At 48.5% G+C, this 44,547-nt stretch carries 34 protein-coding genes; 26 read left to right on the top strand and 8 right to left on the bottom strand.

Annotation, left to right across the window (positions count from 1 at the left end):
* Positions 1-655: 655 nt before the first annotated feature.
* From Q1A69_RS15945 to Q1A69_RS15955, 3 genes are all read left to right on the top strand, one after another.
* Positions 656-1,822: an iron-containing alcohol dehydrogenase gene (locus Q1A69_RS15945; protein ID WP_299587488.1), complete on the top strand. Its 1,167-nt coding sequence runs from the start codon at positions 656-658 to the stop codon at positions 1,820-1,822.
* Entirely contained in the window at positions 1,819-2,256 is a 438-nt protein-coding gene (locus Q1A69_RS15950) for a thioesterase family protein (RefSeq protein ID WP_299587491.1), read from the top strand. The genes Q1A69_RS15945 and Q1A69_RS15950 overlap by 4 nt, the downstream gene beginning before the upstream one ends.
* Before the next feature lie 1,205 nt (positions 2,257-3,461).
* Positions 3,462-5,264 (top strand): DUF885 family protein, encoded by a 1,803-nt coding sequence (locus tag Q1A69_RS15955; protein ID WP_299587493.1) that lies wholly within the window; start codon positions 3,462-3,464, stop codon positions 5,262-5,264.
* Positions 5,265-6,212: 948 nt separating this feature from the next.
* Here Q1A69_RS15955 and Q1A69_RS15960 read toward each other — a convergent pair.
* The 6 genes from Q1A69_RS15960 to Q1A69_RS15985 form a co-directional block, all read right to left on the bottom strand.
* A complete protein-coding gene (locus tag Q1A69_RS15960; RefSeq protein ID WP_299587496.1) occupies positions 6,213-7,376 on the bottom strand; it encodes an acyl-CoA dehydrogenase family protein in 1,164 nt (387 codons plus the stop codon).
* 11 nt (positions 7,377-7,387) lie between these two features.
* Complete coding sequence (locus Q1A69_RS15965; RefSeq protein ID WP_299587499.1) at positions 7,388-9,412, bottom strand: acetyl-CoA carboxylase biotin carboxylase subunit; 2,025 nt, start codon at positions 9,410-9,412, stop codon at positions 7,388-7,390.
* Positions 9,412-10,215 (bottom strand): enoyl-CoA hydratase-related protein, encoded by an 804-nt coding sequence (locus Q1A69_RS15970; protein WP_299587502.1) that lies wholly within the window; start codon positions 10,213-10,215, stop codon positions 9,412-9,414. Before Q1A69_RS15970 ends, Q1A69_RS15965 begins: the two co-directional genes overlap by 1 nt.
* 10 nt (positions 10,216-10,225) lie before the next feature.
* Entirely contained in the window at positions 10,226-11,392 is a 1,167-nt protein-coding gene (locus Q1A69_RS15975; protein WP_299587505.1) for an acyl-CoA dehydrogenase family protein, read from the bottom strand.
* Between the two features lie 83 nt (positions 11,393-11,475).
* Positions 11,476-13,083: an acyl-CoA carboxylase subunit beta gene (locus tag Q1A69_RS15980; protein ID WP_299587508.1), complete on the bottom strand. Its 1,608-nt coding sequence runs from the start codon at positions 13,081-13,083 to the stop codon at positions 11,476-11,478.
* Complete coding sequence (locus tag Q1A69_RS15985) at positions 13,083-13,976, bottom strand: SDR family oxidoreductase (RefSeq protein ID WP_299587511.1); 894 nt, start codon at positions 13,974-13,976, stop codon at positions 13,083-13,085. Before Q1A69_RS15985 ends, Q1A69_RS15980 begins: the two co-directional genes overlap by 1 nt.
* Before the next feature lie 204 nt (positions 13,977-14,180).
* On the opposite strand from Q1A69_RS15985, the gene Q1A69_RS15990 reads away from it, so the two are divergent.
* Together Q1A69_RS15990 and Q1A69_RS15995 are read left to right on the top strand one after the other, a co-directional pair.
* Complete coding sequence (locus Q1A69_RS15990) at positions 14,181-14,825, top strand: TetR/AcrR family transcriptional regulator (RefSeq protein WP_299587514.1); 645 nt, start codon at positions 14,181-14,183, stop codon at positions 14,823-14,825.
* A 175-nt stretch (positions 14,826-15,000) separates the two neighbouring features.
* A complete protein-coding gene (locus Q1A69_RS15995) occupies positions 15,001-17,496 on the top strand; it encodes a hypothetical protein (RefSeq protein ID WP_299587517.1) in 2,496 nt (831 codons plus the stop codon).
* On the opposite strand, the gene yciH is transcribed toward Q1A69_RS15995, so the two are convergent.
* Complete coding sequence (gene yciH / locus Q1A69_RS16000; RefSeq protein ID WP_299587520.1) at positions 17,493-17,816, bottom strand: stress response translation initiation inhibitor YciH; 324 nt, start codon at positions 17,814-17,816, stop codon at positions 17,493-17,495. The two genes, Q1A69_RS15995 and yciH, sit on opposite strands and share 4 nt — an antisense overlap.
* A gap of 185 nt (positions 17,817-18,001) precedes the next feature.
* On the opposite strand from yciH, the gene Q1A69_RS16005 reads away from it, so the two are divergent.
* A complete protein-coding gene (locus tag Q1A69_RS16005; RefSeq protein WP_299587522.1) occupies positions 18,002-18,835 on the top strand; it encodes an ion transporter in 834 nt (277 codons plus the stop codon).
* Positions 18,836-18,953: 118 nt separating this feature from the next.
* On the opposite strand, the gene Q1A69_RS16010 is transcribed toward Q1A69_RS16005, so the two are convergent.
* Positions 18,954-19,418 (bottom strand): PaaI family thioesterase, encoded by a 465-nt coding sequence (locus tag Q1A69_RS16010; RefSeq protein ID WP_299587525.1) that lies wholly within the window; start codon positions 19,416-19,418, stop codon positions 18,954-18,956.
* A gap of 110 nt (positions 19,419-19,528) precedes the next feature.
* Between Q1A69_RS16010 and Q1A69_RS16015 the strand changes: the two genes are divergently transcribed.
* The 20 genes from Q1A69_RS16015 to Q1A69_RS16110 all read left to right on the top strand — a co-directional run bounded on the left by Q1A69_RS16015 (position 19,529) and on the right by Q1A69_RS16110 (position 44,253).
* Positions 19,529-20,674 carry a serine hydrolase domain-containing protein gene (locus Q1A69_RS16015; RefSeq protein WP_299587527.1) on the top strand — a complete coding sequence of 382 codons (1,146 nt, stop codon included), beginning with the start codon at positions 19,529-19,531 and terminating at the stop codon, positions 20,672-20,674.
* A complete protein-coding gene (locus Q1A69_RS16020; protein ID WP_299587530.1) occupies positions 20,674-20,901 on the top strand; it encodes a SlyX family protein in 228 nt (75 codons plus the stop codon). Before Q1A69_RS16015 ends, Q1A69_RS16020 begins: the two co-directional genes overlap by 1 nt.
* A 687-nt stretch (positions 20,902-21,588) precedes the next feature.
* On the top strand, positions 21,589-22,236 hold the full coding sequence (locus Q1A69_RS16025) for an OmpA family protein (protein WP_299587533.1): 648 nt from the start codon (positions 21,589-21,591) through the stop codon (positions 22,234-22,236).
* Between the two features lie 327 nt (positions 22,237-22,563).
* Positions 22,564-23,034, top strand: coding sequence for a hypothetical protein (locus tag Q1A69_RS16030; protein WP_299587536.1), 471 nt, complete (start codon positions 22,564-22,566; stop codon positions 23,032-23,034).
* Between the two features lie 303 nt (positions 23,035-23,337).
* The gene (locus Q1A69_RS16035; RefSeq protein ID WP_299587539.1) at positions 23,338-23,901 is read left to right on the top strand and encodes a hypothetical protein; all 564 of its coding nucleotides are present in this window, start codon (positions 23,338-23,340) and stop codon (positions 23,899-23,901) included.
* A 45-nt stretch (positions 23,902-23,946) separates the two neighbouring features.
* A complete protein-coding gene (locus tag Q1A69_RS16040; RefSeq protein ID WP_299587541.1) occupies positions 23,947-24,354 on the top strand; it encodes an STAS/SEC14 domain-containing protein in 408 nt (135 codons plus the stop codon).
* Between the two features lie 35 nt (positions 24,355-24,389).
* Complete coding sequence (locus tag Q1A69_RS16045) at positions 24,390-25,193, top strand: class I SAM-dependent methyltransferase (RefSeq protein ID WP_299587544.1); 804 nt, start codon at positions 24,390-24,392, stop codon at positions 25,191-25,193.
* 384 nt (positions 25,194-25,577) lie between these two features.
* Positions 25,578-26,951 (top strand): glutamate decarboxylase, encoded by a 1,374-nt coding sequence (locus tag Q1A69_RS16050; protein ID WP_299587546.1) that lies wholly within the window; start codon positions 25,578-25,580, stop codon positions 26,949-26,951.
* A gap of 115 nt (positions 26,952-27,066) precedes the next feature.
* On the top strand, positions 27,067-27,957 hold the full coding sequence (locus Q1A69_RS16055; RefSeq protein WP_299587549.1) for an SMP-30/gluconolactonase/LRE family protein: 891 nt from the start codon (positions 27,067-27,069) through the stop codon (positions 27,955-27,957).
* A 947-nt stretch (positions 27,958-28,904) separates the two neighbouring features.
* Positions 28,905-29,246, top strand: a complete 342-nt coding sequence (locus Q1A69_RS16060) for an RHS repeat-associated core domain-containing protein (RefSeq protein WP_299587552.1) — start codon at positions 28,905-28,907, stop codon at positions 29,244-29,246.
* A 38-nt stretch (positions 29,247-29,284) separates the two neighbouring features.
* On the top strand, positions 29,285-29,686 hold the full coding sequence (locus Q1A69_RS16065) for a hypothetical protein (protein ID WP_299587554.1): 402 nt from the start codon (positions 29,285-29,287) through the stop codon (positions 29,684-29,686).
* Between the two features lie 21 nt (positions 29,687-29,707).
* Complete coding sequence (locus Q1A69_RS16070) at positions 29,708-30,331, top strand: hypothetical protein (RefSeq protein WP_299587557.1); 624 nt, start codon at positions 29,708-29,710, stop codon at positions 30,329-30,331.
* 4 nt (positions 30,332-30,335) lie between these two features.
* The gene (locus Q1A69_RS16075; protein ID WP_299587560.1) at positions 30,336-30,701 is read left to right on the top strand and encodes a hypothetical protein; all 366 of its coding nucleotides are present in this window, start codon (positions 30,336-30,338) and stop codon (positions 30,699-30,701) included.
* A 573-nt stretch (positions 30,702-31,274) separates the two neighbouring features.
* A complete protein-coding gene (locus Q1A69_RS16080; protein WP_299587563.1) occupies positions 31,275-31,697 on the top strand; it encodes an SMP-30/gluconolactonase/LRE family protein in 423 nt (140 codons plus the stop codon).
* A 621-nt stretch (positions 31,698-32,318) separates the two neighbouring features.
* Entirely contained in the window at positions 32,319-39,434 is a 7,116-nt protein-coding gene (locus Q1A69_RS16085; RefSeq protein ID WP_299587566.1) for an FG-GAP-like repeat-containing protein, read from the top strand.
* Entirely contained in the window at positions 39,427-40,233 is an 807-nt protein-coding gene (locus Q1A69_RS16090) for a hypothetical protein (protein WP_299587569.1), read from the top strand. Before Q1A69_RS16085 ends, Q1A69_RS16090 begins: the two co-directional genes overlap by 8 nt.
* 899 nt (positions 40,234-41,132) lie before the next feature.
* Complete coding sequence (locus tag Q1A69_RS16095; RefSeq protein ID WP_299587572.1) at positions 41,133-41,450, top strand: hypothetical protein; 318 nt, start codon at positions 41,133-41,135, stop codon at positions 41,448-41,450.
* A gap of 256 nt (positions 41,451-41,706) precedes the next feature.
* Positions 41,707-42,039, top strand: coding sequence for a hypothetical protein (locus Q1A69_RS16100; RefSeq protein WP_299587575.1), 333 nt, complete (start codon positions 41,707-41,709; stop codon positions 42,037-42,039).
* A 629-nt stretch (positions 42,040-42,668) separates the two neighbouring features.
* A complete protein-coding gene (locus Q1A69_RS16105; protein ID WP_299587577.1) occupies positions 42,669-43,037 on the top strand; it encodes a hypothetical protein in 369 nt (122 codons plus the stop codon).
* Between the two features lie 874 nt (positions 43,038-43,911).
* Positions 43,912-44,253, top strand: coding sequence for a hypothetical protein (locus Q1A69_RS16110; protein ID WP_299587579.1), 342 nt, complete (start codon positions 43,912-43,914; stop codon positions 44,251-44,253).
* Positions 44,254-44,547: the final 294 nt, after the last annotated feature.

A 44,547-nucleotide genomic window follows, 5' to 3' on the forward strand; every position in this document is an offset into this window, starting at 1 on the left:
GAAAGAAACTTCTCTCGACGAGTTTTACGGCGCTTCAGATTGTATTCTGCTTCGGCAAAGGTGACTTGGTGCATGATTCATCGTAGTCTTGACGGATAGATGAATACTACCAAATTAGCTCGGAATTATTCAGAGGTTCCTTAGGTGTCGTTTGATCTTTTTTATTCATACCAAACTAGTTAGCAACTAGATTTGGAGAACAGAAGGAAACATGATCCATCTATTGGATATTACTGGGGTAGAAGAAAAATATATACTCCTCTTGTGGTAGGCCATGGATTCTCCCCTGAATGCTCGCAATCAATATCCGTGCCTTAAACCGCCCAAAGTCAACTGTATCCATCCTCTCTGCCATTTCAGTAAACCTGAGAATGCTATCAGTGCGAATATACGAATTCATCCTTTAGTGCTGCTGATTGGTTTTATATAATCGCATATTTCCGGGTCGCAATTTATCTTATTCTTGGTGGAGCCAGGTTAGGGGTAAAAGTCACCCCGGCAATAGTGACTTGATAATTGATTTATCGTAGTCTAGAACGGTATCAAATTAATGCCAAATTTACTTTGAATTATCCAGAGATTCCCTGGAGTTGGAAAAGAGGCTGTTTCAAACAAGATAGTAAAAAACAATAATCTTTAGGGTTGCGAAAACATTATGTTAAATTTTCAATTTAACACTACAAAATGTATCATAAGTAGTCCCGGTGGCTTAAGTAATATTAGTGACATTTGTGATCAATTAAACCTAAATAAGCTGTTAGTGGTCACTGACCAAGGTATTGTAAATTGTGGTTTACTGGCAAAGCTGGAGGAGCAACTATACCGTAGGTTTGAGTTCGTCGTTTTTGATAAAATTGTCGCTGATCCAAAACAAGATAACGTTTTGTCAGCAGTAGCTTTGGCAAAGCAATATAATGTTGATGGTGTTATTGGCTTTGGTGGTGGCAGTTCAATGGATACCGCTAAAGTTGTTGCCGTCATGATGGATTCACGGCAACCTTTAGAGCAGTTATACGGATTTGAAAAGGTTCAGGGTGATCGCTTACCATTAATTTTAATACCTACCACTGCCGGCACCGGTTCAGAAGTAACGCCTATTGCGATTTTAACAACTGGAGAAACCACTAAAGCTGGCATTATTGCTAAACAATTACTGCCAGATGTTGCCTTACTAGATGCCCAGTTAACTATAGGATTGCCGGCTCATGTTACTGCAGCAACAGGTATTGATGCAATGGTACATGCCATAGAGGCATTTACATCCAAGCATAAAAAAAATCCCTATTCAGACATGTTGGCTAAGCAGGCCTTGCAGTTGTTATCGAAAAATATAGAACAAGCCACCCACCATGGCGAAGACATTGAAGCAAGGCAAAATATGCTATTAGGCGCTTGCCTGGCAGGTCAAGCATTTGCCAATGCACCGGTTGCCGCCGTACATGCGTTAGCATACCCATTAGGAGGCCATTTCCATATACCTCATGGATTGAGTAACTCTTTAGTGTTGCCGCATGTAATGCGTTTTAATCAAAGCGATGCCGCCAAACTTTATAGCGAGTTGGCGCCTTATATTTATACAAGCATTAATACCTCTCAACCAAATCAAAAAGTATGCTCCGATCTTATTGTTTTTATAGAACGGTTAATTGAGCGGCTAAAATTACCAAACACCTTAAAGCAATTAGATATTGGTGAACATCATCTAGAGAAACTCGCCACTGATGCGATGTTACAAACACGATTACTAATCAATAATCCCAAGCCATTGTCTCATGATGATGCACTCCTAATATATCAGTCTGCGTATGAGGGGGCTTTGTGAGTAAACAAGTTGTGTTACGTTCAGACTATTTTTGCATTGAAGAATTAACAACCAGATGGATGGATAATGATATCTATGGGCATGTAAATAATGTTATTTATTATTCATATTTTGACACCATTGCTAATTGTTTTTTGATTGATAAGGCTGGACTTGATATTCACTTCAGCGAGGTCGTTGGCTATATGGTGAAATCTGATTGTAATTATGTGGCTAGTATTTCTTATCCTGATAAAATATGCGGTGCGTTTAGAGTTAATAGAATAGGTAATTCTTCAGTCGAATATGGTGTCGCAATATTTAAAGATGGACGAGAAAATGCATGTGCATATGGTACTATGACACATGTCTTTGTCAATCGTCATACGGAGCAACCGACAAAAATTTCTGGTCAATTGTTGGAGGCATTACAAAGTGCATTTATCAGGCCTTGAATATTAAAAATATATTATTGTTGGGGCTGCATTATATACAGCATAAACTTATTTTTTTGAAGAGTAGCTAACTACTTAGGGTTCTTGAAATTAACCAGCCGATCGCCAACTGGTCTCCCGTGCTATTACAAAATGTGTCAGTTTTAATGTGAAACTTGGGTATACACTTTGAGCGTATTTCTAAAGTAGTGTATTTGCGATCGTAGCGTTGTGACAGTGATTAAAAAATTCTCAAGTATACATCGGCCATAAATGGAGCGTCTTTCATAGGATGGTCAATATTGTGTGCCTGTTGTGTCTTAGTGGTGGGTTTGGAGCTTTTTGCGCTATTTATAGCGAGATGTATATGTTTGTTGGCAGTGTATCCGTTCAATCTGTTACACTGATCCCTAGATCTGAAGCCAATAAATAATAATGTCAGCGATGATGTGGTCTACAACAAGATACTGCATCAGACTGGTCGACTATTATCACATCCTATTTATAAGCTGGTATGAAGAGATTTTATTTGTCTTAGGGGTGTTCCGTTTGTAAATTACGTATTCAGGCACGTATATGCAAGTTTTGAATAGGGTGTGCCATTGAAGGCGAACCCCAACATCATAGAATAAATTCTCGGAGGCACGCAGCGAAAAAAAGAATAAAATGCATTCTAGGGTGAGTTGTATTAATGTCTTTTGTGGTGCTCAAGAAGTAATTGATTTATTGCGTTTATTTTTGTGGTGGGTGATGGCAGCTCATGCAATTTGCAGTTGTAATACAATCATTCTTACTAAATTTAAAGTGAGCGGAAACACGTAGATATTTAGCAGGGTAGTCTGGCTGGCCGCTAATTGCTTAAAGAAAGCGATAACCCATCGATTTATTAGGCTGTTCCCAGTAGGTGTGTGGCTGGGGAGATACAGAAATATAAAGAAGCTTCTCCGTATATACTTTGAGCGTCTGTACCAGCTTGGAGTGGCTTGCCGACTATCAGTTTTTTGGGGTGGTCGGCCTTAGTGAGCTTTTAAGTTACAGGGAAGAGTGGTGTATAGATGCAGCTTTTTAATGAGCCGTTACACATTACGTCAGTTCAGTTGTGGTATGCATCTACAAATTCCGTCCACTCATCGATATTGAATGTTAACTTTGTTGCAATTTTATCCTTTTAAGTGCCTACTTTAATGCGAACGACCGGGGCTTCTCTTTGGAGGTTGCCTTCTTGTTTGGATTTAGGTTTTTATAATGGTTTTTTGAAAATGACTTATTTATATAAAGTGAGTGTCGGTATGTTGGCACTTTCTTCAGCTTTATTTGGATGTTCTGTAGCTAATGATATGGCTGATACAGAATCTAGCTCCGCTTTTGATAGTTCTGAGAAACTCCACAACCTTGCAAATCAATACTCCGAAGTTTTTTTGACTAATTCCCAGGCGGATTCCTATTTTCTAAATGTTCAGTCAGACAGGCATAATCTATTTCTTAACAATTCCCCAGATGGTTTTTCGTCTTTAGGTGATTCCGAAGATGAAATCTTGAAGAATCTGGCCAATATAGATCCGGCTAACTTGAAGTCAGATCAAGAGCGAGCTTTCTATTTTAAGCTCAAGGAGCAATTGGAAGCGAATGTTGGGGTGAGGGTCTGTAACGCAGAACTATGGTCCGTTAATCATATGTTTGGGCCTCATATCAGATTAAGCTTGCTAAGTGAGTTTCAGCCTGTTGAAACAGCACAAAATAAATCTGATGCGATTGAGCGTTGGCGCAGTGCCTCCGGTTACTACGAGCAGGAAATCATTAATCTGAAGGATGGGCTTAAACTGGGTTATTCTGCTCCTAAGAGCGTGGTTAATCGTGTTATTAAGCAAGTGGACGCATTAACTCGAATTCCAATTGATGAACATCCCTTCTTTAGCTTGGCTCAGCGTGCAGAGGATCCAAAGTTTGCGGCTGCTTTTAAGCAAGTTCTTGTCGATGATCTGATTCCGTCGATGAAGCGTTATAGCGAATTTTTGAAGACTGACTATTTGCCTAAGGCTAGAGTGGAGCTGGGTATTCATGCCATTCCTAATGGTCGTGAATGTTATATGGCTCAATATCGGTCCTATACAGGCTTGCAGAGGACTCCTGAACAGGTTTTTCAGTTGGGTTTGAATGCGGTTAAGAAAAATAAGATTGAAATTACTCGCTTGGGAGCGCTCTTTTACCAAGCAGAGTCCTTTTCAGAAGCTGTTGAGAGGGCTAGTGAAGATAAATCTCAGAAGTTCAATAGCGCAGATGAAATGCATGAATTTTATGAGGCGCTGGTGGCTAAGTCTAAGGATCTCAGTGCGGATTTCTTTTATGGAATGCCATCCATGGTAATGGAGGTAAAGGCTATCCCTGAGTATGAGCAGGGTTCAGGTAGGAGCGCTCATTATACTCCCGGTAATGAGGAGCGAGCTGCAAGGTTTGCTTATGATCCCACCACTTATAAGTCATCTTCTTACGCCTCCGCAGAGACGGTGACTATTCATGAGGGGTATCCCGGACATCATATGCAGATAGCTTTAAGCCAAGAACAGGATACTTTTCATCAGATTGAAAATACTTTTATGAATGGCGCATTTGTTGAAGGGTGGGGCAGGTACGCCGAGCATCTTGCTGAGGAGGCGGACATTTATCAGTATGCTTCAACAAGGATCTTAAGACGAGCATGGCCGGCACGGGGTATGGTTGCTGATACCGGGATGCATTTGCTTGGCTGGAGTAATGAAGAGGTTGCGGATTTCTTAAAGGAGTCGGGTGCTTCTTTTGCGAAAGATCCCAGTACATTGATGGATCGGATGGCGGTAATGCCAGCTCAGCTGACCTCTTATGATTCCGGGGCATTGGAAATCTTTGCGTTAAGAGAGCTTATGCAAAAGGAATTGGATGAGGGGTTCGATATAAAAGATTTTCACGAGATTATCCTGAAAAATGGTAGTTTACCGCTGCCCATGCTGAATGGAAAAGTTTGGGCGTTCATTCAAGAAAAGAAAAAAGGATAGATAAACCTGTTCAATAATGGCTAGGGCCCGTATGTTGCGGGTCCGATTCTGTAGTCGAGTTAACGTCTTTAAGTATTTTCTAACACGGATGTTAGCCGGATACCAAAGGATAATTTCTCGAAAGACTAATTCCAGGAAATTACGTTAACCATGTATCTCGTACTTTCAGATAGATATTTCTGATGTTTTCTTAGCCTATATAGCTGCAAATTAAGTTGATCGTTCATCAAATATTTGGGAGTGAAAAAGTGGGGCTAGCGTCTCTAAAATTTCTGTTCACCCCCTGATTTTTCGAGCTCTTGTGGTGACACGTTGGCGTGGCTTGGCTGTGCGCTTCCCCTTCTCGTTATAGAGGTGGGAAACTGAGCGTTGAGACGGTAGCCTACGGCTGCCAATACTGCCGATTACCAAAAATGATTGTTAATTTCATCCCATACTATTTGTCTTCAAGGGTAATCGATTAATGTGGGGCTAGGAGATGCTTAATAGAAAGCAGATTCTCGGTTACGAAATATTCGACTTTAAACAGAGTGACCGAATACTCACAAGTGGCATAAGCGGACAAGTAGAATTTCAACGGTATGTTTAGAAAGTAACCAAAATGTCGTTAAAGGATAAGGTAGGCTTAAGTGGTGATACTCCAAGGATTTAGTCGCATCCAAGTTCATATTGTCGATGTTTGAGCAATATGTTGTTCTCCTGTTTTTATACTGGCTATTGGTTTCAGTGTTCAATGGTCCTAGGTTAAAAGTGTAGTAGTTCATGCCTGGGGAATTTTCTTTCTATGGCTTTCACGCCACGTGTAATAGACTCTCCCGGGGAGAGAGGCTCTCTTGGACCTGGGCGATTCTTACTCAGAACTTTTGTACAAGAGGGTCGAATTTCGGGGTGCGTTCTCAAAATATCATATGGTGTTCTTTTATATTTCTTTGGTTAATATTTTGTTTACTAAATCCCCATCTGCCTGGAAGCTAGGTCCCGCATAATTTCTTCAGAGCCTCCACCAATCGCATTCACCCGAACCTCCCGATAAATTCGCTCAATCCGCCCACCGCGTATATAGCCAGCACCGCCTAACACCTGCATAGCTTCACGCGCACAGAATTCGAGGGTTTCTGTCGCCTGTACTTTGAGCAGGGCAATGTCAGCGACTTTTAGCTGGTGTTGTTGTTCTGCCCAGGCACACAGATCGAGATAAGCTTGGGTGGCATTGATACGTTGCAGCATCTGCGCAAATTTATGTCGGATGACCTGATGATTGGCCAGACGCTTGCCAAAAGTCTGGCGTTCTTGTGCCCATTCGATAGCATCTTGAAGGCAGACGCGGCTGTACTCGACACAGGAGGCGGCGATACCCAGGCGCTCGCGATTAAAGTTGTGCACTATCGGCAAGAAGCCTTGGTTTTCGCCGCCGATCAGGTTGCTCTCGGGTACGCGCACTTGATCAAAAAAGATACTGGCGGTATCCGAGCACCACCAACCCTGTTTTTTATCGAGCAGCTGCCGGCTCACGCCCTCTGCATCTGCAGGGATTAACAGTAAGGAAATCCCGCCGAAACCCTCGTCACCGGTGCGTACAGCAGCGGTAAACCAATTGGCGCGCATGCCGCCGGTTATATAGGTTTTTTCTCCGGTCACAATGTAGCTATCGCCATCACGTGCCGCGCGACATTGGATATTGGCCACATCGGAGCCGGCTCCGGGTTCGGTGACCGCCAGGGAAATATGTTTGTCGCCGCGTAAAACTGAGGGAATAACCCTATCTTTCAGAGCGTCGCTGCCGTAGTGCAGCAGCGGGGGCAGGGCGATGCCGTGGACCATCAGGCTGGCGTAGAGGCCGCCGGCGCCGGTGCGGGCCAACTCCTCGGCGGCGACGATCATGTGGAATGCATCGGTTTCAATGCCACCGTAGTTTTCCGGATAGCCCATCTTTAGAAGGCCAACGTCCGAAGCTTTTTTCCAGAGTTCTTCGGGCAGCTGCCCCTCTTCGTCCCATTGAGTGATGTAAGGGATGATCTCCCGGTCGACAAAGCGGCGCAGTTGGTTGCGCCATGCCTGGTGGCTTTCGTCGTAATAGGGGCTTGCCATGCGGGAGGCATCGATATCGTACATGGTGAACTCCTTTAGGATGTGGCGTCGCTGGGAATTTTGGCGCTTTCACTGGGTGCGGCTTCGATCTGCACCAGCAGTTGTCCGCCGCGCACCTGGTCTCCGGCCTGAGCGCCGAGTTTCATCACGGTGCCATCGCGGTCTGCCCTTAGGCTGTGTTCCATTTTCATGGCTTCCATTAGGGCAATGGTATCTCCACATTGAACGGCTTGATTGGGCTCGACCAGAATTTTCACCAGGCAACCGTCCATAGGCGCAGTAATTCGGCCGCTGCCCTGATTCAGGCTAGATTTTGCCGGTGCGTGGGTTATGTCCTCAAAATGGTACTGCCTGCCATCGCACAGTAGATAGAGGTCATTTTTGCGATGTAGGAACAGCCTTTTATAGCTGACGCCATTTACCAGTAGTTCTGTACTAAAGAGCTCGACTTCTTCTTGAAGCTTTACAAAATTGATTCGTTGAAGCTGGAATCGTCGGTCTTCAAGAGTGACTTGATATGTATTTTTTTCCAGCGCCAGTAGGTCGTAATTAAGTGGTTGCCCAGAAATTTCCAGGCGATAGCTTAGGGGAACGCTGCTATCACCATTGCGCCAGTCATTGCGACCGCTACGTTGGTCTTGAGGGTTGGCGTGGCGCAGGTGATTGAGTAGCACCGCTTGGATCGCAACGTCCACTGGAACCGGTTCGGGAGACGTCAACGAGTTGTTTTGGTCAAGGAAGCTGGTGTCCGCGTCGCCGGCAATAAACTGGGGTTCCGCCAGGATCTTTTGCAGGAAGTGCATATTATTTTTCGGGCCGATAAATTGCAGCTGGGTTAGGGCACGGGCGAGTTTGCGTCGCGCTTCCTCGCGATCCTGCCCCCACGCAATTAACTTGCCGAGCATGGGGTCGTAAAACGGAGTGATATCGCCGCCACTCTTTAAGGCGTGGTCGATACGGACTCCTTGCCCCTTTGGCGCCCTCCAGTGGAGTACTTTCCCAGCCTGGGGCAGGAACTGCTGCTCCGGGTCTTCCGCGTAAAGACGCACTTCTATGGCGTGCCCCTGCTGCGTCATTTGATGTTGGGCGATGGGAAGGGCTTCGCCACGGGCTACGGCTAGTTGCCAGGCGACCAGGTCAAACCCGGTCACCATTTCCGTAACAGGGTGCTCTACCTGCAGGCGAGTGTTCATCTCCAGAAAATAGAATTCGCCGTTGGGGCAGAGCAGGAATTCCACGGTACCTGCGCCTTGGTAGCCACAGGCGTGTGCGACGGTGACTGCGGCATTTCCCATTTTCTCTCGCAGATTGGTATCTACTGCGGGTGAGGGGCACTCTTCAACGACTTTTTGATGACGCCGCTGTACGGAGCAATCCCGTTCTCCCAAGTGAATGCAGTTGCCTTGGCTGTCTGCAAAGACCTGGATTTCAATATGTCGCGCATTGATCAGTGCCTTCTCCAGGATTAATTCATCGCTGCCAAAGGCACTCATGGATTCGCTGCGTGCCGCACGCAGCTGGGAGGCCAGTTCGGCATCTCCCTGGGCCAGGCGCATGCCGCGCCCGCCACCGCCGGCAGCGGCTTTGATCATCAAGGGAAAACCGATGCGCTGTGCCTCGGCGATCAGAGTGTCGTCGTCCTGGGCTCCCTGGAAGCCGGGAATACAGGGTACGCCGGCGGCAGCGACAAATTCTTTGGCTTTGCGCTTGTTGCCCATCAGTTCTATGACTTCAGCGCTGGGGCCGATAAAGCACAGTCCGCTCTCCGCACAGGCATTCGCGAAGTCCGCATTCTCGGCGAGGAAACCGTAGCCGGGGTGTACCGCAGTGGCCCCGGATTTTTTTGCTGCGTCGAGAATTTTGTGGATATCGAGGTAGGATTCCGCTGAGGTCTGTCCGCCGATTGCCACAGCGATATCTGCGCCCTGGGTGTGTAGCGCATCGCGGTCTGCGTCACTGTAGACAGCAACAGTGCGATAGCCCTCCGCCTGGGCGGTACGTATTATGCGCTGGGCGATTTCACCACGGTTGGCGATAAGCAGGGTTTCTGTTGTCGACATCAGTGCTGCCACTCCGGTGATCGTTTTTCCAGAAACGCGCGGGCGCCTTCTCGGCCCTCATGGCCCTGAATTGCGCGGGAAAATTCCTGTGCGGCGCCGTCCAGCAGTTGGCCGAGGGCGGTTTCGTCGCTGACTCGCGCCGCATCCAGCAATATCTGTTTGGTGGCGGCCAGTGCGCCGGGGGCACAGGCGTTGATGGCGCCCAGGTGTTCCTGAAGCGCGCCTTCGAGGGCCTCGGGTCCGTCGAGCAATTGATGAATTAATCCAATCGCCAAGGCTTGTTGCGCATTCACTTTTGCCCCGCTGAGGGCGAGGCGCCGGGCCTGGGAAAGACCAACCCGCGCCACCACAAATGGGGCGATCTGTGCAGGCGGTAAACCCAAACGGGTTTCCGGCAGGGCAAAGCGACAACTGTGATCGGCGATGGCAATATCAGCACTACAAGCGAGGCCAAAGCCTCCACCCATCACCGCGCCTTCGAGTACGGCAATGACTACGAGGGGAGTCCGGTTAAATTGCTGCATCAATTCGCCGAAGCGGCGATTGAGATGAAAGAAAGCATCGCGATCACCGTCACCCGCACTTTGTTGGGCGTTGAGCATATCGGCAATATCGCCGCCGGCGCAGAAGTTGTGTTCCGCACCCCGTAGTACCAGCGCCCGTACCTGCGGATCCTCTTCCGCTTCTGCAAGTTTTTGCAGAAGCTCATCCACCATTTGCAAACTAATCGCGTTGCGCTGCTGGGGGCGGTTCAGAGTAAGATGGCGGGCGATACCGATGGTTTCAACAATAATTGTCTGCACGGGACTTACCTCACGCTGTGGGTTTACGCTTGCCGGGCAATATGCCCATCAGCTTGCAGATGATGCCGAGCATCACTTCGTCGGCACCGCCGCCGATGGCGGTGAGACGGCTGTCGCGATAGGCGCGGTTGATAACGGTTTCCTCGATATAGCCCATACCGCCCCAAAATTGCAGGCATTGGTCTGGAATAGAGCGGGACAGGCGGCCCGCCTTGAGCTTGGCCATAGAGGCAAGGGTGGTGACATCCTCTCCCGCCACATAGGCTTCCACCGCGCGCCAGGTCAGTGAACGCAGGCACTCCACCTCTGTTTGCATTTCCGCAAGGGCGAAATGGATAGTTTGATTGTCAATTAATGGCGCTTTAAAGGCGTGGCGTTCGCGCACATAGTCGATCGTCGTGCTCACACAATTTTCTAGCCCCTTTAAATTCAACGCGGCACCAGCAAGGCGCTCTTCCTGGAATTGCAGCATCTGTAACAGGAAGCCGGCACCTTCATCACCGATACGGAAATGTTTGGGTACCCGCACATTGTCAAAAAAGATAGGGGCGGTTTCTGATGAACGCATGCCCAGTTTGTCGAGCTTTTCACCGATGCGTACGCCTGTGGTTTTCGCCGGAATAATAATCAGGGATTTATTACTGTGTGCCTTGCCCTCACTGGTGTTGACCAGGGTGCAGAAAAAGTCGGCACAGGGGGCGTTGGTGATCCACATCTTACTGCCGTTGATCACATAGTCATCGCCGTCACTTTTGGCGGTGGTTTTTATCGAGGCCACATCGGAACCGGCACCGGGTTCGGATACGGCAATGGCGCCGACCATTTCTCCGCGTACGGCGGGAATCAGGAACTGCTCTTTGAGATCCTGGCTACCAAAATTTGCCAGGGCGGGAGTACACATGGAAGTCTGGACTGAAATTGACAGGGGCACGCCACCGCAGTGGGCACCGCCCAGCTCCTCCAGGAAAACCGTTTCATAGCTGAAGTCGAGGCCGAGGCCACCGTAATCGCTGGACTTACTGATGCCGAGCAGGCCGAGGCCGGCCAATTGCTGGAAGATTTCGCGAATAGGAAAGCGACCGGCTTTTTCCCATTCTGCCACGTTGGGGTTGATTTCCAGCTGAACGAAATTTTGTACGGTGCGCTGCAGTTCCCGGTGTTGATCGCTGAGTATCATTATTGTTTTCCCTGCCTTGAAGTGTGAACCCGGTGATTGTGATAATGGGCAACGGCACTCCCTTGTTGCCCGGCGTTTTCGCTTTAAAACCTCGCCACGCCGAAGGTGTTTTTATTCAGTTGGCTGTACTCGGCCTCTTGGCAAACCTCCAGCAGCATGCCCAACAGTTTGCGTGTATCGCGGGGATCGATAATGCCGTCATCCCATAGGCGGGCGCTGCAAGCGAGCGCATCGGAATTGCCCTGCATAAAGGCACTGGTGTCGTTTTCCAGTTTGTCCAATACCGCCTCATCCACATTGCCGCCACGCTGCATTTTTTGTTCGGTGACGATACGCATAACTTTGCCGGCCTGTGCTGCGCCCATCACTGCCGTACGGGAGTTGGGCCAGGCAAAAATAAAGCGCGGATCGAACCCGCGTCCGCACATGGCGTAGTTGCCGGCACCATAGGAACCGCCTACCACTATGCTGAGCTTGGGCACGCTGGCGTTGGCTACGGCCTGAATCATTTTCGCCCCGTGCTTGATAATGCCGTTGTGCTCCACTTCGGTACCCACCATAAATCCGGTGGTGTTGTGTAAAAACAGTAGTGGGGTACCACTCTGTTCACACAACTGGATAAATTGCGCGGCCTTATTGGCTCCTTTGGGGGTGATGGGGCCGTTATTGCCGATAATGCCTACGGGAAAGCCTTCGATACGGATATGGCCACATACTGTCTGCCGGTCAAATTCCGGTTTGAAATCCAGCATGGCGGAACCGTCGGCGATTCGCGCGAGAACCTCGCGAACGTCGTAGGGTTTTTTGCTGTCGGCCGGAATCAGGCCGAGCAGGTCGTCGATCGGGAGGAGTGGATCTTGGTAATCTCTTTCTAAAGTATTCTGTTTTGGCGAGGGCAGGGCCGCGACAATTTCCCGCGCCATACGAATGCCATCGGCATCATTTTCGGCCAAGTAATCGCCACTGCCGGATTCGGTGCAGTGCATTTCTGCCCCGCCGAGACTCTCCTCATCGGCAATCTCACCGGTGGCGGCTTTCAGCAGCGGCGGTCCGGCCAGGTACATACCGGTTTGTCCACGCACCATGATCACATAATCCGATAGCCCTGGCTGATAGGCACCGCCGGCAGTGGCGCCACCATGCACAACGGTAATCTGTGGGATACCGGCGGCGGACATACGCGCCTGATTGGCGAAGCCGCGTCCGCCGGGGGCAAAAGTATCGGTTGCGTACATTAAGTTAGCACCGCCACTTTGTGCCAGGCTGACCACCGGCAGGTGGTTCTCCATAGCGATGCGCTGCATGCGCAGAGCTTTATCCATTCCGGCAGGGGAGATGGTGCCGCCTTTCACTGCGTAATTATCCACTCGGACCATACAGCGGCGCCCTCTGATCTGGCCGATGCCACAAATAGCACCGCCGCCAGCGCCGCTACCATCCTGATCGTCGTAGAGTTTGTAGCCGGCGAGTGAGCACAGTTCGATAAAAGGGGCGCCGGGATCAAGCAGCAGGTTGAGGCGCTCTCGCGGCAGTAGCCAGCCGCGATCGCGGTAGCGGGCAGCCTTGTTTTTTTCCGCCTGTACCGGTTTTTGCTCAGCCTCGCGAAATTCGCTGATCTGCTTCAGCATTGCGACTCTGTTGTCATTAAATTCTGCCGAGCGGTTATCCAGCTGGGAATCAATCGGCTGCATTAGAGCTTGCCCTCCGCTTCCAGCTCTTTCACCACCTGTGGCCGGTGTTTGCGATGGAAGCCGTTGAACCGGTTTGAGTTATTGGCGGCCTGTGGTTGCCACAGGGGGGAGTGGTGTTTGAGGCTGGAGCCTCCGTCAATGCGCAGGGTTTGCCCGGTGATATAGCTGGCGGCATCGCTCAGTAGAAAGCATACGGCGCCGCTCACTTCAGCCTCTTCGCCCAGTCGGTAGAGGGGAATACTGTCGCGGAAGCCCGGTAGCAGCTCGCGTAGGAATTCCGGATCGTAGGTGTCGAAGCCGCTGGAGAGGATGTAGCCGGGCGCCACAGCGTTGACTCTAACTCCAGAGGCGGCCCACTCCAGTGCGGCGGTTTCGGTAATATTTTCCATGCCCGCACGGGCGGCACCGGAGTGTCCCATCATGGGCATGCCACCGGAATTATCTGCAGTGATATTTACGATGCTACCGCCATGCTTTTTCATCGATTGCAAAAAAACTTCGCGTGACATTAGAAAACCGCCGAGCAGATTGCTGCGCACGACCGCATCGAAGCCTTTTGTATTGATCTGTTCAAGGGGGGAGGGAAACTGTCCACCGGCATTGTTCACCAGTCCGTGAATCGTCCCCTGTGCCAGAACGATCTGGCCGATAGTTTCCTTTACGCCTTCCTCATCGCGAATATCCAGGCTGAATACGCTGCACTCGCCACCATCGCTGTTGATCTCACCGGCAACGCGTTCCAGTTTGTCGAGTTTGCGTCCGATCAGCACCACATGGGCGCCAAGACTGGCGAGTTCATGGGCAATACAGCGGCCGATACCACTGCCGCCACCCGTGACGATATGGGTTTGTTCGCTAAAGCTGCCGGGGCGCAGCTGGCTTTGATAGCGCATGGGCATTTCCTCTTCTAGAGCCTTTGAGGGCTTTCTCAGTTTTTATTGTTTTAACGAGCGCTTGCGCCCGTGATTGGTAATGCGCAGAATAGCTTAACGCTACCAAGCAAGCGCTTGGTATTCAATAGTTGGCGCTTATTTGATTATGTAATTGATGAGCCGCTGTTTTGACCGCTATCAAAATACAAAGTAATGGGAGTCACCGTGCAAGAGGCTGCACAAGTACTGGAGGAGGCGCAGAGTGATCTGTCGCCGCAACAACTCATTGGGGCCCTGGTAAAAAAGGGTGAGCTAACAGACCCGGGATCTCCACGTGGACGTTTACTCAACGCTGCTGCGCGCCTGTTTGAGCAAAAGGGATTTTCCCGTACCACAGTACGAGATCTTGCCGCCGAGGTGGGTATTCTCTCCGGTAGTATTTTTCACCACTTCTCCAGTAAGGAGCAGATCCTCTGTGAGGTGATGAAGGAGGTCACTATTTTTGCCAGTGCGCGCATGCGCAGTGCGATGGAAAGTGCTGGTTCGCCACAGGAGAGATTGCGGGCTTGTATCCAGTCCGAGCTTGAAGCCATTCACGAGCAGGCGGTACCGGGGTTTTCCATCCTGGTGATGGAGTGGCGTAGTTTGTCAGAGGCAAGCCAAAAAGAAGTGCTGTTGCAGCGCGATGAATACGAGCAAATATGGCTGGATGCGATCAATACGGCCCAGTGTCCTGGCGGCGATGCCGCCGTGGTGCGTCGCCTTTTGGTTGGGGCTTTGAGCCATACCTACAGCTGGTTCAAACCGAGGGAGAAAGGTTTGACTATTCCAGAGCTGTCAGATCGTGTCTTTCAGATATTTGCGCCGTGATACTGCCGGCAAAGTGTCATTAAAACTGTGCACTTTGCCACCTTTCCTGCCAAATTATCCGCCGGCACCAGTTTCCTGAGAACTGGTGCCCACCTGACGTTCTCTGAATCTTTTACCCTGCGCGCAAGATGTGTTAATTGTGACAATAAGTGTCACTTGGTGACAGGAGAGGGAGATGGCGGGCCAGGATTTCTATCAGGTGGTTTCCACGGGAAGGATGCTTCACGCCAAAAAACCGGAGTCGGTCACACGCGCTGTGGCCGAGTTGTTCTCAATTCCTGAAGCCCAGGCCCGCAGGCTGTTGTTAAAGGGCTGGGTGATTAAGGACAGGCTGAGTTCGGCACAGGCTGTGGAGTACCGGACCGGTCTGCATAAAATTGGTCTGCGTGTCGAGGTTTGCCCCGCGGGAAAATTCGATAACCAACGATTGATTGCGAAGATCAAGGTGGCCCAGCGCCGCAAGGCCAAGGCGATTCAAAAAGAGAGATCAAAAAATACGGCCGCTGTAGACGGGGCGACAGAGTCATTGTCGCCGGCGATGAAAAACATAGATTCCAGGCGATCTAAGGCTTCCATCAGGCCCAAAACAAGCACAAAAACTGAGCCTCTCTTTAGTGATATAAAAACACCTGTGACTTCCATGGGGTGGCGAGCGCTACTGGGGTTGCTGCCTGCTCTGGTCATACCCGCCGTTTTTATCTGTGCAGTGACACTGTGTTTGTACGGTGCCGGCTTGGCTCTCTGGCAAATCCCCGCGGCCGTTTGGCAGGGTGAGCTAAGTGGTGGAATTGTGTTTGCCGGTCTGGGTGGGGCAACCTTCTGTATTTTTCTACTTCTGTTGCTGGCCTTTCCTTACTTTTACTTTCCAAGGGATGCTCGCGCGCGATCCGCTGAAATATCCCTGGAGCACCCTGAAAGCAAGGATGTGTTCGCACTATTTGAGCAGCTATCCAGCGCCACAGGGCTACCGAAAATTCACACGATTATCATTCGCCCCGATGCCAGAGTTTTCAGTATGCCCAGATTTTCTGAGGTGATGCGCCAGGAATTACCGCTGCACCTGGGGTTGGCCAGTGTGGCCTCACTGGATGGGCGTGGAACTCTAGCGCTGGTGGCGCGGGGGCTCGGTATCTATCAGGGCAAATTAAACGGATTGTTGGCCTGGCTGGTATTAGATGGTGTGCGCCGATTGGAGCAGATGCAGTGGGCATTGGAGAACGAACGGAGTGTGCTGAGTAGTACCGGTGAGCCGGGTCTGCTAAAGCCCTTGCATCAAATACTGGTTACCTGTGGGCATTTTTTACTGCCGCTAATTGAGCGGTTGGAGAATCTGCATCGGGCGGTAACCCGTGGTAGCGCGCAGTACCTGGAATCCCGCGCTGACCTTTGGGCTGCCGACTTGATTGGCAGTGCGGCTTTCGCCGAGTTTGCAGAAAACTGGCATCGCTTGGTACATGCAGACCTGGTTGTTGCCGAGACGAGCCGTGAGGCGGCAGCCGTCGGGCAGTGCTTTGAAAATATTCCTGCCGCTGTGGCTTGGACCGGGGAAAACCTGGATGAAGAAACCCGCAAGGCCATAGAGTTGGCGATGGGGCCGGCCAGCGACCCCTGGGATATTTCCGAGGCGGCAGACCTGCAACGTATAGAGGCTGTGCAACAGCGCAGTTTGAGTGCGCGTATGCAACGAGAAATATGTCTGCGTACGCTTTTTGCCGATTTTCCCAGGTTGGCTCGCGATATCAGTGTGATTAGCTGTGCACCCGACTGCCAGGTGGTGGAGAATCGCCGCTTACTTTGTGCCAGCCGTGAGGCGGAAGAGGCGCAGCAGGTGTTGGCGGTGTATTTTAATCGTCTGCCGCCGCTTACCTTACTCCCTCTGCGTCGTCCAGCCTCACCGGAAATGCAGGCGATGGGGTTACAGGCCAGTATCGACTGGCTGCGCGGAAAGTTAATAGAGCTGCGAGAGTTGCGAGAGCAGCGCGAAAGCCGCCGCACGCAGATGGTGACGGTGCAACTGGGCGCGGCGTTGATTCGGGCCAAGGTGCGCATCCAGCCACAAGACTACTTATTGACCAGTGTGAACCTTGCCACAGCGCAGGAAGTGGCGGCGGTGAAGAGATCGGAGTTCGAAGAAGTAGAGCAGCAGTTACAGCACATCTATGCAGTTTTTTACCAGCGCCTGTGTCTTGCAGTAGTGGCAATGCCAGCCCGCGAGCGACAACAAGCGCGGACTCTTCTGAGCCATCTGGCCGCTTATGATGTACTCGCCTCCCACCTGGAGCGCCTTGCGGGCTACAGTGTCAGCCTCACGTTGTTTGCCCACCGTTTGTCCCAGGACTTGGCTGAACGTGAATTGGTACAGAAATACCTGGCGCTGTCTGCGCGGGAACTGGATGCGACCTTTGCCACGGTGGAGTCTTCTGAGTTATTAAAAGCTCAGGGGTTGGATAGCGCTCTTTGTATCAAAGCAAAGCGCGAGCCATTACAGCAACTGCCCCAGCGTCACCAGGAAGCACTGGCTGTGGTAGGTACTGCGGATGCGCGCTGCAAATACGCCAGTGCGGTAATCATGGAGCACTATCAGATCCAGCTGGCTGCACTGCTGCAGTGCTGTTTGCGCCGGGAGGAGCAATTGGAGCTGAGTCCGTTGCGCCTCTTGCAGGCGGTCTAGCCGCCAGCGAGTTTTACTTTGTAGTTTTTGGACTCCAGTAGGCCTTGGATTTCAACGCGTTTGTCGCCCTGGATTTCGATCACCCCGTCTTTTAGGGTGCCGCCACAGCCACAGCGCTTTTTCAGTTCGGCCAACAGCAGCTTCAGTTCACTGTCGCTGCCGGCTAGGCCGCGCACACAGGTGACCCCCTTGCCTTTGCGCCCCTTGGTTTCGCGCTGAATACGCACAATCCCATCTCCCTGGTGACGCTTTGGCTCTGCTGCCTCCTCTTTGATGCGGCCGCGGTCGGTGGAGTAAACGAGACGATTTTCCTTGGCCATAAACTAGGGCTTCCCGGTAAATTGATGTACAGAGTGTTTGGGCGCGATTGTGCCCGAGACAAGGGGGAAGTCAAAGTGTCGGCGAAGCTGTAATCCCGGTGAAAAAGGAATTGGGGGCGACCCGCCAGCCGGCAGGAGGTAAAATTTCCCCCAAAGCAATAGCATTTGGTCCTAGAGGTGAATCCATGGCGTTGACTGGGCGTCGCAAACTGCTCAATGAAGTGATCTTTGGCACTGAGACGCCCGCCGGGCGAAACTTCGATGTGTTTTTGATCTGGGCGATTTTAATTAGTGTGGGCCTGATACTGCTGGCTTCCATTGGTCCCATAGCAGAACGTTATGGGCCATTCTTAACCATGTTGGAGTGGATCTTCACGGGTCTGTTTACCGTGGAATATGCCGCTCGTATTTATTGCTCGGTGAACCGACGCAAGTATATTTTCAGTTTTTATGGGATCGTTGACCTACTGGCCATTCTGCCCAGTTACCTAGCTCTCCTTTATACCGGTGCCACTTATCTGTTGGTGATACGCCTGTTGCGGGTATTGCGTATCTTCAGAATACTCAAGTTAGTCCGCTACCTGCAGGATGCCAACCTGTTACTGCGGGCCCTCGGTTTGGCCAGACGAAAGATCCTGGTGTTTTATTCCAGCGTTTTTGTAATGTGCATTATCTTCGGATCGCTGATGTTTGTGGTGGAAGGGCCTGAACACGGGTTTACCAGTATTCCCACCAGTGTGTACTGGGCTATCGTGACCATTACCACTGTAGGCTATGGGGATATTTCGCCGCAGACGCCGCTGGGGCAGACGATTGCAGCCATGACGATGTTAATTGGTTACTCAATTATCGCTGTACCCACAGGTATTCTCACCGCGGAGCTCGCCGGGGAAATGAATCGTGAGCGCAGGTACCATCGCTGTAATAACTGTGGTCGTAGCGCTCATGATCCGGATGCGGAGTACTGCAAGTTTTGCGGATATAGGTTGGAGCCGCCCGCTGTTTCGGGCTGGGGTTGATGCTGCTTCCATAGGCGCCGACTGCCCCAGGCCCCGTTTAGGCGAGATCTGGGGTTATCCCCTGAGGCAAGGATGATAGAGGAGGGGGAGTCTCCTTGCGCGAATCAGCTTGTATGGATCACCACTGGTCGGGCACACGCACAGCGACAACCTCGGCCTTGGCGCAAACGCGCCCATCGCTGCTGAGCTCGCAGTGCAGAATGGTTTTCTTGGGTCCGCGTCCGACAATAGTGGCTTCCAGGATCACCGGTTTATCAATGGCCGCCGGTGCCAGGTACTTGATGTCCAGCTTGCCGGTGGCGAACCAGATTTTGTCTCCGCTACCCGCTTCACGGCCCGCTTGTAAGTAGCCATCGGCAATTGCACTACATACGGTGTGGCAATCAATGACCGTGGCGATAATGCCACCGTTCAAATATTGAGCGGGTCCAGCGTTGTGGAAGGGGCTGGGGGTGAACACACAGCGGGATTTATCCGGCTCCACCCAATAGCTTTTAATGCGCAGGCCCTGGTCGTTATCTGGCCCGCAGCCAAAACAGTGGTTGCCCTGAATTTGATCCTGAATGGCAGTTTTTTCAGTCATAACTATCCCTCGCTGTGGACGGGCCATGGTACCGATTTGCGCCAAAGAGGGGAAGAAACTAACCTTGCGGACTTGCAATCGAGTTACCTGAATTATCTGGACATAGATACATGGAAATATACGGCTTTTGCGCCCCTGGTTTTGAAGCCTTGCTCGAGGCCTTCGCCAAGAATTTTCGCGAGTGTGGGGATACTGGCGCAGCCTTTGCGGTGCGCCAACACGGTGAGCTGATCTGTTCGCTATGGGCGGGCAGCGCCGACCGGGATGGGCAGCAGCCCTTTACTGAAGAGACCCTGGTGAATGTATTTTCATCCAGCAAAGGGGTGCTGGCACTGCTCGCCATGCAGCAGGTAGCGGCGGGCAGGCTGGACCTGGATCGCCCGGTGGCAGATTACTGGCCGGAATTTGCCCAGAATAATAAAGAGTCTGTCACCGCGCGCCAACTTCTCAGCCACCGCAGTGGGTTGGTCGCTTTCCGCGAACGTGTAGAAGAGAGTCTTATCTACGACTGGCAAGCGGCTTGCGATGCGGTTGCGGCTACCAACCCCTGGTGGGAGCCGGGCAGTGCGCAAGGGTATGCCCCTTTTCTGTACGGTTGGAGTTTGGGCGGTCTAATCGAAAAGGTTGCGCAAAAACCCCTATTGGAACTTTATCGGGAATCGCTAGCCAAACCCCTCAACCTCGATGGCGGCTTTGGTGCGCTGGGGCATCGTTCCGCCCGTATTGCCGATGTGAGCCCACTGAAGCAGCCACTGCCAGAGCTGCGTGAAAATGCCATTGGCCGCGCGATTAAAGAGGACCGCAAAGGTCCGGTAGCTATGGCCTTTAGTAATCCGGTTAGCTTGATGATGGGGACTAATAGCAGCGAGTGGCGCGGTGCCCTGATACCCGCCGCCAATGGTCACTTCAGCGCGCGGGACTTGGCGGCTGTTTATGGTGACTTGGCAGGGGAAAACCCCACAACCCTAGAGAAAAGATGGGTCAATGAAGCCGCCCATGAACAGAGCCGTGGGCGGGATAAAGTATTGCAGGCTGAGGTGAGCTTCGGCTGCGGCTTTATTCGCAGTAGCCATTCCGCCGACCTGCGCTTCGGTGGAAAGCAGAGTTTTGGCCACCCTGGAGCCGGCGGTAGTGTTGGATTTGCCGATCCGGAGCAGGGGCTGGGGGTTGCCTATATCACCACACGACTGGGGCAGAGCCTGTTTATGGATCGCCGTGCGGTTGGCTTGGTAGAAACACTGTACGGACTAATATGATGACAGAAGACGTTATGCAACTGGTTGAGCGGGTAGATGAACTGGAGAGCCGCCTGGCTTTTCAGGAGGATACAATCTCGCAGCTAAATGACGTAATTACACGCCAGGATGCGGAGATTCGCACGGTGGTGGCGAGAATGAGCGAGCTTGGGGAAAAATACAGAACACTGACTTCTGAAATGCATGGCGGTGCGAAGCAGGCCGACGAGAAGCCTCCCCATTATTGAGGGCGTTGGGCGAGCAGCCTGAGAATGAAATCGATGAATCTACATTTATTTTATGGCTGCCAGAATAATGCGGATTCTTTGCCCTTTTTTTGACCTGTTTAGCGTGGGTAAAAATTGGCACCAGGCGCCAAGGGGCGGTGGAAATTATTTGGTGCCAACTCGCCATAGGTTTAAGTCTTAATGTGTCTAAAAAAATTCTGACTTGTGACCGCTTTGCTATTGACAAACTTTTCCACATTCAAAACATGGCGGCTTGGCGTCCTGATATTTGTCGGTATTGCCAGTACACTATTTTAGTGAAAAGTTCTAACTTATTGTTTTTAAAGTAAAAAACCAAAGAGTTTAAAAAGTATGCAAAGTGCTGCAAGCGAGGGTTTACGCCGCCTGGCGCAGAACCTGGTTTATTAGTGCACAGAGTTATCCACAGAAGCTGTGGAAGAAGTTTGTTCTGTTGGTTTTTCGTTCAACAAATAAGTACCCCAGTCCCTCATCCGCCGAATTCAAGTCGCGCAATGGGGACTGGTCAATAGAACTGGTGATCAGTTCGCCGTAATCTACACAAAATTTGGTTGGGTTGATTCAGCCGCCGGTCAGCTTTTAGTTGGATAATACCGGCACTGTGCAGGGCGCACTGGATTCAGTGCATCCGATACCCGTTTATTAAAAAATGCGTTAGGAGAACCAATAATGAAACATTGGGTAGCAATTCTCGCTATGGGCTCACTGGTAGGCTGTTCCACTTTGGACCCTTACACTGGTGAGCGTAAAACCAGCAATGCCGCCAAGGGGGCTGGCATTGGTGCTGTCACCGGAGCCATTATTGGCGTGGCCACAGCGAGCAAGAAAGATCGCGGTAAAGGCGCCCTGACCGGGGCCCTGGGTGGTGCGGCAATTGGTGGTGGTGCTGGTTACTACATGGATCGCCAGGAAATGGCACTGCGCCAACGTTTAGAAGGGAGCGGTGTGCGGGTTCAGCGCGAGGGGGATAATATTCGCCTGATTATGCCCGGCAATATTACTTTTGGTACTAATCGCTCAGATATTCGCACCGATTTCTACGATACGCTGGAATCGGTCACGGTGGTTCTTCAGGAATTTGATAAAACCGCCATTCGCGTAAGTGGTCATACCGACAGCACGGGTTCGGACGTGCACAATCAGTCTTTGAGCGAGCAGCGAGCCAATTCTGTGGCGAGCTTCTTCAATCAAAATGGTGTTTCCTCCGGCCGCGTCCAGGCAGTTGGTTACGGAGAGCGCTACCCGCTGGCCAGTAACAGCTCGGATTCTGGTCGCCAGGCCAACCGCCGTGTTGAGCTTGAGCTCTTGCCGCTGTAATCACCCTGTGCAGTTGATGCTCAGCTGCACGTCACTGCGCCGATATTGCCCTTCATCAGCGGGAATATTGTGTGCAGTGGCTCCTTCCTCTTCTACCCGGCCAATCCCTGCACCGACCCCATAAGCCCGCTCTTGGGCAAACTCCCCCTCCAGACTCTCTTTCCACTCGCTAGCTTATGTTGACTCAACGGCTTGGGTTTATTCGCTTCACGCCCTTGGTTTCAGTGAAAAGGAAAACTTGCTGATTCCTACCGGGTAAAACCGACGGTTAGCGGGCTGACTGTGCTATCTCTACATCAGCGAATAAATGAATAGTGGAGTGGAAGCGTGAATCGTTACCTTTTCAAATGGAAATCCGTGTGGAGTTTTGTCTTGGCGCTACTTTTCATGGGGGGATTTACCGCGGCAGGCTTCGCCTGGGAGGGGTCGGCAGTGGAATCCAGTGCCCACCTGGAGATCCGTTTTAGTGAGGCGGCCGTCGTTGCGCAAGTGAAGGTGATTGGTATTCACCGGGATGTGGACAGTGCGCTTTCAGAGCCGGGAGTGACCGCAATATCCGGCTATGTGTATTCTGCTGAGCCGAGCCAGGTATGGAAGGGCATGGTGGCAGATCAAATTACTTTCCGGTTGGGGCTAGAGTATTGCGATAAGAAACTTGAGCAAGGTGAGCACTATCTGATTTTCGCCAGCTTAGATAGCTACGGTAGGTTGCAGTTGCACAGTTGCGATTCGGCGGTTGTGGAGTCGGAGGCTGAGGCGCTGTTGGCGGAGCTCAATGCGTTCACCTCTCAGGGTTGAGGTGAACTGGGGGGCTCACTTCAAGCCGCTTAGAACATCCCGTTGTAAGTTATCCTCTATTTACAGCAATCCAAACTCTCCCGCTATAGCTCATTGCCTTGAAGAACTCTAATGCCGGGTTATTCTTATTTATATTGGCGCCATCTTCTTTAGCCGATAGAAGTTGATGTCCCTTTGTCCCGGCGTCAAAAAGGCTTTAAGTCAGCGAGTGCTTCGCAAGTGGTGTACTCCCTTATCGTTGAGTGCTGGCTGGCCAAGTAAGAGCGCAATGTCTAAAACTGCCTGGGGTCGAGAGGTCGACGTATGAAGAAGTTATTGATTCCACTGATCATTCTGCTGCTGATCATCGGATACTTTATGTCGCGCAGTGGTGAGCATAAGGCCAAGGAAGCCTATGACTCGATGAATTCCCCCAACAGCGGGCAGATGAATGACAATTCTCAGCCAGCTGGCAGCGGAAGTGATTCAACCACCCCAAATGGAACCACCACACCTCCAGATGGCATGGGCGACCCCGATGCACAAATGCCTCAGGACTCAGATCAGACCGATCCAACACCGCCGGGAGGCGCTGGGGGGAGCGGCGAGGGCAGTGGTGCCAGCGGGCCCTTACCTATGCCCGGTAGCACCGGCGCTGGGTCACCAGGAGATAGTGACGCTGGTGGTCCTCCCCCTGTCCCCGGTGCCAATGGCCAATCTGCAGAAATGCCTGGAAGTGGGGATAACGGCCAAGCCGATCAAGTGATCGATGATGCATCGAAGGAAGCCGATAAAGCGGTGGAGGGTGCCGAAAGTCTCGATAGCAATACCCCGAACTCAGAGACTGAGACGGATCAGGGCATGGAGAGTAATTCCGACGAACCTTAGTGTGTGGATGGCAAAGCACACGCGCAATGTCGCAAGGAGATAAGGGTGGGCCGCCACGTCAGGCGGCCCACCGCTTTTGACAGAATGATCGAACATAAATGGATTCAGGGGCATAAAATTTTGCAGATTCAGCCTCACGGGGCATTTACTGTGGAGGATTTCCATCGACTGGCGGAAAAAATAGACCCAATTATTCGCGAGCAGGGCAGGATTGAGGGGCTACTAATCGATACTCGAGACTTTGCCGGCTGGAAAAGCTTTGTTGCGATGATCTCGCATTTCCGCTTCGTACACGATCATGAAAAGCATATCCAAAGAATCGCGGTGGTGTCTGATAACCCTGTGTTGAAATTTATGCCTCATCTGGTTTGCCATTTCATTAGCGCAGAGGTGCGACCTTTTACTCCTGGGGAGTATTCCGAGGCCCTGGAATGGCTGGAAAATTCGGGTTAGCATCGCGCACCGTTTAACTGTGTTATGGAGTGCCGGTGAGCCCAGCATTGGCCATTATTGCCGCGACGATTGATGATTTACCCGCGGCTCAGCAATTGTCCCGTCAGCTTAGTCTTCCCTGTTTGGATCTTCTTCCTCCTTCTGAGGTCAACGACTTTCCCCAGGTTTTATCCTGTGGCGAGCAGCTAAAGCTCTGTGCAACCGGGCGCAAGGCGCCGGGCCCCGTCTCTGTGGATTTTGTCGGAGGAGCCCTGGCACATCGACGAAAATTCGGCGGAGGCAAGACCCAGCCGGTGGCGAAGGCTGTCGGTTTACGCTCGGGCTTTCACCCTCGTGTACTGGATGCAACGGCTGGATTGGGTCGCGATGCTTTCGTACTGGCAACGCTCGGTTGTGAAGTGCAGATGCTTGAGCGCAACCCAGTAGTGCATCTACTTCTGCAGGATGGTCTACGGCGCTTACAGGAAGCCTCGATCAGTGACCCTGAACTCAACGCTATTGCCGGGCGTTTAACATTGGTCGATCACGACCTACCTGCGGCCGAGTGGCTCCAACGCCAGGATGCGGCGTCTTGGCCAGTCGTATATCTGGACCCTATGTTCCCATCCCGAGGTAAGAGTGCCAAGGTAAAGAAGGAGATGGTGGCATTTCACCATCTGGTTGGAGAGGATCAAGATGCGGATGAACTGTTGGAACCCGCATTCAGGGCCTGCTATTACCGCACCGTGGTCAAACGCCCCAAGTTGGCTCCTTATCTTGCGGGGAGGAAACCGACACTTTCTTTTGAGGGAAAATCTGGTCGTTTCGACATCTATACCAAGCATGGCGTGCCGGGTTGAAAACCGGGGACTCAATACCCTTAATGGCCACAAGCACAAGCACAAGCACAAGCACAAGCACAAGCACAAGCACAAGCACAAGCATTAGTTTCTATATGGCTGGCTTTTGTCTTGATCGCCGTAATGGCGCTCAGTCTGAGTAATCATTCTCTATTTACGGATAGTTGCCGTAGTGTCTTTTGTCCTGGCGGTGTCTTTCCTCTCTCTCCACTGGCTGACCGTTGCCATTTTCAAAATCCAGGTAATGCAAGTCATTGCTGGGATTGTGATTTCGATCGCTATTCCTCTGCTAATTTATAACCTGTGAAAGTCCTCCCTGCGAAAGTAAGGCGGGGATTTTCAGCAATCAATTTTCGATATTGACGAGTGACAAGGAGGTCGTTCGTGAAGCAGAAATCGCCATTCGATATTTTTTTTGATGAATACAACGAAGATATTCCAGAGGATCACTTTCCCAGGGATAGTATTTCCGCTCATGCGGCAGAGGCCATAGTGACCAGTGAGACTTGGTCTGATGCCAAGCCGGCTATGAACCTGTCTTCCTTTGTTACCACATTTACCGAGCCTGAAGCTTTTGAGGTGGCCAAAAACCACTACCTGAAAAATTATATCGACCATGACATGTATCCCCAGCTGTTCGCAATGGAAGCGCGTATGGTGCGATGGCTGCATGAATTGTGGAACGGGCCCAAAGATATGGAACCCTATGGTGCCGCTACCATAGGGTCCTCTGAGGCTTGTATGCTGGCGGGCTTGGCGCACAAATGGAACTGGCGAAAACAGAGGGAGAAGAGCGGCAAGGATGCATCCAAACCAAATCTAGTAACCGGGGCCAACGTACAAATCGTTTGGGAAAAGTTTATGCGCTACTTCGATGTGGAGCCGCGTATAGCACCACTAAAACCTGGGCAGTATCGATTTAATAGCAAACACCTGGATGAGCTGGTCGATGAAAACACCATTGCCGTGGTGGCGATTGCCGGGCAGACGTTCACCGGGGAAGATGACTCCTTCCGGGCGATTCATAATTGGCTGGATCGCCATCAAGAGAAAACCGGCCATGATATTCCCATGCATATTGATGGGGCTTCCGGGGGATTTGTAAACCCTTTTTTATATCCAAACTATCATTGGGATTTTCGCCTGCCGAGGGTGAAATCCATCAATGCATCGGGGCATAAGTTTGGGCTGGTGCCGCCAGGGTTGGGCTGGGTAATATTTCGTGAGCGCTCCGTTTTCGATGAAGACCTGATGTTCTATGTCAATTACCTGGGAGGTGAAATGCCCACGGCCACGTTGAACTTCAGCAGAAATGCTTCACCGGTTGCCTACCAGTATTATAATTTTATTCGTCTTGGCTTTAAGGGTTATAGGGATATCATGCAACACACGCTGGCCAATGCTCAGACGCTGCGTGGCAGATTGGTGGACAGTGGTTACTTCGAGATTATGAATAAAACGCAACGTATACCCGTAGTTGCCATGACCCTGAATACTAAATACACCAACTTTAATGAATACGATATTTCCGACAAGGTGCGCGAACGCGGCTGGGTATTGTCGGCCTATTCAATGCCACCCAATGCCCAATCGGTAAATTCCCTGCGCATCGTAGTGCGCCCTCATCTCAATCTAAACGCCATTCAGGGGCTTGCCGACGATATTATTCACGCGTGTGAATGGTTGGAAAAACATGGTGGCAACGCCACACCCCCCAAACTTCATGACCCCCACAAAGTGGCCGCGAGTAAATGTTAAGCGTCGAGGCTATATCGGCTGTGCTTGTTTCATAGCTCAGTCGAGAAGAGTTAACCATAAGAATACAATTGACTAATTTGAGTCACGGTGTTGATAGAATTTCAAGGTAAATCCTATGAAAAAACGTGTGCTTTACAGTGACTTGCAGGAACCAGAGGGGCCTGTCTGTCTGCCAGATGGAAAAATCTATGTTGTCGAAATGTCGAGTACGCGTAACTGTGTGAGCCGCATTGATACCTATGGGCGATACCAGCAGGTAGGTCATCCCGGATGGCGCCCGAATGGTATGGCAATCGATGGTGATGGCAATTTGTGGATTGCCGGAGCTGGGGTTAAAAAGCTGGTGCGTATGCGGCCCGATGGCGTAATCCTCAACACCTATGAGGGGCCTGAGGGTCGCCCCTACCTTTGGCCAAATGATCTGGTGTTTGGTCAAAATGGTTTGCTCTATATGACAGACTCCGGGATTGATCCAGACAAATTTTTTCAGGGGCAGACTATTCGTGCTGACTTCCGGGATTGTGAATACGATGGGCGAGTATTTGAAATTGATCCCTCTAATGGCCGCGTATTGCGAGTCATTGATTCTGGGTTATCTTTCCCAAATGGCATCGCATTTGATGCTAATGATGTATTGTATGTGGGTGAAACCCTAACAGGAAATATTTATCGTTACGATCTTATCTCTTCGGCCTCTATTGAAGCGAAATTGTTTGGCAATGTTGTTATTGGGTCACCGAACGACTGTGTTGGGCCGGATGGAATGGCTTTTGGCGATGACGGCCAACTCTATTGTGCCGTATTTGGGCAGGGGGATGTGAGTGTCCTCGACTGTGACGGCAGGATTGTCGAGCGTATTCCAACCTGTGGTATACGTCCCACTAATATCGCATTTTGTGAAGACCGCACGGGTGGAGCGGTAGTAACGGTATTAGATCTCGGCTGCCTGGAATGGCTGGACCTACCATCCCGAGGCAGAGGTTTGTATCGTCCAAAGCTGAAATGACTGTCTTTGGTGCGCTGGTTTTCTATTAAGTTATTAGCGAGTATTTCGCTTTTCCCTTTCCCTTCCCCTTTTTCTTAATGTTGCTTTTTATAGGTGGATCTTAAAAGAAAAATTATCTTAATTTCATTTTTTATTTGGGTGGGTGTTCCTTTTTTATCCTTTTTTTAGTGGTTATTTTCTGTTTGGGCGGTGCAGGCTGTTTGGGGTTTGAGTGAGGTGGCCTGCCAAAGCGATTGGCTGGTAATGTGTTTTAGGGGGGGCAAAAAAATTTGAACTTTTCTTCCTTTTTTAGATGTCTTTTTTTAAAACGATTTCCTTTCTTTTTGAGGCTATTTTGTTTTTTTTATCTTTAAAAACCTTTTAGGTAAAATGACTTTACCTTCCTCGTCTGACCTATAAGTCAAAAGCATCTTTGTTGCACACTTTTGGTTTGTTTGGAAAATGTACGGCTATTATACTCCGCGTCCTTCATGGGCGCAGAGTTGATCATGGTAAATACTGCGTGCTGAGTTTGTATGCTAATAAAGATTGCATTGAAAAAAATACTACTGAAGCAGTTTAATAAGGTATAAATTCCCATTTTATGGCCTTAAAGGATTGCCCTGTTGATGTCTTTATAGAGATAGTTATGCGCATTTCTTATTTTTTCCTGTTGGTCTTTTGTGCCACTTTCTCTTCTGCAGTGCTTGCTGCTTCGGGAATTAAAAAAATGGATATACTGTTTATAGGAGAGATATTGTAGCGGTCCACTAAAAACGGACACCAATTTAGGTGGTAAAGTGACAGAGACCTAGTATATCGGCGGATCGAGCGCATCCAGAAGTCCGGCAACCCCAATGAGATCGAGTGGAAGCGTCACCTGGTGGGCACGGCAGTCTATACCGTAAAAACCGACAAGGAACTCAAGGTACTCTCGACCGATAAGCTGTTCCTTTATAAGGGCCACCATGGACCTGATTACCGATAAAGTCGGTAAAGTGGTGCAGGAAATGTCCTTCGATGCCTGGGGGCAGCGCCGTAACAGCGCCAACTGGAATGCGTTATCCCTGGCTGAACTTTCAAACTTCGATCACAGCCGTACCACCCGTGGTTACACCGGCCATGAAATGCTGGATGAGGTAGGGCTGATTCATATGAATGGCCGCATCTATGATCCGCGTTTGGGACGTTTTATGCAGGCGGATCCGTTTATCCAGGCCACTGCCGATACGCAGATGAATAACCGTTATAGCTATGTGCGGAATAATTCTTTAAATGCGACTGATCCAAGTGGTTATTTTGTCCTCTAATTGCAGCTGCTCTAGCTATTGCACTGGATGTGCAATTAGTGACTGCTGCAATCATGGTTGGGGTTGCTGGTTTTGCTGAAGCTATGATCAATGGGGCATCTTTCTCAGATGCAATTGTCTCAGGAATCTCTTCAGCAGCGCTAACTTATTTGGGGGGTGGCGGAGGTGGGTATATTGATCTGCTTGGCGCAACAGGAAGGCAGTTCCTTATTGAAGGTCTAAAATTCGGTTTTGTTGGAGGTATTACCTCAATTCTTCAAGGTGGAAAGTTTGGGCATGGATTCGCATCGGCTTTTATTGGAGGGCTTACTGGTGGAATTCCTGGGTTGCAAGGAAATGCTGCAATGCAAATTTTTGGTCGAACAGTCGTAGCTGCTGCTACCGGGGGAACTATCAGTAAGGTCACTGGTGGTAAGTTTGCTAATGGAGCAAAGTCGTGAGCATTTAATGCATTTAATGCATTGAGTACAGGTATAGCTGGTCGATATCAAGAAGGGTTGGCTAGCCGTGTAGAACAAAATAGACCCCAAATAGATCATGGTGAGATAGAGCTGGAAATCGGTGTCAAAACGGTTGATATGACAGTAGAACTAGACATTTCTCCTTCCTACGATCCGGAATTTGGAGCTCCTTATACTGTTGGGCGCAAAGAGATTCCACAAACAGATATGTCAATTCCAAGTTGGGGGTCTGCAAAAGTTGGTTATAGTTATGGAATTAAAGATCCGTTTGGACCTAGAGCAAATACTGGACTCCTTGGCACTGAACTACATGTAAGTGGCTGGAACCAGAGCTTGGTAAATCAAGCTCATTCACAAGTTGTAACCGCTATTGCTGTAGCAACTTTAGCTCCACTAGTAATAGGTGAGGGGGTTGGCGCTGGAGTAGTATATCTGGGAAGTCCTGCGGGAAAGGCTGTTGCTTTCCGAGTCTTAACGGTTATGGCTGAAATCCAGGGAACACCTGGTATTGGAGCACCATCATCGATTCTTAAAAGTGCTGCAATGGCAGATGCAGTAATGGGAAGTTCAGTAGTTCCTAGAGTCGTGGCACCTGCAGTTGGGGCTGTATTGGTAGTGGAATAGAACCATGAATAGTAGTCAAAAATTGAAGATCGTTTTTTATTCTTTGAAGGGGTATTTGAGCTGGCTAGTATTTTTGGTCATAGTTTTTTTTGTACTTTTTATGATATTCAAGTCGACAAGCAACTTAACTGCAGGTAAGTCCTTTATGGCTGAGGTGATTTTTTCTGAGAGCACTGGATATGCTGGAGGGACCCAGGGATTGACATTATATCTTTTATCGGTGAGGGAGCTGGATAGAGAGTTAAATAACGTTTGGTCAAATGATTTCTTCAGCTCTGGTTCAAGGGTTTGTATTCAAGAAGTACTTAAGAATAGCAAGGTGGTTGTGCGTTACAAGGTTGTGAACGAAAGTAATTGTGATGTTAACTAGCGAAGCATTTTAAGGGTTAGGGCGCAATATTGGTGCCATGTGGTTCTCTGTGGATAGAGCAATATTTGGGTGTAGGCTCAGCTTTCGAGGTGAGGGTTGGATTGAGTGTAATTCGTATGTTATCTCGGTCGCTACAAGTGATTTTACTGTTTAAGTAATGGTGTAAGGTGTTAATGGTGAGTGTACTTAAGAAGTATTTAATTTTAGGGTTGCTTCTTTTAAGCGTTACGGCGGTCGCCTATGAAGGGCCGTATACTACGGATGGATCTCCTTGGGCTAGGGTGGCATCCAATGGTACCTTTGCAATTTACCCTATGCCTACTGTCGCTAGCTGTTTTGACGATAAAGTCAGTATTGTCCATATGGAGGGTCCAGAGATGAAGGGCATGGTGATGTCTTTGGTGCTTGCTGCATAAAGCTCTGGTAGGGTGGCGAACGTTTGAGGGGGAAGTTTGTATCAGTATATTGTAGCGATATAAGTGTACGTTTATCGTAATTGAATTTTTCATCTAAAAAGAAAATGGATTTTTGCATGTGAGCCTCAGGCTATTTATGGGGTGCGTAGGTGAAAATATGGGGTCAGAGTACATCCCAAATGGCATCGCATTTGATGCTAATGATGTATTGTATGTGGGTGAAACCCTAACAGGAAATATTTATCGTTACGATCTTATCTCTTCGGCCTCTATTGAAGCGAAATTGTTTGGCAATGTTGTTATTGGGTCACCGAACGACTGTGTTGGGCCGGATGGAATGGCTTTTGGCGATGACGGCCAACTCTATTGTGCCGTATTTGGGCAGGGGGATGTGAGTGTCCTCGACTGTGACGGCAGGATTGTCGAGCGTATTCCAACCTGTGGTATACGTCCCACTAATATCGCATTTTGTGAAGACCGTACGGGTGGAGCGGTAGTAACGGTATTAGATCTCGGCCTCCTGGAATGGCTGGACCTACCATGCCGAGGCAGAGGTTTGTATCGTCCAAAGCTGAAATGACTGTCTTTGGCGCGTTGGTTTTCTATTAAGTTATTAGCGAGTGTTTCGTTTTTCCCTTTTTCTTTTTCTTAATGTTGCTTTTTTAGGTGGATCTTAGAAGACAAATCATCTCAATTTCTTTTTTTATTTGGGTGGGTGTTCCTTTTTTATCCGTTTTTAAGTGGTTATTTTCTGTTTGGGCGGTGCAGGCTGTTTGGGGTTTGAGTGAGGTAGCCTGCCAAAGCGATTGGCTGGTAATGTGTTTTAGGGGGCGCAAAAAAATTTGAACTTTTCTTCCTTTTTTAGATGCCTTTTTTTAAAACAATTTCCTTTCTTTTTAAGGCTATTTTGTTTTTTTTGTCTTTAAAAACCTTTTAGGTAAAATGACTTTACCTTCCTCGTCTGACCTATAAGTCAAAAGCATCTTTGTTGCACACTTTTGGTTTGTTTGGAAAATGTACGGCTATTATACTCCGCGTCCTTCTTGGGCGCAGAGTTGATCATGGTAAATGCTGCGTGCTGAGTTTGTATGCTAATAAAGATTGCATTGAAAAAAATACTACTGAAGCAGTTTAATAAGGTATAAATTCCTATTTTATGGCCTTAAAGGATTGCCCTGTTGATGTCTTTGTAGAGATAGTTATGCGCATTTCTTATTTTTTCCTGTTGGTCCTTTGTGCCACTTTCTCTTCTGCAGTGCTTGCTGCTTCGGGAATTCAAAAAAATGGATATACGGTTTATAAAGGAGATATAGATGATGATGGGCGTGAAGATCTATATTTTGAGTATAACCGACCGATAATTCTTATTCATGGAGACATAATTACCCCTCTGGTAATGCCTCAACTTCCGAACTTTGTCTTGTATTTAAAAAGGGATAAAGAGAGTTATGAAGACCCGGAGGAGGTAACCCTAACGGAACTGGAAATCGCAAATCTTGAAAAATTAGATGGGGGCCTTTCACTACTGGGCGACTTTAATGGTGACGGCGCAACAGATCTATTGCTTCTTGCAGCTATGCCTCTCGTCATACATGCTCAGGGGAATGGTTTGCCAGTACTGATGCAAACCCTCTCTACTGATAATAGCGATGACACAATTTCTTATGCAGCAGCCATCCTGGCCAGTGTAGGCGTCGACTCTGTATTGGTGCAGGATAAAAATGAGGATGGGAGAGAAGACATCACTGCGGGAGATTTTGTTTTCCATGCCGATGAATCTGGCACCTTTGGTGAATATTCCACTCCGGCCAATATCCAAACGCCCAATATGGCAGGGGCTTCTGGTGGTCAATTCCGAGTCAATGAATCCGGCGCGGCAACTTATGCCTTTCCAATAGCAACTGCCGCAGGCACAGCGGGAGTTGTACCCGAGATTTCACTGAGCTATAGCAGTAGTGGTGGTAATGGTCTGGTTGGTAAAGGCTGGGGTATTGGTGGCCTATCTGGAATTTCTCGTTGCCGTCAGACACTGTCAATTGACGGTAGTGTTGGGCCCATTAACTGGACCGAGTCCGACAGGTTCTGTCTGGATGGACAGCGCCTAATAATTGAAAGTGGTTCTCAATATGGCGCTGTTGGCGCGACATATAAAACGGAAATGGATTCTTTTGCCAGAGTCACATCAATAGGTGGCAGCCCTGGTAAGCCATCTTATTTTAAAGTGGAGCGCAAGGATGGTTCAGTTAGTTATTACGGCAATAGTAGTGACTCCAAGCAGCTTGCAGGTAGCAATGTACTCACTTGGGCCCAGAATCGTTTTGAGGATAATGTCGGCAACCCTATTGAGTTTTTGTATGAGGGTAATTCGGAATCAGGGCACCGTGTTAGGTCTATCCGCTATGCCTACGGTTCGGGCTCCTATGAAGCAGAAGTAGAATTTTTCTATGAAGATCGCCCTGAGCACCTTCGTGGCTTTACCGCAGGCTATGAATTCATTACCACCAAGCGTCTGGAAAAAATTGTCTCAAGCTCCAATGGCAAAGTGATTCGCGAGTACAATCTAGGATACAACCCAGTCCTGCCCTTTGTTCCCCGTGAAAAGTATAATGATAGAACCTCATTGCTAACCTCATTACAGGAATGTGTAGGTTCAAGCTGCCTTCCCGCAATTAGCTTCGAATGGCTGCAGGCGCCGTGGAGGCAATATGGAGATAAGTCGGAAGCTATTGACTTTTCACCCACTAAGCATCGCTTCCTGAGTGATTATAAATACGCCGATTTTAATGGCGATGGTAAGCAGGATATTGTCTGGATCGAAGGGTATGCTGATGATGGGAGCGATACCGATATTCGCGTTAAATATGCGCTCTCATACGGATCTGTTTTCATCAAGCAGGACTTCACAGGCGGTGCATTTTCTTCGGAATACTTCACCCAGTCCAATGTTGATGAGGGATTCGCCATACGAGTATTGGATTTTAACGGTGACGGTCGCCATGATCTGGCGATATATGATCCACGCTCCAGTTATGGTCTGCCTGCGAAATCTTGGCTTGTCTTCCTAAGTCGCTACGATACTGGGAGTAAACGCTGGAAGCTGCACTCCTCGCCGATTGCTACCGACCGAACAAATAAAGATGCCATCTTTGCCGACTTTAACGGCGATGGTCTGGCAGATTATATCTCTGTGAGCTACAGCAAAAGTTCTGGGGCGAAAGTAGTTGTACGCCTTTTGGAGTCCGTAGGTAGGGCGGTTTCCTCAAAAAATTACTATAAATTCAGTGATGAATACACCAGTTACCCATTGAATATTTCTGGCGCTGCCAGCATGAAGTCCAGTGGCCGTCTGCCCGATACCTTGGGCGATTTTAATGGTGATGGCGCTATGGATATTCTGGTGGCCACTTCCGCTGGATTCGAAGCCGCCGTATTTGATCAAGAGGCACAGGAATTCCGCTCTATCGGCGTGCTCTCGACGACGAATACTTCAAAAAGCCCAATTGCTATAGATATAAATGGCGATGGCCTCACGGATATTGCCTACCCTGGAAATTCCGGCAGCTTTTATAGCAAAATCAGCACTGGCACAGGCTTTAAGGATTTGGGATACCTTGGAAGTAGCAGGGGCTCCTTTGTAGACCTGAATAACGATGGTTATCAGGATTTCGTCTGGCCGGTTTCTTCTCCTTGGAATGATGTGAAAGTTCGCTACTTTGATCAAAATACCGGCGAATTTATTGACTCTTCCGATAGCAGACTTTTTGATCATCTCTCTGATTGCTCGGGCAGTGCTACCTATTGTGGCACGATAGCTTCTAATGACATGATATGGTTTGCGGACACGAATGGCGATGGAGAGGCCGATTATCATCGCTATGATGCATCCAGTGGTATCGTTTACACTCGCCTGGATAATACCCGCGATTCTCAATATAAGAATATTCCGCGGAATGTGATTAATAAGATTGATAATGGTCTTGGTAATGTTACCAATATCACTTATCAGAACATGCGGTACGATGAGCTTTACACCCGCTTGGACGTAGCAGCGGCAGGCAGCACGGATGCTTTCTATACCGCACTGAATGGCGATTGGGATCTGCCTGCCGATAGCCACACTTTAGGTAAAGATAAGCCGGTATTGGATATTCTGAGCCCTATGTACCTGGTTGCTAAGGTGGAGAGTTCAGCCCCTGCCGCCGCTGCCGCACCGGGTTCTGTTGACCAATCCGCCTTTAGTTCTGTGTCCTACCACTACCATCAGATGAAACTCCAGGCTGCCGGCCGGGGTATGTTGGGCTTCCAGAAAATCCGCACTACCGATGATCAAACCGGCGTAGTGACGGAAACTACCTACCGCCAGGACTTCCCCTTTGTGGGCATGCCATTACAGACCGAAACCCGTACAGCCGAAGGGCAGCTACTGAGCCGGGCGACCAACAATTGGCGTCTGCAGGGCTGGAATGGTAGCGGGAAGCCTCTGCCACCTTATCAACCTTATATTTATCAAGCGGTGGAAGAAACGTATGACCTGAAGGATGCGGGTACTACGCAGGGAGAATTGCTGCAAAGCGTGACCACCACAAACAGCTACGATGCCCATGGCAATGCGCTGAGTATCGATGTTGTCACCAAAGACGGTATCTCCGGCGACCAGTTTGTTAAGAAAACGGAAAATACCTATGGCAGCAGCGTTTGGGAGAAAGAGAAGGGCCGCTTAACCGCAACAAAAGTGACCAGCACCCGCCCAGGTATGCCAAGCCATATCCGCGAGTCAGCCTTTACTTATTATTCATCAGGCGTACATAAAGGTCTTTTGAAAAGCGAGGTTATTGAGCCCAATAGGCCAGAGTACAAACAGACCACCGCCTACGAATATGACGATTTTGGCAATGTTGTTAAAAAGACGGTAACGGCTCCCGGTGAAACCGCTCGCAGTGCTAGAACGGTGTATGACCTTTCCGGCCGCTATGTGTTTGAAAGTTACAGTGCCCTCGATCACCTAACCGAAAGGGTGGTTTCCCGTAACCACTTCGGCGCTCCGCTGGAAGTTCAGGGGATGAATGGGCTGGAAAGCGTGTTCGCCTACGATAAGTTTGGCCGCGAAACCATCAGTCGGAGTAGCACCGGCGCGGATAAACTGACAGATTATGAGCGCTGTGTTATCGGCTGCCCGGCCGGTGGCAAATATAGTGTGACGACCCGCAGCAGTACCGGTAGCTGGAGTAGGGAATACTTTGACGCACTGGGCCGCTCTATGCGGACTGAAACCAAGGGCTTCAATAGTAAAATCTATACCGATAAAGAATACGATAACCTGGGCCGCGTGAAGTTTGCCAGTGAGCCTTATTTCTCTGGTGATACCCGCCTATGGTCTGAAATGGAGTACGACCTGCTCGGTCGCCCGAGCCGCGTAACGGCGTCGGACGGCTCTGTGTCCAGTATCACCTATAGCGGCCTTAAGACCATCACCACCAATGATAAAGGCCAGCAAAAAACGGAGATGAAAAATGTTGCTGGCGAGTTGGTAGAAGTCATCGATGCGATCGATGGTCGCCTCACCTACGAATACGACAGCCAGGGCAATTTGCATAAAGCCAAATCCTGGGGCAAGGCGAATACTGCCGGTGCACATATCGATGAGGGCGACGGTCTCAGTTATCCCATTGTGGTCACGATCGAATACGACAACCTTGGCCGCAAAATCCGTATGGACGACCCGGATAAGGGAGAGTGGCACTACGAATATACCGGCTTTGGCGAACTGAAAAAGCAAACCAACGCGAATGGTCATACCGTCGAGTTAACCTATGATCTATTGGGTCGACAGTCCACTCGCATTGAAAAGCCCAAGGGCTCCTCTAAACCCTCGAGCGATGTCTCTTGGTTCTATGACAGTGCCACCAATGGCTTAGGGCAGGTGGAGATGGTCATGGATAGCGTCACTGGTTATCAGGCGGTGTATCAGTATGACCAGGTTGGCCGAAACCATATCCAGGCGGTGGATGTTGATGGGGCCGGTGCGCAACCCTCCTACGTCACCACCACGGTATTTGATGGCCATGGCCGTGTTGAATACAGCTACGATGCTCTGGACAGCATGCTCGATGGGGGTAAATCAGGGACTCAGAATTTCTACAATGCCTATGGGTATCTCTACAAGGTGGTAGACCTGGCCACTGGAGACCTGATTCAGGAAGTGAAAGCCCAGACCGCTCGTGGCCAGTTGAAAGAGCAACTGTTAGGTAACGGCGCAACCACCAGCTACAGCTACGAGGCTGATACTGGTCGCCTGACAAACCAGACCTCTACGGTATTGGGAACCTTTGGTATTCAAAATATCAACTACCAGTGGGATACCCTCGGCAATCTCACCAGCCGCCACAACCAGAGTGGAAAGAAGGATCTACGCGAGAGCTTCTGTTATGACGAACTCAACCGTCTGATTAAAACCCATGTGGGTAGCAGCAACGTCAACTGTAGTGGCCTCAGCGCCTCCGAACAGGATATCCGTTATAACGCTATCGGGAATATCATCTATAAAGCCGGCGTGGGAGAGTATGTCTACGGCGAAAATAGCGCTGGCCCCCATGCGGTAACAACTGCTGGAGGCGTTAGCTATAAATATGACCTCAACGGCAATATGACTTCGGATGGTTTCGACGGTGGCCGTACCATCATCTACACCACCTTCGATAAAGCCTCCGTAATCAAGAAGGGAAATAACACCACTGAGTTCCTCTATGGCCCCAGCCATAGCCGCTACTACCGCAAGGACACCAATAGTAGTAATGGGGAAGTGACAGAGACCTGGTATATCGGCGGTATCGAGCGTATCCAGAAGTCCAGTAAGCCCAATGTGATCGAGTGGAAGCGTCACTTGGTGGGCACGGCAGTCTATACCGTGAAAACCGACAAGGAATTCAAGGTTCTCTCGACCGATAAGTTGTTCCTCTACAAGGACCACCTGGGTTCCATGGACCTGATTACTGATAAAGCCGGTAAGGTAGTGCAGGAAATGTCCTTCGATGCCTGGGGGCAGCGACGCAATAGCGCCAACTGGAATGCGTTATCCCTGACTGCGCTTTCGAACTTCGATCACAGTCGTACCACCCGTGGTTACACCGGCCATGAAATGCTGGATGAGGTGGGGCTGATTCATATGAATGGCCGTATCTATGATCCGCGTTTGGGACGCTTTATGCAGGCGGACCCATTTATTCAGGCCGCTGCCGATACGCAGATGTATAACCGCTATAGCTATGTGCGGAATAATCCGCTGAATGCTAGTGACCCTAGTGGCTACTTCAGTCTTCGTAAGTTACTTAGTCCGATGCAAATGGTTTTCAAGGCCATTGGACCACAGTGGAGTGGCATTTTGAATGCAGTAGCCTCTATGGCTTGTGGTCCCTATGCGCCTCTTTGCGCTGCAGCAGGTGCATATGATATGACAATGGCCTTTGGAGGTTCTTATAGCGATGCTTTTAAAAGTGCTGTTATAGCTGGTGTGTCTAGTTTTGCTTTCCAAAAAATTGGGGATTTTTTCTCGAATTGTTCATCCTGTGCCGCAACATCAGGAAGTGGAGCTTTTGGTACCGATTTAACCTACCAAGCGTTCGCTGCCAAAGTTGCTGCTCATGCAATTACGGGAGGGGTTATGTCAGTTCTACAAGGTGGTAAGTTTGGTCATGGGTTTATTAGTGCAGGCGTAACCGCTGCTTCTTCTGGTGCAATAGGGAAAATTGGAGGAGATGTAAATAGTGTTAATTATACTAGTTTCACTAGTCGTGCTTTGCGAGTCTCTGCTGCTGCAACGGTCGGAGGTACAGCATCAAAAATGACTGGAGGCAAGTTTGCAAATGGTGCGGTGTCGGGTGCTTTCTCGAGAGCGTTCAATGATGAGTTGGGGCGTCACTTAAAGCCAAAACCGATCAAAACCGATGATATTTTCAAGGCATCTGTTTCGATTGAAGTTAATGCAGGAGCATTTGCTGCGGGTAATGATGGGTCTATCTCATTTGACATGCTTGATTTAACTAAAGACATGATTCTTCCCATTAATATGAATGGAGAAGAGATTGTGTTTGGTAAGAAGTTTGGGTTGAGAAACAATGCTGAACTTCAAGCAGGAGGAGTATTGACTATGGATGGAGCGGTCGGTGTTACTGGCGCTATTGAAGTTCGTAATACATCTGTTACGGGTAAGGCAACGGTTAATGTGGTGAAACCCTGGTACTCATTCCTTCAATCAATACCTGCTCATGTTTATCAATCTTTGAACTCACCTGAAGTTAGCTATGGAGAAGATCATGAATAAATTCATTTCAATAATACTCATCGTATTCTCTTGTACATTGGTTTTTGGTTGCGAAGTGCCTCAGGAAAGTCTTGAGAGTTTAGTATGGAAAAACTGCAAGATAAAAGATATTGATTTGGTTGAAGTTGAGTCTTGTGACACAGAAGAGTTAAGGTTGGATTTGAACCGACTGTTTTCAGGTGCTGAAGGCGAATTTAGTTTGCCTCAGCTAGAGTTTTTAGTGTTAAAGATGGGTTTTAAAAATTATGCCCCGCTATTGGCGGAGAGTTATGTTGGTGATGGGGATCCATGTAAAGCCAGGAGGCTAGTGGAGACTCTGCTTGATCAGGGAGGTATTTTTTCGTATATGCTAGGAGTTTATCACTATCAAGGTGTATGCGGTGAGGTGGATCTAAGTGCTTCATATTCGTACTTCGAGAAAGCTTCAAGACAGGGTAATTTGGAGGCCTCTTACAATGTTGCTTTGATGAAATATTTTGGGAAAGGAGTTGAGCAGGATGTCCAGTTTTCTGCGGAGGTTTTCGCTAATCTGGCATCATTGAATCATTCAAAATCCATAGCTTTCATTCAGAAACTAATTGAAGGTGGGTATGCGGATCAAAAAAATTTCTATGAGGCCGTAGAGTCTAGGCGGTCATTAATGAAATCACTGAGTTTGCGAAAAGCAGATGAATTCTTAGCAGGTGATGAGCTGAGAAAGTACTTGTCGGAGAATAATAGTGATGATGGATTTATCTTCTTTACTTCTTTGAAAAAGATACCTGATGAGAGTGATCAAGCACAAGTTGAAAAAGAATAATTGGGGTCAAAGTAAAATGTTGGCTTTATATGGTTCTTTTTCAGGATAATAGAGTTGGGAGTAAGTGGCCGGTGCTGATTTGGCCTTCGAGAATGTCTTTTAATAGGGTATTTTGATGGCTAGGTCTTTGATAGTTTTAATAGTGCTTCTCTGCGGCTGTTCTCAGGCACAATCAGATGCTGGGAATTCAGACTTGAATGGAAAGGTATCTGGTTTTATGGATGGGGCAGAATCAACTTTGATAAAGTTGATTCCGGAAATGCGTAATTATTCGAACGGTGAGCCTGTCTATACCGATAAGTTTTTATGTTCTATAGATCCTGATACAAATGAGGGGTAAAGTATTTGTTCATAAAAAATTCTTTGCTCTTGATGACAGGAGGGGAGTTTCCTTGTGAGCGAAGTATAGATGCTTATAGCCGATACTTTACATTAGAAGATGAAGCTCTTTACTGGGTATCGTTGGCATCAGGAAATGAGAGGTTTCTCAATTATTTTGAGAGTTTAAACGGTGTTTTCAAGTTGAGTGAGCGGTACCCTGAGTCTTTAGAGTTTCTAAAGTACCGTGGTCATACAGATATTGCTGAAAGGCTTGAGATTAAGTGGGTGGGGTGTGGTCGGCAATAGCTAATTTTTAATGAGGGTAGAGTAAATTGTTAGCGTCATATATATGGCTATTTGTGAGAGTAATAGGGTTGTGGGTAAGTGGCCGATGCTGGCTTGGCTTTCGAGAATATATTTTTGGCTAAGTAAGGCTGGGTTAAAAGCAAAGGTAAGATCTGTCTTATTTACTTTGAGTGGTTTTGTTGTTTTGTTTATGGTTTTTTGCAAGTTGATAACTGTCAGACAAGGTCTGATCTGTCAGGCATTCCGGTTGTGATTTCTAGAGGAATTGATTTATGAGAAAAATTATTTCTGTTTTTTTATTGTCTGTGCTCTCTCAGGTATCTAACGCAGATACAAGCACCCCCTCAGTGACGATTAAAGGCATTGGAACAGGTTGGGGTTTAAGTGAGCTTTATATAGAGTCTAATGAAGGTGTCATAGTGGAAGGTTGTGCTTCTGAAAGGCTAAAGGTAAGTTTAACTAATCCAATGTTTGATCATATCCTCTCGATAGCGCTTTCTGCTTATCACACTAAGTCGAAGGTGACCCTTAGGGTTAAAGGTTGTGATGGCAGTGATATGAATGTAATCTCTATCAAGATATCTGATTAGGCTTGAGGTGCTTTGAGTTAAATGAAAATTATTTGAATTTTCATTTTTTAGGTTCGAAGGTTGCCAGTTATGGGAGCAACTGGATTCAGAAAATAGTGGTGTTGCTATATGGTTCTGCGTGGGGCGGAGTAAAACTAACGGTGCAGGATCGACTGTCAAGGATGTCTTTTTGGTTCAAGCTGGTTTGAATATAAAGTTGGCTGTTGTCTCGGTTGTTTTAGGTGATTTCTTGTTTGATTAATGGCTTAGGGTATTAATGATGATTGGGTTAATGAAGTTTTTATTTTGGGGAATGATTTTTTTGAGTGTTTCAGCAGGGGCGTATGAAGGCCCATTTGCTACAGACGGCTCTCCATGGACTAGGGTGTCATCTAATGGTTCTTTCTCGATTTACCCTATGCCTGCTTCGGCTGGTTGCTATGATGATAAAGTCAGTGTAGCCAATACTGGCGACACAGAAATGAAGAGCATGGTGATGTCCTTAGTGCTTGCTGCACAAATGTCTGGGCGGAAGTTGAATATATGGGTGGAGCGGTACGACTCTACTTCACCTCAGCGCTGTGAAATGGCATTTATCGAAATTGATTAGTCTGCTTTGCTTTTTTGAGTGCTTTGCGCTTATGTTGGATAGGCGTGAAGATAGCGTTTTTTCTTTTCGTCTTTTCGTCTTTTCGTCTTTTCGTCTTTTTGTTTTTTTGTTTGGGAGCTCTAGGTGAAAAATATATATAGAATTTTATTTTATGGTTTGTTCTTTTTAAGCGTCTCTGTGTCGGCAACTGAGGGCCCCTTTTATTCCGAAGGGGCCCCTTGGGCTAGAGTATCGTCTAATGGAGATTTTGTTATATATCGTATGCCTTCTTCGGCAGGGTGCCATGGTGATAAAGTTAGTGTGGGTAAGTTGGAAGACTCCGATATGCGAAAAATGACACTATCTTTGGTAACAGCCGCCCAGATGTCGGAGAGGAGAGTTAAGGTGTGGGTAAATTATGTTGGCACTACGCCACAGCGTTGCACGTTGGCATTTATTGAGGTTGAGTAATAAATCCCTCGACCTGCCAAGTGAATGTTAGTTTTTTAAGGTGCTGCTTGTGGTGGGGCTGATTTAGGGAGAAAGATCAGAATTCATCAGGTTGCCTAATTGCCACTTTTGCTAAGTCACAGATAACTGTATATAAGCACAGTTTTCTGTTTGAGTAGCGTTGGTGGTGGGGTAAAGCCATGAATAATAGTCAAAAATTGAAGATCGTTTTTTATTCTTTGAAGGGGTATTTGAGCTGGCTGGTATTTTTGACCATAGTTTTTTTTATGCTTTTTATGATATTCAAGTCGACAGGCAGCTTAACTGCAGGCAAGCCCTTTATGGTCGAGGTGATTTTTTCTGAGAGCACTGGATATGCTGGAGGGGCCCAGGGGTTGCCATTATATCTTTTGTCGGTGAGGGAGCCGGATAGAGAGTTAAATAACGTTTGGTCAAATGATTTCTTCAGCTCTAGTTCAAGGGTTTGTATTCAAGAAGTCCTTAAGAATAGCAAGGTGGTTGTGCGTTACAAGGTTGTGAACGAAAGTAATTGTGATGTTAACCTGTGAAGCATTTTGAGGGTTTTAGTATAATGTTGGTATCATTTGCTTCTCCGTGGGTAGAGTGATTTTTGGGGGAGGCAGGCTTAGCTGTCGAAGTAAAGGTTGAGTGTAAGTCGGCTGTTATCTTGGCTGCTACAAGTCATTTTATTATTTGAGTGATGGTGTAAAGTATTAATAACGGGTGAAATGAAAAACTATTTGGTTTTCTAAATATTTTTTTAAGTGTTTTAGTGGTGGCCTATGAGGGGCCATTTACTGCGGATTACCCCCCCCTTGGACGAGGGTGGCATCTAATAGTGCCTTCACAATTTACCCTATGCCTACTGTCGTTAGTTGGTTTGATGATAAAGTCAGTATTGTCGATCCAAAATGGCCCAGAAATGAAAGGCATGGTCATGCCTTTAGTGCTTGCTACACAAATATCTACCAGAAACATTAAAGTATGGGTGGAGAAATTTGATTCCACTAGGCCTCAGTGCGGCAAGTTGGCATTTATAGAGATTGATTGATTTGTATATAATCGTATGTCTTTGTGAGCGTTTAATTTGTGTCTTTGAATAAAGGCTGACTCTAGATCCCAAGTGATTACTCTTCTTTTTCTGTTTGTGAGAGCTGTAAGTAAAAAATATATAGAACTCTATTTTTTAGGGCTTTCTTCTTAAGTGTTTGTGAGCCAGTTGCGGAAGGCCCTTTTTATTCCAATGGTGCCCCTTGGGCTAGTTCGATAGGTGACCCTGCGTCGTTCTTGATAGGAGTGGTGTCGGATTTTTCGCAAGCTCAAAGTGGGGGGTCAAGTTACATATTTTATCGGTTGCCCAGAAGGAAGTTGTGAGACATGTTTGATTTTGAATGATGACACTGAAGTATATAGTGTATATTGATGGCTAGGTCTTTAATAGCATTAATCGTGCTTCTCTGTGGGTGTTCTAAGGCGCAATCAGATGCTGTGAATTCAGATTTGAATGGAAAGGTATCTGGTTTTATGGGTGAGGCAGAATCAACTTTAATAAAGTTGATTCTGGAGATACGTAACTATCCGAATGGTGAGCCTGTCTATACTGATAAATTTTTATGTTCTATAGATCCTGATACTAATGAGGTGGAAAAGTATTTGTTTATAAAAAATTCTTTGCTCTTGATTTCAGGATTAGAGTTTCCTTGTGGGCGAGGTGTAGGTGCTTATGGGCGATACTTTACATTAAAAGATGAAGCTCTTTGCTGAGTATCATTGGCGTCAGGAAATGAAAGATTTCTTAATTATTTTGAGAAATTAAACGGTGTTTGTAAGTTGAGTGAGCGGTACCCTGAGTCCGTACGGTTTCTAAAGTACCGCGGCCATACAGATATTGCTGAAAAGCTTGAGGTTGAGTGGGGGGTGTAATAGCTATTAACCCGGCGGACAAATAGTTCCATCACGCTGCATATTTAATCGATTCATACCGGAAGTAGGATGCTACACGCGCAGGTTTCTTTTGTAACATTCTCATGTGAGAAAGCACTTTGCTTTTTAGCTTCT

Origin of the sequence: uncultured Microbulbifer sp. (assembly GCF_947498635.1) — a bacterium.
In the GTDB taxonomy this organism is placed as follows: Bacteria; Pseudomonadota; Gammaproteobacteria; order Pseudomonadales; family Cellvibrionaceae; genus Microbulbifer; species Microbulbifer echini.

What these genes read in the sequence shown, in the direction of transcription:
- Q1A69_RS15945 (WP_299587488.1), top strand. Translation starts at nt 656, where the DNA reads ATGTTAAATTTTCAATTTAACACTACAAAATGTATCATAAGTAGTCCC.
- Q1A69_RS15960 (WP_299587496.1), bottom strand. Translation starts at nt 7,376, where the DNA reads ATGTACGATATCGATGCCTCCCGCATGGCAAGCCCCTATTACGACGAA.
- Q1A69_RS15965 (WP_299587499.1), bottom strand. Translation starts at nt 9,412, where the DNA reads ATGTCGACAACAGAAACCCTGCTTATCGCCAACCGTGGTGAAATCGCC.
- Q1A69_RS15975 (WP_299587505.1), bottom strand. Translation starts at nt 11,392, where the DNA reads ATGATACTCAGCGATCAACACCGGGAACTGCAGCGCACCGTACAAAAT.
- Q1A69_RS15980 (WP_299587508.1), bottom strand. Translation starts at nt 13,083, where the DNA reads ATGCAGCCGATTGATTCCCAGCTGGATAACCGCTCGGCAGAATTTAAT.
- Q1A69_RS15985 (WP_299587511.1), bottom strand. Translation starts at nt 13,976, where the DNA reads ATGCGCTATCAAAGCCAGCTGCGCCCCGGCAGCTTTAGCGAACAAACC.
- Q1A69_RS15995 (WP_299587517.1), top strand. Translation starts at nt 15,001, where the DNA reads ATGGCGGGCCAGGATTTCTATCAGGTGGTTTCCACGGGAAGGATGCTT.
- yciH (WP_299587520.1), bottom strand. Translation starts at nt 17,816, where the DNA reads ATGGCCAAGGAAAATCGTCTCGTTTACTCCACCGACCGCGGCCGCATC.
- Q1A69_RS16005 (WP_299587522.1), top strand. Translation starts at nt 18,002, where the DNA reads ATGGCGTTGACTGGGCGTCGCAAACTGCTCAATGAAGTGATCTTTGGC.
- Q1A69_RS16010 (WP_299587525.1), bottom strand. Translation starts at nt 19,418, where the DNA reads ATGACTGAAAAAACTGCCATTCAGGATCAAATTCAGGGCAACCACTGT.
- Q1A69_RS16015 (WP_299587527.1), top strand. Translation starts at nt 19,529, where the DNA reads ATGGAAATATACGGCTTTTGCGCCCCTGGTTTTGAAGCCTTGCTCGAG.
- Q1A69_RS16020 (WP_299587530.1), top strand. Translation starts at nt 20,674, where the DNA reads ATGACAGAAGACGTTATGCAACTGGTTGAGCGGGTAGATGAACTGGAG.
- Q1A69_RS16025 (WP_299587533.1), top strand. Translation starts at nt 21,589, where the DNA reads ATGAAACATTGGGTAGCAATTCTCGCTATGGGCTCACTGGTAGGCTGT.
- Q1A69_RS16035 (WP_299587539.1), top strand. Translation starts at nt 23,338, where the DNA reads ATGAAGAAGTTATTGATTCCACTGATCATTCTGCTGCTGATCATCGGA.
- Q1A69_RS16055 (WP_299587549.1), top strand. Translation starts at nt 27,067, where the DNA reads ATGAAAAAACGTGTGCTTTACAGTGACTTGCAGGAACCAGAGGGGCCT.
- Q1A69_RS16060 (WP_299587552.1), top strand. Translation starts at nt 28,905, where the DNA reads ATGGACCTGATTACCGATAAAGTCGGTAAAGTGGTGCAGGAAATGTCC.
- Q1A69_RS16075 (WP_299587560.1), top strand. Translation starts at nt 30,336, where the DNA reads ATGAATAGTAGTCAAAAATTGAAGATCGTTTTTTATTCTTTGAAGGGG.
- Q1A69_RS16080 (WP_299587563.1), top strand. Translation starts at nt 31,275, where the DNA reads ATGGGGTCAGAGTACATCCCAAATGGCATCGCATTTGATGCTAATGAT.
- Q1A69_RS16085 (WP_299587566.1), top strand. Translation starts at nt 32,319, where the DNA reads ATGCGCATTTCTTATTTTTTCCTGTTGGTCCTTTGTGCCACTTTCTCT.
- Q1A69_RS16090 (WP_299587569.1), top strand. Translation starts at nt 39,427, where the DNA reads ATGAATAAATTCATTTCAATAATACTCATCGTATTCTCTTGTACATTG.
- Q1A69_RS16095 (WP_299587572.1), top strand. Translation starts at nt 41,133, where the DNA reads ATGAGAAAAATTATTTCTGTTTTTTTATTGTCTGTGCTCTCTCAGGTA.
- Q1A69_RS16100 (WP_299587575.1), top strand. Translation starts at nt 41,707, where the DNA reads ATGATGATTGGGTTAATGAAGTTTTTATTTTGGGGAATGATTTTTTTG.
- Q1A69_RS16105 (WP_299587577.1), top strand. Translation starts at nt 42,669, where the DNA reads ATGAATAATAGTCAAAAATTGAAGATCGTTTTTTATTCTTTGAAGGGG.
- Q1A69_RS16110 (WP_299587579.1), top strand. Translation starts at nt 43,912, where the DNA reads ATGGCTAGGTCTTTAATAGCATTAATCGTGCTTCTCTGTGGGTGTTCT.